Origin of the sequence: Brumimicrobium sp. (assembly GCA_023957385.1) — a bacterium.
Classification (GTDB): domain Bacteria; phylum Bacteroidota; class Bacteroidia; order Flavobacteriales_D; family Crocinitomicaceae; genus Brumimicrobium.
Window position 1 is genome coordinate 1845485 of the sequence record JAMLGZ010000001.1, and the last position, 57671, is coordinate 1903155.

49 protein-coding genes (2 of these 49 running past the window's edge) are annotated in these 57671 nt (G+C 32.4%); 17 read left to right on the top strand and 32 right to left on the bottom strand.

What is annotated here, in order from left to right:
- The 5 genes in view from M9897_08110 to M9897_08130 are tightly spaced (at most 52 nt apart) and all read right to left on the bottom strand, a layout consistent with a single transcriptional unit that may run on beyond the window.
- A protein-coding gene (locus M9897_08110) for a class I SAM-dependent methyltransferase (protein MCO5268843.1) crosses the window boundary here: on the bottom strand, positions 1-115 show its start. The gene continues 599 nt to the left of window position 1, outside the view; 115 of the gene's 714 nt are visible here — the first part of the coding sequence; its start codon is at positions 113-115; its stop codon lies beyond the left edge, outside the window.
- Between the two features lie 2 nt (positions 116-117).
- On the bottom strand, positions 118-699 hold the full coding sequence (locus M9897_08115) for a plasmid pRiA4b ORF-3 family protein (GenBank protein MCO5268844.1): 582 nt from the start codon (positions 697-699) through the stop codon (positions 118-120).
- Positions 700-714: 15 nt separating this feature from the next.
- A complete protein-coding gene (locus tag M9897_08120; GenBank protein MCO5268845.1) occupies positions 715-2142 on the bottom strand; it encodes a CCA tRNA nucleotidyltransferase in 1428 nt (475 codons plus the stop codon).
- Between the two features lie 36 nt (positions 2143-2178).
- The gene (locus M9897_08125; protein ID MCO5268846.1) at positions 2179-3033 is read right to left on the bottom strand and encodes a hypothetical protein; all 855 of its coding nucleotides are present in this window, start codon (positions 3031-3033) and stop codon (positions 2179-2181) included.
- A 52-nt stretch (positions 3034-3085) separates the two neighbouring features.
- Positions 3086-5641 carry an ATP-dependent Clp protease ATP-binding subunit gene (locus M9897_08130; protein MCO5268847.1) on the bottom strand — a complete coding sequence of 852 codons (2556 nt, stop codon included), beginning with the start codon at positions 5639-5641 and terminating at the stop codon, positions 3086-3088.
- Between the two features lie 216 nt (positions 5642-5857).
- Between M9897_08130 and gyrA the strand changes: the two genes are divergently transcribed.
- Together gyrA and M9897_08140 are read left to right on the top strand one after the other, a co-directional pair.
- Positions 5858-8446, top strand: coding sequence for a DNA gyrase subunit A (gene gyrA, locus M9897_08135; protein MCO5268848.1), 2589 nt, complete (start codon positions 5858-5860; stop codon positions 8444-8446).
- A gap of 26 nt (positions 8447-8472) precedes the next feature.
- Complete coding sequence (locus M9897_08140) at positions 8473-9693, top strand: tetratricopeptide repeat protein (GenBank protein MCO5268849.1); 1221 nt, start codon at positions 8473-8475, stop codon at positions 9691-9693.
- 53 nt (positions 9694-9746) lie between these two features.
- Here the strand turns inward: M9897_08140 and M9897_08145 are convergent, their stop codons facing one another.
- The 9 genes from M9897_08145 to M9897_08185 form a co-directional block, all read right to left on the bottom strand.
- Complete coding sequence (locus tag M9897_08145) at positions 9747-10592, bottom strand: IS3 family transposase (GenBank protein ID MCO5268850.1); 846 nt, start codon at positions 10590-10592, stop codon at positions 9747-9749.
- A 14-nt stretch (positions 10593-10606) separates the two neighbouring features.
- On the bottom strand, positions 10607-11038 hold the full coding sequence (locus tag M9897_08150; protein MCO5268851.1) for a transposase: 432 nt from the start codon (positions 11036-11038) through the stop codon (positions 10607-10609).
- A gap of 13 nt (positions 11039-11051) precedes the next feature.
- Positions 11052-11903 (bottom strand): S1-like domain-containing RNA-binding protein, encoded by an 852-nt coding sequence (locus M9897_08155; GenBank protein MCO5268852.1) that lies wholly within the window; start codon positions 11901-11903, stop codon positions 11052-11054.
- Between the two features lie 101 nt (positions 11904-12004).
- Positions 12005-12814 (bottom strand): universal stress protein, encoded by an 810-nt coding sequence (locus M9897_08160; GenBank protein MCO5268853.1) that lies wholly within the window; start codon positions 12812-12814, stop codon positions 12005-12007.
- A gap of 266 nt (positions 12815-13080) precedes the next feature.
- Positions 13081-13641, bottom strand: a complete 561-nt coding sequence (locus M9897_08165) for a methyltransferase (protein ID MCO5268854.1) — start codon at positions 13639-13641, stop codon at positions 13081-13083.
- Between the two features lie 5 nt (positions 13642-13646).
- Positions 13647-14909, bottom strand: coding sequence for a dihydroorotase (locus tag M9897_08170; protein ID MCO5268855.1), 1263 nt, complete (start codon positions 14907-14909; stop codon positions 13647-13649).
- A 1-nt stretch (position 14910) separates the two neighbouring features.
- Positions 14911-16950 (bottom strand): BatA and WFA domain-containing protein, encoded by a 2040-nt coding sequence (locus M9897_08175; protein MCO5268856.1) that lies wholly within the window; start codon positions 16948-16950, stop codon positions 14911-14913.
- Positions 16951-17180: 230 nt separating this feature from the next.
- Complete coding sequence (locus M9897_08180; GenBank protein ID MCO5268857.1) at positions 17181-17417, bottom strand: T9SS type A sorting domain-containing protein; 237 nt, start codon at positions 17415-17417, stop codon at positions 17181-17183.
- 364 nt (positions 17418-17781) lie between these two features.
- Positions 17782-19020 carry an IS4 family transposase gene (locus M9897_08185; GenBank protein MCO5268858.1) on the bottom strand — a complete coding sequence of 413 codons (1239 nt, stop codon included), beginning with the start codon at positions 19018-19020 and terminating at the stop codon, positions 17782-17784.
- Between the two features lie 174 nt (positions 19021-19194).
- Between M9897_08185 and M9897_08190 the strand changes: the two genes are divergently transcribed.
- Complete coding sequence (locus M9897_08190) at positions 19195-22167, top strand: M43 family zinc metalloprotease (protein MCO5268859.1); 2973 nt, start codon at positions 19195-19197, stop codon at positions 22165-22167.
- 64 nt (positions 22168-22231) lie between these two features.
- Here M9897_08190 and M9897_08195 read toward each other — a convergent pair whose 3' ends face one another.
- A complete protein-coding gene (locus tag M9897_08195; protein MCO5268860.1) occupies positions 22232-22993 on the bottom strand; it encodes a TIGR02757 family protein in 762 nt (253 codons plus the stop codon).
- Complete coding sequence (locus M9897_08200) at positions 22994-23644, bottom strand: ABC transporter ATP-binding protein (GenBank protein MCO5268861.1); 651 nt, start codon at positions 23642-23644, stop codon at positions 22994-22996. It abuts the gene before it with no gap.
- Positions 23645-23702: 58 nt separating this feature from the next.
- Here M9897_08200 and M9897_08205 point away from each other — a divergent pair, with 58 nt between their 5' ends.
- Genes M9897_08205 through M9897_08220 form a run of 4 tightly spaced genes read left to right on the top strand, consistent with a single transcriptional unit; the run spans position 23703 to position 26219 of the window.
- Entirely contained in the window at positions 23703-24659 is a 957-nt protein-coding gene (locus tag M9897_08205; GenBank protein ID MCO5268862.1) for a hypothetical protein, read from the top strand.
- Entirely contained in the window at positions 24640-25179 is a 540-nt protein-coding gene (locus M9897_08210; GenBank protein ID MCO5268863.1) for a Smr/MutS family protein, read from the top strand. Before M9897_08205 ends, M9897_08210 begins: the two co-directional genes overlap by 20 nt.
- Before the next feature lie 4 nt (positions 25180-25183).
- Positions 25184-25720 carry a glutathione peroxidase gene (locus M9897_08215; protein ID MCO5268864.1) on the top strand — a complete coding sequence of 179 codons (537 nt, stop codon included), beginning with the start codon at positions 25184-25186 and terminating at the stop codon, positions 25718-25720.
- Between the two features lie 7 nt (positions 25721-25727).
- The gene (locus M9897_08220; protein MCO5268865.1) at positions 25728-26219 is read left to right on the top strand and encodes a DUF456 domain-containing protein; all 492 of its coding nucleotides are present in this window, start codon (positions 25728-25730) and stop codon (positions 26217-26219) included.
- A gap of 17 nt (positions 26220-26236) precedes the next feature.
- On the opposite strand, the gene M9897_08225 is transcribed toward M9897_08220, so the two are convergent.
- The 4 genes from M9897_08225 to M9897_08240 form a co-directional block, all read right to left on the bottom strand.
- Positions 26237-26962, bottom strand: a complete 726-nt coding sequence (locus M9897_08225; GenBank protein ID MCO5268866.1) for a hypothetical protein — start codon at positions 26960-26962, stop codon at positions 26237-26239.
- Between the two features lie 264 nt (positions 26963-27226).
- Positions 27227-27628, bottom strand: coding sequence for a cupin domain-containing protein (locus M9897_08230; protein ID MCO5268867.1), 402 nt, complete (start codon positions 27626-27628; stop codon positions 27227-27229).
- Between the two features lie 16 nt (positions 27629-27644).
- The gene (locus tag M9897_08235; protein MCO5268868.1) at positions 27645-30560 is read right to left on the bottom strand and encodes a DNA gyrase/topoisomerase IV subunit A; all 2916 of its coding nucleotides are present in this window, start codon (positions 30558-30560) and stop codon (positions 27645-27647) included.
- Between the two features lie 3 nt (positions 30561-30563).
- Positions 30564-32444 (bottom strand): type IIA DNA topoisomerase subunit B, encoded by a 1881-nt coding sequence (locus tag M9897_08240; GenBank protein MCO5268869.1) that lies wholly within the window; start codon positions 32442-32444, stop codon positions 30564-30566.
- 163 nt (positions 32445-32607) lie between these two features.
- On the opposite strand from M9897_08240, the gene M9897_08245 reads away from it, so the two are divergent.
- Positions 32608-33579 (top strand): nitronate monooxygenase, encoded by a 972-nt coding sequence (locus tag M9897_08245; protein ID MCO5268870.1) that lies wholly within the window; start codon positions 32608-32610, stop codon positions 33577-33579.
- Positions 33569-34045 carry a DUF4442 domain-containing protein gene (locus M9897_08250; protein ID MCO5268871.1) on the top strand — a complete coding sequence of 159 codons (477 nt, stop codon included), beginning with the start codon at positions 33569-33571 and terminating at the stop codon, positions 34043-34045. Before M9897_08245 ends, M9897_08250 begins: the two co-directional genes overlap by 11 nt.
- Before the next feature lie 54 nt (positions 34046-34099).
- On the opposite strand, the gene M9897_08255 is transcribed toward M9897_08250, so the two are convergent.
- The 4 genes from M9897_08255 to M9897_08270 form a co-directional block, all read right to left on the bottom strand.
- Positions 34100-35950: an LTA synthase family protein gene (locus M9897_08255; GenBank protein MCO5268872.1), complete on the bottom strand. Its 1851-nt coding sequence runs from the start codon at positions 35948-35950 to the stop codon at positions 34100-34102.
- A gap of 2 nt (positions 35951-35952) precedes the next feature.
- Complete coding sequence (locus M9897_08260) at positions 35953-38037, bottom strand: VWA domain-containing protein (protein ID MCO5268873.1); 2085 nt, start codon at positions 38035-38037, stop codon at positions 35953-35955.
- Between the two features lie 17 nt (positions 38038-38054).
- Positions 38055-39278, bottom strand: coding sequence for an NAD(P)-dependent oxidoreductase (locus M9897_08265; protein ID MCO5268874.1), 1224 nt, complete (start codon positions 39276-39278; stop codon positions 38055-38057).
- Between the two features lie 94 nt (positions 39279-39372).
- The gene (locus M9897_08270; GenBank protein MCO5268875.1) at positions 39373-41805 is read right to left on the bottom strand and encodes a TonB-dependent receptor; all 2433 of its coding nucleotides are present in this window, start codon (positions 41803-41805) and stop codon (positions 39373-39375) included.
- Positions 41806-41953: 148 nt separating this feature from the next.
- Between M9897_08270 and M9897_08275 the strand changes: the two genes are divergently transcribed.
- The 3 genes from M9897_08275 to M9897_08285 all read left to right on the top strand — a co-directional run bounded on the left by M9897_08275 (position 41954) and on the right by M9897_08285 (position 44291).
- Positions 41954-43018, top strand: coding sequence for a histidine kinase (locus tag M9897_08275; GenBank protein MCO5268876.1), 1065 nt, complete (start codon positions 41954-41956; stop codon positions 43016-43018).
- A 10-nt stretch (positions 43019-43028) separates the two neighbouring features.
- Positions 43029-43763 carry a LytTR family DNA-binding domain-containing protein gene (locus tag M9897_08280; GenBank protein ID MCO5268877.1) on the top strand — a complete coding sequence of 245 codons (735 nt, stop codon included), beginning with the start codon at positions 43029-43031 and terminating at the stop codon, positions 43761-43763.
- 69 nt (positions 43764-43832) lie between these two features.
- The gene (locus M9897_08285) at positions 43833-44291 is read left to right on the top strand and encodes an RNA-binding protein (protein MCO5268878.1); all 459 of its coding nucleotides are present in this window, start codon (positions 43833-43835) and stop codon (positions 44289-44291) included.
- Between the two features lie 25 nt (positions 44292-44316).
- Here M9897_08285 and M9897_08290 read toward each other — a convergent pair whose 3' ends face one another.
- Positions 44317-45039, bottom strand: a complete 723-nt coding sequence (locus M9897_08290) for a hypothetical protein (GenBank protein MCO5268879.1) — start codon at positions 45037-45039, stop codon at positions 44317-44319.
- 256 nt (positions 45040-45295) lie between these two features.
- On the opposite strand from M9897_08290, the gene mnmA reads away from it, so the two are divergent.
- Positions 45296-46477 carry a tRNA 2-thiouridine(34) synthase MnmA gene (gene mnmA / locus M9897_08295; GenBank protein ID MCO5268880.1) on the top strand — a complete coding sequence of 394 codons (1182 nt, stop codon included), beginning with the start codon at positions 45296-45298 and terminating at the stop codon, positions 46475-46477.
- On the opposite strand, the gene M9897_08300 is transcribed toward mnmA, so the two are convergent.
- The 3 genes from M9897_08300 to M9897_08310 form a co-directional block, all read right to left on the bottom strand.
- Positions 46464-46835, bottom strand: a complete 372-nt coding sequence (locus tag M9897_08300) for a helix-turn-helix domain-containing protein (GenBank protein MCO5268881.1) — start codon at positions 46833-46835, stop codon at positions 46464-46466. The genes mnmA and M9897_08300 overlap by 14 nt on opposite strands.
- 330 nt (positions 46836-47165) lie before the next feature.
- Positions 47166-47366: a hypothetical protein gene (locus M9897_08305; protein ID MCO5268882.1), complete on the bottom strand. Its 201-nt coding sequence runs from the start codon at positions 47364-47366 to the stop codon at positions 47166-47168.
- Between the two features lie 62 nt (positions 47367-47428).
- Entirely contained in the window at positions 47429-47845 is a 417-nt protein-coding gene (locus M9897_08310) for a hypothetical protein (GenBank protein ID MCO5268883.1), read from the bottom strand.
- A 147-nt stretch (positions 47846-47992) separates the two neighbouring features.
- On the opposite strand from M9897_08310, the gene M9897_08315 reads away from it, so the two are divergent.
- Positions 47993-49102, top strand: coding sequence for a hypothetical protein (locus M9897_08315; protein ID MCO5268884.1), 1110 nt, complete (start codon positions 47993-47995; stop codon positions 49100-49102).
- Between the two features lie 6 nt (positions 49103-49108).
- Here M9897_08315 and M9897_08320 read toward each other — a convergent pair whose 3' ends face one another.
- From M9897_08320 to M9897_08330, 3 genes are all read right to left on the bottom strand, one after another.
- Positions 49109-50662, bottom strand: coding sequence for a DUF1501 domain-containing protein (locus tag M9897_08320; protein MCO5268885.1), 1554 nt, complete (start codon positions 50660-50662; stop codon positions 49109-49111).
- Between the two features lie 9 nt (positions 50663-50671).
- Entirely contained in the window at positions 50672-52288 is a 1617-nt protein-coding gene (locus M9897_08325; GenBank protein ID MCO5268886.1) for a DUF1800 domain-containing protein, read from the bottom strand.
- A 109-nt stretch (positions 52289-52397) separates the two neighbouring features.
- Positions 52398-53675 carry a cellulase family glycosylhydrolase gene (locus tag M9897_08330; protein MCO5268887.1) on the bottom strand — a complete coding sequence of 426 codons (1278 nt, stop codon included), beginning with the start codon at positions 53673-53675 and terminating at the stop codon, positions 52398-52400.
- Between the two features lie 271 nt (positions 53676-53946).
- Here M9897_08330 and M9897_08335 point away from each other — a divergent pair, with 271 nt between their 5' ends.
- The 3 genes from M9897_08335 (at position 53947) to M9897_08345 (ending at position 57607) form a co-directional block, all read left to right on the top strand.
- Positions 53947-54663 (top strand): phosphoribosylaminoimidazolesuccinocarboxamide synthase, encoded by a 717-nt coding sequence (locus M9897_08335; protein ID MCO5268888.1) that lies wholly within the window; start codon positions 53947-53949, stop codon positions 54661-54663.
- Between the two features lie 9 nt (positions 54664-54672).
- Positions 54673-56142, top strand: a complete 1470-nt coding sequence (gene purF, locus M9897_08340) for an amidophosphoribosyltransferase (protein MCO5268889.1) — start codon at positions 54673-54675, stop codon at positions 56140-56142.
- 229 nt (positions 56143-56371) lie between these two features.
- Complete coding sequence (locus M9897_08345; protein MCO5268890.1) at positions 56372-57607, top strand: IS4 family transposase; 1236 nt, start codon at positions 56372-56374, stop codon at positions 57605-57607.
- A gap of 52 nt (positions 57608-57659) precedes the next feature.
- Here M9897_08345 and M9897_08350 read toward each other — a convergent pair whose 3' ends face one another.
- A protein-coding gene (locus tag M9897_08350) for a VTT domain-containing protein (GenBank protein ID MCO5268891.1) crosses the window boundary here: on the bottom strand, positions 57660-57671 show its final stretch. 540 nt of this gene lie beyond the right edge of the window; the window shows 12 of its 552 coding nt (coding positions 541-552); its start codon lies beyond the right edge, outside the window — the gene reads right to left on this strand; the stop codon is at positions 57660-57662.

Consider the following 57671-nt stretch of genomic DNA (forward strand, 5'->3'; position numbering starts at 1 on the left):
AATCAATAGGAATGACATCATCTTCCATGAGATTTGATGAAACAATGATATCCGTATTGTGTTGTTTAGCATGGTAGTCTAGAATAGCATTACCAATTGGATCAGTTGAATTCATACTTAAAAATCGTATTCGTCATAACCTCCTAAATCCATATCATCGTATCCATCTTCAAAGTCGTTATCGAAATCATCGTCAAAATCATCTCCAAATTCTAAATCATCTTGCGGATTATAATCTGTATCAAAATTCATTTCATTCATAGTTTGAGGTCCATGCTTTTTGTTTTTATCCGGGATTTCTCCAACTTTCATTAAAACCTTAGGTGATACTACATTATCTTTTGTGACTCCACTTAATTCAATCAAAAATATCCACATCTTAAGGAAATCATACACTAAAATAAAGCGTTGGTTCAAAGATTCAATTTTATCTTTAATTTGAATATCTCTCATTTCTTGGGGAGATTCTTCATTTTCCTTTGTATCAAAGGACATATCCATTAGGGTAATTTCCTCGCCCTTATCCCAATCATCATTACTGACATAAAAGGAAGCCATTTGATCATTAGGTAAATCAAATGCTTGCAATAAGGAAGTATAAAACTCCTCAAATGTGTGATCTTCATTTACCAAAATCTCTCTAAATATCTCTGTTGTGGATATACTGTCTAATAATATTCTAAATTTTAACCCTGCCATAATATATATAATTAACTAAGGTAATAAATCAAATCTTTTTAATCCTAATTTCTCTCCTAATTTCAACATCATTTGAAATGCCTCATCGTAATCATTTTGAATGATCCCCTCTAAGACTGCCTCTTTAATCTCCTTTTTAATAATTCCTATCTCACTTCCAGAGCTAATATTAAAAGTTTTCATAATAATATCGCCATTGATTGGCGGTTGGAAATTTCGAACTCTATCGTTTTCTTCAACGGTTTTTAATTTTTCCTCTACTATTTCAAAGTTCTTTTTATACTTCCTTACTTTAAATTCATTTTTGGAGGTTATATCCGCATTGCACAAGGTCATTAAATCGTTGATATCATCTCCTGCTTCATTTAATAGTCTTCTGATGGCAGAGTCTGTTACATCTCCATGCACCAATGCAATAGGACGTAAATGAAGGCGTACGAGATTCTGTACATACTTCATTTTATGATCCATAGGGAGTTTTAGCCGTCTAAATATTTTAGGAACCATTTTAGCACCTAAATCCTCATGTCCATGGAAAGTCCAACCAATAGATTCATTGTACCGTTTTGTTGGAGGTTTTGCAATGTCATGAAGAATCGCAGCCCATCTCAACCAAAGATTATCTGTGTGTTCAGATATATTATCTAAAACTTCCAGTGTGTGATAAAAATTATCTTTATGTGAATGATTATTAATAGTTTCAATACCAGCCAAATCTACCATTTCTGGAAAAAATTGATGCAGTAATTGAGTAGAATATAACAATTTGAATCCACGAGAAGGTTCTTTGCTAAGAATAATCTTATTCAACTCATCTACAATTCGTTCCATAGAAATTATTTGTAGGCGAGATGCATTTTCTTTAATAGCTTTTAAACTATTTGCCTCAATCTTAAAGCCCAATTGTGAAGCAAATCGAATGGCACGCATCATTCGCAAAGGATCGTCGCTATAAGTGATGTGTGGATCTAGTGGTGTTCTGATAATTTCCTTGTCTAAATCAGCTAAGCCATCAAAAGGGTCTAATAGCTCTCCAAAGGTATCTTTATGTAAACTCAACGCTAACGCATTAATAGTAAAGTCCCTTCTTTTTTGGTCATCATCTAATGTGCCATTCTCAACAATTGGTTTTCTAGAATCGTTTCGGTATGACTCTTTTCTAGCTCCTACGAATTCTATGTCTAGGTCTTTATACACAAAGTGTGCAGTCCCAAAATTTTTAAATTGTGTCAAGTTTTTTACTCTTAGTTTCTCAGAAACTAATTTGGCTAATTCTAATCCATCCCCAACAACAACAATATCAATATCTTTGGAAGGTCTATCTAGCAATAAATCTCGTACAAATCCACCAATAACATAGGATTGTAATTTTTTTTCTGTAACGATCTCACTTGTTACCTTGAAAACTGGGTGTGTTAATTTGTCGCTGTAATTTTTTGCCATTTCGGGTGCAAATATAATGGACTTATAGAAATAAATCTAACTTTTTATCCATCCATACACCCCTTTATACTTGAAATTGGTGTAATTGATTACTAAGCTTTGCTCTTCGGCTATGCCGCTAAATAGAAGTACAAACTGCCATCCATCGTGGTTATATAAAGTTTTATATACAGCACCTTCATTATAATGAATTATAAAGTTTGAAGAACTCCAATTTAGGTATGCATCTTTTTCTACAACAGCAGGTGACCATCTGACTTCTGTTTTTTGAGTTAAAATATGATATTCAGGAGTGAATTTAACTTTTTCAGGAAAGAAGGGGCCAACCATATCTCCAGAATCTCTTCCTATGAAAAAGCGATTACTTGTGTGAATATCCCCATTAATTCTTCGAATTGTATGAATATTATGGCTAGCACTTCTGCAGCATGGATATTCATGTACAAATAAGATTATTTCTTGTGTGAAAGGCTGTACCTTATAAGCGACTAACTTTCCTACACTATTGAATATTTGTCGATTGAATTTCTCTTTCTTCAAATCATATATTTCAACGTATTCTCTTTCATCTGAACTTTCTCTCAGTCCCATAAAGAGTAGGAGAGTATCCCCACCCTTATCAAACTGAATATAATACCATTGATTTTGAAACCTATTCCAATAATTTGTGAATTCATTGGTGGAAGTTGTAAAGTCATGAGCCAATTCAGTATAATTATATAAATCATGCACTTTATTGATAATAGAAGGGGCTTTGAATAATATACTATCAAAGTTGGTTTTCCCTTTATTTACAAACACTTCTTGAGGGATATTTACTAATGAAGGATTTTCTTGTGTTAACCCCAAACAAGAGAAACTTAAGAATATATAAACTATATATTTTTTCATAACTACAATTAAAAAAGGAGCTTGAACACTCCTTTTTTATTTTCTTAGTTTATTATTTTTTATCAGGAGAAGATCCTTCTTTAGTCTTTGAATTATTTGGTCTGATAATCTCAGAATCTAATCCATCTTTTTCTTTGTTTAAACACATTAGAATTTTATCACCTTCTTTGATAGAAGCATTAATAATTTTATCTGCTAAGATATCCTCTACATATTTTTGAATAGCTCTTTTTAGAGGTCTAGCTCCAAACTTTTCATCATATCCTTTCTCAACAATGAAATCTTTAGCGTCTTTACTTAATTCAATATCATATCCAAGTTCGTAGATTCTTTTGTAAAGACTAGATAATTCGATATCAATGATTTTGTAAATATCTTCTTTATTCAATGCTTTGAACATGATCATATCATCGACACGATTCAAAAATTCTGGAGAAAAAGCTTTTCTTAATGCATTTTGAATTACAACTTTTTGGTCTTCTTCGGTAGTAGCCATTTTTGCAGATGTACCAAAACCAACTCCAGTTCCAAAGTCTTGTAATTGTCGTGCTCCAATATTAGAAGTCATAATGATAATAGTATTTTTAAAATCAATTTTTCTTCCTAACCCGTCAGTCATGTGTCCATCATCCAATGCTTGTAATAAGATATTAAACACGTCAGGGTGCGCTTTTTCTATCTCATCTAAAAGTATAATCGAATAAGGCTTTCTTCTTACTTTTTCAGTTAACTGACCACCTTCTTCATACCCAACGTATCCTGGAGGTGCTCCTACTAATCGAGAAATAGAGAATTTTTCCATATATTCAGACATATCTATTCTGATAAGAGCATCTTCAGAGTCAAACATTTCTCTTGCCAATATTTTTGCTAACTGGGTTTTACCAACTCCAGTAGGTCCCAAGAAGAAGAAAGACCCTATGGGTTTATTTGGATCTTTAATCCCTGCTCTGTTTCGTTGAATAGCTTTTACAACCTTTTCTACAGCCTCATCTTGACCAATAATTTTGCTTTTAATTACTGCAGCCATATTGGTGAGTTTCCCACTTTCTGTAGTAGCTACTCGTTGAAGAGGAATACCAGTCATCATAGAAACTACATCAGCGACATTCTCTTCAAATACCGTAATTTTATGATTTTTAGTGTCCTCTTCCCATTTTAATTTTGCAGCCTCTAATTCTTCCTGTAATTTTTTCTCTGTATCTCTTAACTCGGCTGCCTTTTCGTATTGTTGAGATTTAATTACATTATTCTTTTTTTCTTTAATTTCTTCTATCTTCTTTTCAGTATCAATAATTTCTTTTGGAACATTGATATTGGTAATATGAATTCTTGATCCAACTTCATCTAAAGCATCAATTGCTTTGTCTGGAAGATGTCTATCGGAAATATATCTATCTGTTAATTTAACACAAGCTTCAATAGCTTCAGGAGTGTAAATAACATTATGATGTTCTTCGTATCTTTCCTTAATATTATTTAAGATCTGAATAGTTTCCTCTACACTTGTAGGTTCTACCAAAACCTTTTGGAAACGACGTTCTAAAGCACCATCTTTTTCAATATATTGTCTATACTCATCTAAGGTAGTGGCTCCGATAGCTTGTAATTCACCACGAGCTAGTGCAGGCTTAAACATATTCGAAGCATCTAAAGAACCACTTGCACCGCCTGCTCCTACAATCGTGTGAATTTCATCAATAAAAAGAATAACATCTCTATTCTTCTCTAATTCGGCCATAACAGCCTTCATTCGTTCTTCGAATTGTCCTCTATATTTAGTTCCAGCGACTAAAGATGCTAAATCAAGAGAAATAATTCTTTTATTAAATAGAACACGAGATACTTTGCGTTGAATAATGCGAAGAGCCAAACCTTCAGCTATGGCGCTTTTACCAACCCCTGGTTCTCCTATTAAAATTGGGTTATTCTTTTTTCTTCTAGATAAAATTTGACTAACTCTTTCAATTTCTTTCTCTCTACCTACAATAGGATCTAATTGATTATTTTCAGCCAATCTTGTTAAATCTCTCCCGAAGTTGTCTAGTACAGGTGTTTTAGATTTAGAATCTCCTGACTTTTTTGCCCCACCAGAAGAACCTGCTCCACCTGGGAAATTCGTTTCTTCTTCGTCATCAGAGCCTGGGAACTCAAATTTAGGATTATTTTCTTCCATAATTGCTTCAATTTCATCTTTTACATTATCGTAAATCACACCATATTTATTAAGTGTACGACAAGCTACATTGTTTTCGTCTTTTAAAATAGATAATAATAAATGCTCTGTTCCAATAATGTCGTTTTTAAAAAGCTTTGCTTCTAAATAAGTTATCTTGAGCACTTTCTCCGCTTGCTTAACTAAAGGGATATTTGTTAGTTTTCTAGCTTCTGGATTAGAAGATTTACTCAAATAAGATTCTAATTGAAATCGTATCTGATTCAAATCTAAATTAAAATCTTTAAGAACTTTTATGGCCATTCCTTCCCCTTCTCTAATTAGGCCTAGTAACAGATGTTCTACGCCAATAAAATCATTTCCTAATCTAAGCGCTTCCTCTCTACTATAATTGATTACATCTTTAACTCTTGGTGAAAATTTTGCTTCCATATATCTTCTCTCTATGATTTGGTTATTTCTCTTCTAAATTTTACTTTTTCAAAGATATAACGTTTTATTATTAATTCAGTTTAAGTTATCCACAATTATTCACAGATTTTTGTTTATAAATATAGACTTTTTTCCAGTAAATCTGAAATAAAATAGTTACTTTCGGACATTCTAAAATCGCACAAAAAAATGTGCGCAAATTAATTTAATGACAAGATGGCAGACGGAGAAAGAATTATTAAAGTAAACATTGAAGACGAAATGAAATCAGCTTACATCGATTATTCGATGTCGGTTATTGTTTCTAGAGCTTTACCAGATGTAAGAGATGGGTTTAAACCTGTTCATAGACGTGTATTATTTGGAATGCAGGAGTTGGGAGTGTTCTCAAATAGACCTCATAAGAAATCAGCAAGAATTGTTGGGGAAGTATTAGGTAAATATCACCCGCATGGAGATAGTTCTGTATATGATACAATGGTGCGTATGGCTCAGGAATGGTCTCTTAGATATCCACTAGTTGATGGGCAAGGTAACTTTGGATCTATTGATGGTGATAGTCCTGCTGCTATGCGATATACGGAGGCTCGTTTGAGGAAAGTTTCTGAAGAAATGCTAGACGACTTAGATAAGGAAACCGTAGATTTTACGCCTAACTTTGACGATAGCTTAACTGAGCCTTCAGTTCTTCCTACAAAAATACCTAATTTGTTGATTAATGGTGCTAGTGGTATTGCTGTCGGTATGGCTACCAATATGGCTCCTCACAATTTAACTGAAGTTGTTAATGGAACTATTGCATATATCAATAATAGAGATATTACCATAGAGGAATTAATGAAATATATAATTGCTCCTGACTTCCCTACAGGAGGTATTATCTATGGTTATGAAGGCGTTAAAGATGCATTTCTTACAGGAAGAGGAAGGATTGTGATGCGCGCAAAAGTTAATATTGAAACAAATAGCGAAGGAAGAGAAACTATAATTGTAACAGAAGTACCTTATCAAACCAATAAAGCGGAAATGATTAAGAGAATCGCTGAAATGGTTAATGATGATAAATTGACTGGTATCAGTGATATTCGTGACGAATCAGATAGAACAGGAATGCGTGTGGTTTTTGAATTGAAACGTGATGCTATTCCTAATGTTGTTTTAAATAAATTGTTTAAATATACACCTTTACAGTCTTCATTTTCAGTAAATAACATTTGTTTAGTTGATGGCAGACCTATGTTGCTTAATCTAAAACAAATTATTGAAAATTTTGTTGATTTCCGCCATGAGGTTATTGTTAAGAGAACTCAATACGAACTTAAGAAGGCTGAGGAGAAGGCGCATATTTTAGCTGGTTACATGAAAGTAATTGGTACGAAAGATGATTTAGATAGAGCCATTAAGATTATTAGAGAGAGTGATACTCCAGAAGCGGCCAAAGAAGGCTTAATGCTGAATTTTGGATTGGATGAAATTCAAGCAAAGGCTATCTTGGAACTTCGTCTTCGTACCTTAACAGGTCTTGAGATTGATAAAATCAGAGCTGAATATGAGGAATTGATGAGATTAATTGAAGATTTGAAAGATATACTAGCAAATGAATCTCGTCGCATGGCGATTATTGTAGAAGAGTTGAATTATGTTAAAGAGAAATATGGTGATGAACGCCGCTCTGTAGTTGAGTATTCTGCTTCTGAAATGAAAATTGAAGATTTAATTCCAGATGAGGAAGTTGTAGTAACTATTTCTCATGCAGGTTATGTTAAAAGAACTCGATTGGATGAGTATAAGGTTCAAAATAGAGGAGGTATGGGTTCCAAAGGATCGACTACTCGAGATAAAGACTTTTTGGAATCTATTTTTGTGGCTACTACACATAATTATCTGTTAATATTTACCGAAAAAGGAAAATGTTTCTGGATGCGTGTATTTGAAATCCCAGAAGGAAATAAAATATCGAAAGGTAGAGCTATTCAAAACCTTATCAATATTGAACAAGATGATAAGATTAAGGCTTATATTAATGTAAAAGACCTTACAGATAAGGAATATGTAGATAATAACTTCATTGTAATGTGTACAAAGAATGGTGTTATTAAGAAGACCTTGTTGGAGGCTTATTCTAGACCAAGAGCTAACGGTATCAATGCTATTAATATTGTTGATGGGGATGAGTTAATTGAAGCTAAATTAACTTCTGGAAGTCAGGAAATTATTTTAGCTAAGAAATCAGGTTATGCCATTCGTTTTAATGAAACGACCGTACGAACTGTAGGACGAAATTCAATTGGTGTAAAAGGAGTTCGCTTGAATGATAAGAAAGACGAGGTTATAGGTATGGTTTGTGTTGATCCAGATAGTGAAAATACTATTCTAGTGATATCTGAAAATGGATTTGGTAAACGTTCAAACTTAAATGATCCAGAAACAGGAGAACCTATTTATAGAGTAACTAATAGAGGTGGTAAAGGAGTTAAAACTATTTCTGTTACAGAAAAAACAGGAAGTTTAATATCTATCAAAGATGTTACAGATGAAGATGATTTGATGATTATCACTAAAGAAGGAATCACTATCCGTACTCATGTAAATCAGATTCGTGTGATGGGTAGAGCTGCGCAAGGTGTGAAGGTAATTAATTTATCTAAAGGAGGGGAAATCGCTGCGGTTGCAAAAGTTCCAATGGAAGATGAAGAAGAAGGTATCGATGTTAATACAGAAGACATAGATATGCCAAATAACCAGGATATAGATGACCAATCAAATGGTGACACTGAAAATGGCATAGAAAATGATAATGAGTAACCAATAATTTTATAAACGTAAAAAAAATGAAACTTTTTATAAGAAATATGAGAAAGATAGGGTTGTTAACAATCTCCCTTATTTCATTCAATACTGTAATGGCTCAAAAAACAAATGTTGTTTCTGCTGCAGTTGAATATAAAAAATACGAGCCATCACTGATGATGCAAAAATTTGATGATGCTAAAAATAGTTTGCTCAGTGCTAAAAAGTATATTGATTTAGCGATGCAAGATGCAACAACCAAAAATGATGAAAAGGCTCATTATTATAATGCTATAATCAATTATTGCTTAGCTGAATTATCAGGTATGGGTAAATATGATGACTTAAAAGTATATCAAAATGATTCTATTGAAGGTGTAATCAAAAACTCTGTTGCCATTGCTTCCAAAAAAAGTCAATGGAAAATAGAAGTAACTGATTTCTTTAACGGTAGAGTTTCTCAAGCAGTCATGATTGGTGAAATGATGTATAAACAAAAGAAATATGATATGGCATTTGCAGGATTTGCAATGGCATACAAGATTAAAGATATTTCTGGTATAGATACAGACAAAGAAAATATGAAAGTTAACTCTATAATTTCTGCTAGACATCAAGTTGATACACTTAAACAGATGGATTCATTGGATAGAGCTATCGAATTTATAAGTAAAGCAATGGAAATTTTCCCTAAAAGTGAAGAGCTAGCTATTGATGGTGTGAATTTAGCATTATCAATGGATAACCTTGTTAAAGCTGAAGAGTTTTTCAATAGAGCTGCTGAGGCTGCGCCTACTAATAAAGTATTATTCTCCAATATGGGGTCTATTTTCTTAAATCAAGCAGATAAGGCATATGAATCATTTTCTACTATGACTGTAACTTCTCCAGGATATCAAGAAAAATCTAACGAGGTAGAAGAATTATACGGAAAGGCAGAAAAAAACCTTCTAAAAGCATTGGAAATTGACCCTAATTATGCTGAAGCTGCTTATAACTTAGGTGTTCTTTATTTAGGAAGAGGAGAAAAGCTAAAAATTCAAGCAGGCCAAATGGATTTTAATGACCCCGATTACGAAGCTGTAAGTCAAAGAGCTAAAGAAATGTATGAAAAAGCAATTGCTCCATTAGAAATATATATTCAACAAGATCCAAATAACGTAGGTGTTTTACAAGTTCTTTTCCAAGTACATAGAAATGCAGGTAATACTGAGAAAGCTATGGAATATAAGAGAAGAGCTGATGAAGCTGGTGGAGAATAATATTTCAATATGTATCGTCCTAAATAAGCGTTACATATTTTAAACAAAAATAATTAAAACTTCTGTGAAGCTAGCTTCACAGAAGTTTTTTTATAAGTTTTTCTTTTTATAGTTCTTTGCATATGCATTTTACTTGGTGTTAACAATTCACATGACAGATGTGGTCTTTGGTTATTATAGATTTCAATAGATTCTTTTACAATTTTTTTCATTGTTTGAATATCAGCTTTATAATTTTCCAATAAAAACTCATCCTTTAATATTCCATTTACTCTTTCAGCTACCGCGTTTGCATACGGATCATAGCTTTCAGTCATACTAGGTCGAATATTTTTCCTTTTAAGACATTCTTGATATTTATTACTACAATATTGTATTCCTCTATCAGAATGATGAATCAAAGGATGATTCTTATATATACGATTTTTACAGGCCATTTTAAGAGCTCTTAAAGCACCTTCTGTTGCAAGGCTATTTGATAAATCATACCCCATTATCCTCTTTGAATAAGCATCCGTTACTAGAGCTAAATAACCATTACCTCTTCCTTCAATATAAGTTATATCTGATACCCATACTTGTTCTGGTTTTGTTATTTCTAAATTCTCTACAATATTTTTATATTTATGAAATCGATGATGAGAATTAGTTGTGATATGATAGTTTTTCCTTGGAATTACTAACATATGATTTGCTCTAAGAATATCAAAAAGTTTATCTCTACCCACATGAAGACCTTTTAATTCTTCTTTTAAAAGAAAATAAAGCTTCTTAGTACCTATTCTAGGCATTTTTATACGTACATTATTAACCATTTCAATAACTTGGCTAGCGACTTCTCGTTTTTCATTTATAAGCCAGAAACTACGATAATAGTATTGTCTATTTATCCCGACCAATCCACAAAGATAGCCTATTGACCTTTGCCTTTCTTTGTTTGTTTCTTTGATTGATCGGGGAAGGAGTTTTTTCTTACAGGAAGCATATATTCTTTTTCTGCTATGTCTATAAGCTTATCCAAAATATAAGCTTTATCCTCGGCTTTCATTAATTGTTCCTCTAAGAAATCATTCTTTGATTCCAATAACCGTAATTTCTGCTCTAACTCTTGGATTCTTTGTTGTGGTGTTTTCATAAATATAGAATTAGAACTGTTTTTTAAATCAAAGATACCAAATTTCCTTCTCCAATTTAAAATTGTACTATGAGATTGTATACCGTACTTTCGCATTACTGCTTCGGTACTAATTTCTCCGCTTTCAACTTCTTTAACTACAGCTAATTTAAAAGACATGCTGTAATCTTTTTGTGTACGTTTAATGTACTGATTTTTAGATTTATCCATAACATTACTTTTTTTAGTGTAACGCTATGTTAGGACAAGACAGTTCTATGGAATTTGCTTTAATAATTATCTTCCTAGCTTTGTATAAGTTTCCAACTGCTTTTTTAAAAAGTTTTTTGCTCATTCCTATTTCATCCTGAATTAATTGTGAATCAGATTTGTCAGTAATATAAATGACACCATTATTTTTCTGAATATATTTCAATACTTCTTCAGTGGATTGTTCAAACTTCTCAATCCCAATGGGAGTGAGGGAGACATCTATCTTACCATCTGTTCTGATAAATTCGATATATCCATCTATTTGGTCTCCTTCTTTGATGTTTTTGATAATTCGATTATGATAGAGAAGTCCAGAAAATTCTCCATTAATGATTACTTTCCTTCCCAAATCTGTTTTTTCGCAAATAAAAAGATTTACTTTTTCGCCAATAGATAAAGCAGAAGTATCTTTGTTAAGGTAGCGATTGACTTTTGCTGAACCAATGAGTCTATTGGTCTCTTTATCCAATAATAGTTTAATTAAATAAACTCCTCCTTCATTCATTTTGGCGAGTTGCTCTTTAAAGGGAACTAACAAATCTTTCTCTAAACCCCAATCTAAGAATGCTCCGATATTATTAACGGACTTAACTCTTAGAAATGCAAATTCATTGAGATCTATTTTTGGTGTTTCTGTGGTTGCCACTGGTCTATCTTCAGAGTCATTATAGACAAATACTTTTATCGTTTGATTAACTTCCATTTCATCTGTTAGATATTTATTTGGAAGTAAGACTTCAAAGTCATTATTATCTGTTAAGAAAGCGCCTACACTCGTAAATCGATTGATTTCAAGCTCTATATATTCACCAATATATTTCATAAATGATTTTCTTCCTGCAAAGGTAATAGAAGATTGTTAGAAAAAAAGTTTTACTTTCTTTCAGATAAGATTTTGAGTAATCTCAAAGTATTTGTATTCTTTTAGAAGTAAAAGAATGAATTTGCCTTTGCGTTAATAACCAAACAAGGTATTTTTTTATCATTGGTTATAACGTTTTGTGTGAATTTCTCAAATTGAGGCAATATACTTGAGGTAAAATAGGAGAGGGCTATCATATCACCATTATTTGCCATAACATATTTTATTATATTTTGGTTAAAAGACCCTCTTTCTTTGATAATATGCACGGTTGCGTCTATTCCTTTTTCTTTATAGTGTTTTTCTACTAATGATACACGTACTTTTAATTGCTGGTTTAGTCGTTCATCGGTTTCATACTCAGCAATAACGTGTATTTTGCTATCAAACGTAAGTGCTACTTCTCCGGCAACATTTAGAATCTGTAAGCTTTCCTTCGATATTTCTATTGGAATAACAATATTTTCTAATTTTTCAAGAACTCCTCCTTCTTGAACGATAACAAAAGGGATATCGGAATTACTTAGAACCTTAATAGCGAAGGAACCAAACACTTTTTGCATACCAACTGCTCCATGTGTTCCCATTATTATGATTCTAGCATCGTGCTCTTTTGCTACTTTTGGGATATCTTCAAAAATATTTCCAATAACTACATTTGGAGTTACTTCTACACTTCCTATGGATAAATCTAGATTTTTTATTACTTCATTTAAACGATTAAGTGTCTCCTGGGCTTTTGACTTTTCGCTGACTATATTCAATAACTGAATAGCCGTTTTACGTGGTTTTGCTAAGAATAAAGCTGTTTTTAGCGCAGCATCTCCGACACTTGTAAAATCGTAAGGGACAATATATAAATTAGCACTCATGCAGTTGAAATAGTTTGTTCATTTTGTTCAAATATATGAAATTAATTCTGATAAAAGAAAACATATTATAAATCTTATTCGCTTCAATTAGTCTAAAAGGTTAATTAAAAATATTATTTTTATATGCTGTCTCTGAGTGAATTACTGATTTCTGCTAATAAATGTTAAAAAATTAAGCAACCTATTTCAAGAAAGATACGTCTTTTATTCAAATCACATTTCTACTAATGAGATCTATATGAAATAGCCTGGTTTAACTGGGCTATTTATTTTGTACAAGAATACACAAATGCTGGAGGTAGATTATTGAGTGTAAATTCAGTAGTTACTTCTTTGAAAATTCTTTTTAATCTCTTCCTGTAATTTAATGAATATTGATATTGAAGGAATTTTCCTTCAGGCTTAATTATCTGTTTAGAGATTAATAATATTTGATTTGCTATATGATTATCAATATTGGATAAAGGAAGAGAAGATATAATCACATCCACACTATCTTCGGTCTCTGTTATATACTTTCCTATATTCAAGGCACTATCATTTATTAAATGTACATTACTGAACTCTGAAAACTCTTCTTGTAATAGGTCAAAGAAAGGTTTGTGTAATTCAAATACAAAAAATGCTGTGTCTGATTTTAAATTCTCAATTACTTTTCGGGTGAACACACCAGTTCCGGGACCAAATTCAACAATTATTTTTGCGGAATTAAAGTTTATATGGTTTAACATTGTTTTAGTAAGAGCAGGTGAACTTGGTCTTACAGAACCAACCGTCTTGCTATCTTTTAGAAATTCCTTAAGAAAATTATTTTTTGATTTTTTCAAAATACTTACTTATTTAAATGAACTGTATTTCTTTTAATTATTCCAATAGCTTTCCCTTTTAATTTCTTATTATAGAATGGAGAATTAATACTTTTTGAAAGGTTTGTGGTTTCATTTAACTCCCAAGTAATTGTTGGATCAAATAAAGTGCAATCTGCAGAATTACCAAGATTAATACTTGTATTTTCTTTAAAATCAAGAATTTCTCTAGGCTTGGAAGATATTTTTTCAATAAAATCTGCATGTTGTTTTAAATTCTGGTCAACTAATGAGGCATAAAAACTTTGCAAACTCATTACACCAAAATCAGCATTATCAAATTCTATATCTTTATAATCTGCTATTTTAGGTTGGTGATTAGATGCAATACAATCTATTGTTCCATCTGAGATTGCTTTCCATAACTCTTTACGATCTTCTTCTGTTCGGTATGGAGGAAATACTTTATGATTTGTATCAAATCCAAGTGTAGCAGTCTCATTAAATAGTAAGTGATTTACATATACATCACATGTGACTTGTAAGCCCTTCTTTTTTGCTTTGCGGATTAGATTTAGTGATTCGGCGCAAGAAATTCCAGAGAAGTGTAATTTACCTTCAGTATATTCTAAAATGCTTAGATCACGTTGCACCTGAATAAGCTCTCCAACAGATGGCATAGCTCTTAACCCTGTTTTTAATGAAGCAATACCTTCATTAATCTGACCATGGTAACTCAATGATTTATCCTGAGGAAAAGATACAATTTGTCCTCCAAAATTTTGAACATATAAAAGTGCTCTATATAAGATGCCTGATGATAAGAAAGAAGTATTATCTGTAAAAACAGAAGCGCCTGTTTGAAACATATCATACATTTCTGATAGACTCTCACCTTTACCTTCCTTAGTAATCGTTCCCATAGGATGTAGTTCAACAATATGTCGCCCATTTTTAGTTAAAATATAATTAACTTGAGCTTTATTATCAACAATAGGAGAGGTGGTAGGAACGAGATATATATGCCCAAATCCTGAATTCGCTGCAAGATTTAATCCGGAGTTTAGATCCTCATTATATTCATGTCCAGGGTCATTAAAATCAGCTTTAAGGTCAACCCAACTTTGCGAAATAAATAAGGAATTACTTGTGATCTGTTTAGCTTCTTTATCTTGAATGTTATCTGCGATTTTACTGTATTTCCCATCAGAAATAAGAATATCTTTCTGTTGGTTATAATACGTTGACTTTTTGTCTAAGATTGTAACTTTCTTTAGTAATACTTTCATTTTATATCTTCCAAAATTTAATTAAACTCATTTCAGCAAGGAAAAATGCTAATGCCAAAATTAAAAGAATTCTCCAATATTCGTTTGGTTTTTTTAAGGGCATTTGTTGAATATCATTTAAATCCTTTATTGCCTTGGTCTCGTAGTTTAGAATATGTATAGATGACAAGTAATTTTGTAAATCTGACTCATCTACATATTTCATATCTGATTCTACTCTATTGAAATTCATAGCTAATTTACCTAATTCTTTTTCGTTATTTCGTACGGTATAAATACCATCTTCTATTTGCCCATTATTTTCCATGTTCCTAACCGAAATTGACATGATTCCTTCAGAATTCATGCTCATTTCTGGAATAAACTCAAAATCTCCCTTCTTTAGAATAACTGCTTTCTCGGCTTGCAACTTAGTGTTCAAAATAAAATTATCTTCAGAACCAATGACTAAAGAGAGTTGTGAAGTAGATTGACTTACTTCACCAATTCGCAGTAGAACAGATGAAAATAGGGCAGACTTTCCAAAATCATTAAAATTTGGATCAATAGGAGTGTATAGGGCAAAGACTTTCTTATTAGTTGCGTTTTGTACAAGCATAGGTAGATTATTTTCATAATCAATTAAAGACATATAATTAGCGTTCGTATAGTTTGTAGAGGAAATATAATTTTTAAGAGGAGGCATACGTAACTTATTTATCTTCTCATCAAACATTCCATCAAAAAAATGATTTTGGATATTGATTTTTCCTACTCTTATTTCTTGAGAAGCTATATTTTTAAATAAAGGTAATTTGAAAGTAGTCATCAATTCATTGTAGGAAGATATATCAGGTTGAGAAGAGGGGATTATTAATACGGATATTCCTTTGTTAACTAATTGATTTAATTGAGGAATAAGTCCAGAACTAATTTTATCTATACTGTTTAATACTATTAGATTAGCTCTGTTTAGCTCTTCTATTTTGATTTGTTGCACAGAGATTTGTTGTATATTATAATAATCATCGCCTTTATAAACCAAGGAAGGGTAGGGGTGAGAGTTATCTCCATTAATAATGATAATATTATTTTCAGTTTTTACTTCATAGCTGAAATAATAGCGATTATCAAAATATATATTTGGATCAATCACTTCAACATATCCTTCTTTAATTCCAGGTGTTTTATCAGTATAATTCATAGAAATTATTGTACTTCCCATTGCTTCAATATCTGCTAAAGTTTGCCTATTATTTCCATTGATATTAAGTGATAATTCAATATTCTCTAACTTTGAATCACCTGTATTTTGCACTCTTATATACAAGATGTTGTTTGTGTTCGCTTTTCTAAATGGCTGATCAAACCAAACTGAGTCAATGTATAAGTTTTTTGTCGATTGTGGCCTAATTTGTATAAAAGAGAAAAATGCTGTAGTATCTATATTCCCCTTGTTAATTAAATTTCTTTCCTGTAAATCTGAAATAACAAAATAATGATGATTCCCTTCAATAGAATTAGATGTAAAATATTCGTGAATACTTTCAAGAGGGCTTAGAAGTGGCTTGGAAAGAGGAGAAAGAGATATATTTTCAAGTTTATCTTCTAATTCTGCGCGAGAAATTATCTTGTATTCATCGCCTGACATAGCATTGGTCACTAGCATATAACGCTGTTCTATCGGAAATTCCTCTACCAATCTATGAATAGTGCTTTTTGCTTGATTTAATAAATCTCCATTATTTCCTTTTGCTGACATTGAGAAGGAATTATCTAAGTAAATAGGAATGATATTTCCAAAATCAGAATTTTGTTGAGAAGTTGGTTTATAAGGTTGGGCAAAGGCAATGATTAAAAAAGCAAAAGCTAAAAGCCGAGATGCTAAAATAAGATAATGACGTAATTTCTTTGTAGTACTAGTCTCCTTGTCTATTTTCTTTATAAACTGTAAACTAGAAAAATAGATTTTCTTATAAGGTCTGAAATTAAAAAGATGAATGATAATCGGAATGATTAACAATAAGAGAAAATAAAGAATATTTGGATGTACAAATTTCATTAGGTCAAATTTATAATAAATAGACGCAATCGATGTTTTTTATGCAAAAACTTTTCCTCAAATAATAAACATTTGGTGGATTTTTCTAATAGTAAGAGTTACAACAAGGTAATAAAAAATGTATTATTTTTAAATAGATGGACATAAGTCCACTCACCAAAATTTATGGTAAAACAATGTTTGTGAATGGCTCTATTGTTATTATTCTGCTCAATCTAAATTTGTGAAATCTAAAATTTCACAAATTTAATAGGTCTATATTGATTGTTAAATCCCTTCATATTAAGCGTATAAATCCCTTTAGTTAATTTTGTCAAATCTATTTTAACAGAATTATTTCCCAAATCTAAGTGAATCAACTTTGATTCTACCAATTTACCTGATACATCAAAAACTTGTAGTTCCTCATTCATTTCTTGAGTTGTTAGTATTGTAATTGTAGCATCATCAACCACAGGTATTGGCATGATTGACCATGAGACATTATCATATTCACAATTAGCTGAAATAGGACCATATTCACTAACAAATCCATTAAAATCAACAGAAAGTAGCTTATAATAAGAAAGTCCAGTATTGATATTACTTACTGAATTAGTGCTTTCTTTTTATAAGATGGTTATTTAAAAATAAAAAATCATGTATGTATCTGTATTAATATCAATTATATATATAAATTTTAGGTGAATATTTAGGTAACATCACATTTGAGATTTATACCTATAAAATTACACATTCATCCGAAAGTTTTTTAAAATTTGATACAAAACATCCTGTATCGTCCTATTTGTAATAGTCAATAATCATAATGTGAGAAAAAAAGTCAAACAGTTAAAACATTTGGAGTTGTACCGTTGTCCACAAATCATCTTCTGGAGGAGGTTTCTCTGCTTTTTGGACAATCGGTCGGATAGTATTTATAACATAATCTAAGGAAAGATAGAATGGCAGACAAATTCTTATTTTTTCTACAAAGTTTGAAAAAGCCGTTTTCCCTGACACCCCAACTCTTCGTAAAAGTTCAAGTAGTAAATAGGTAATTAATGCAATAAATATTTGTGATTTTACTGCATTTTCAGAAGTTCCTATAAAAGTTTTGACATTGAGATTTTGTTTTAAAAGCTTGAAGAAAGTTTCTATATCCCAACGCCTTCTGTATAGTTCTGCAATTGTTGAAGCTTTCCAAGAAAGATTATTAGTTATAATTTCTATCGTTGTATTTTTCTCTTCATGGTAGGCTACAACCTTTCTGAATTTCATTTGATTTATCCCAACTTCTTTTGCTTTTTGTCCTGTCAAATAAATAATCTCGTCTATTAAAATATGTTGATCCTCATTTTCTGGAAGATCTAATTCTTCAGCTACTTCATAAACAGTGTTTTCTTTTATTCTTGTAACAAAAACATTTTGGGACAACACCCTAGCTTTAATGATGTTAAAATCCCAATATCCTTTATCTTCAACAATAATCGTATCCTTTGGGAAAACAATTTCTTCAAATCCTTTTCTGTCATGAATAGATGCATTAGTGATATTCACAAGGTTAGGCATCATCATCGCCTCATCCCATTGCGTATGGATTTTAATTCCTCCTTTTGCTGTCCGAAACTTTGCCCAATCAAAAAGCCCTAGACACACGCTAACTGTACTGCTATCACGAAGAAGAATAGTTTGATTTTTAACTTCTTCTACTACTTTTCGATGAGTATGTCTTTTCAATAAATTACCGTAGTAGCTTAACAAACTCATATACAGACTCTCAAAGACTTTGTGGCTACGTTTTTTATTCCCATCACTCATCGTTGATTTTGCAGGACTTTGTTTTAAGTCTAAGTCCCGAATAAAGGTTTTCGACACACCAATACCAACAGAAATATCCTCTAAAGTACTACATCGAGACAGCTGTCCGAACAAATTTGCAACAAGTTGGTCATAAGTCTTGTATTTATGGCATCCCTTGTCAGAATTATGCTGTTGAATAACTCTTGCTAATAAATGTTGAGGAATTAAGTCAATAATTTGACGAATTACAGGCTTATTGTTATTTTTGTTCCTACGAAACAGTCCCATTTCATTTGAATTTTGTCGTGATTTTCAAATTTAAGAAGACTGTTTCGGTTTTTTAATTTTTAATATGATTTTCTGAAAAAGTTTCGGATAGTTATGATAAAATTAATAAGTAGGTTTTGAAATTTTAAAAATTTGTTGTATAATTGTTTTTAAAACCAAATAACTAGAACTCTCATGAAACTAAAACAGAACTATTTACTTAGTATAGCGCTAGGTTTATTGATGTTAACTGCAACATCTATTAGCTTTTCACAACAAGCAATTTCTTCTCAAAGACAGCAAGTAAAAGTGAATCAATCTGTCCAGTCGCTTCAGACGAAACAGTATAGCGATCCCAACACTCACATACATCATGATGGCACCCCATGTGCTACAGATGGAATTATGGATAAATACTTAACTGCTAATGGACTCAAGGAGCAATTCCAAGCTGCTTATCAACAAGGAGTTCAAGAAGCTATGGCAAATCAGGGAGTAGAAGATAAGGTACAATATACGATACCAGTGATTTTTCATGTGGTTTATAAAACAGCAGCACAAAATGTAACTAATGCACAAATCATGGCTGTATTTAATAAACTAAATCAAGATTATCAATTACAAAATGCAGATGCATCTAATGCTCGTGGTAGCTATGGATTTGTGCCGGCTAATGTTGATGTTAATTTTTGTTTAGCACAACGCGATCCATTGGGTAATCCATTATCAGAACCTGGAGTTCATAGAGTTTCAACGACTGTAAATTATTTCAACCCGAACACGAATGAAAATGACATGAAATATACAGCTACTGGTGGTACTCCTTCTTGGGATAGAACAAAATATTTGAACGTCTGGATTGCTAATATTTCTAATGGAGCAGGATATGGAATCGCAGGTTATGCCTATTTAGCTACTACAAGTTCCTTACCACCAGCTGCTATTGATGGAATTGTGATAGATTATGATATGGGGATGTATGTTCCCGGTCGTGTATTAACCCATGAGGTTGGTCACTATTTAGGGCTACCTCACACATGGGGAAATTATGATGGGCAAGGTTGTAGTAATGGTAATGATGGATTAGCCGATACACCAAAAACAGCTGGACCATCTTTCAATTACTCCGGTTCATGCTCAGGAAATCAACAAACTTGTTCAGGAACACAAACTCAATATGAAAACTTCATGGATTATAGCAACTGTACAGTTATGTTTACAGCAAATCAAGCTACCTTGATGAGAAGTGTTCTAGCTAGTTCAAGATTATCTTTAGCAAGTAGTAATGCATGTACTCCAGTGAATCCAGTGCCACCAGTGGCAGATTTTACTGCAAATATAACAACAGTAGTAAGTGGAGGTACTGTTAATTTCACTGATTTAAGTACAAACTATCCTACATCATGGTCATGGAGTATTTCACCTGCTACAGGATGGAGTTATACGGGTGGTACATCATCAACATCTCAAAACCCTAAAGTACAGTTTAATAATGTTGGACAATACACAATTGCATTAACCGCTACTAACGGTTCAGGAAATAACACAAAGACAAAAAACAATTATATTAATGTTATTGCTTCAGGAGGTGGTTCTACTGCTTGTGACACTTTGAGAAATTATACGGCAGCTGAATTTAATAATTCTTCTTATTACAGCATAACTAATGAGATTGGCTATTATCCTGGTAATGCAACTTTAAATAATGGTGCTATTAAAATTTCAAGAGTTGCTGAAAAGTATACAGCTACCACATCTTCTCAATTAAGGGCGGTAAGATTGGCTGTAATGAAAGCAGCTGATATGGGTGCAGCTAATGATATTTCATTTAAAGTGTATCAAGATAATGCTGGATATCCAGGTACCGCAATAGCTACTGTAACTAAGCCAATTTCTTCTCTGGATCCTCTATATTGGAATATCATTGAATTTCCAACTACACCTACAGTAAGTGGAGATTTCTGGATTGGCATGGAGTGGAGTACAGCAGCTCCTTTTGACACATTAGCATTCTTAACAACTGATTTTAGTGCAAGACCTTCAGGGAATGCTACTACAGCATGTTATTTAGGCTCTTCTTATGGGTGGAAAAGAACAGATGAAATTTTCAATGGTGGTTCCAATGTTTCTATGATCATGGATGCTTTACTATCAAACGGGCCAGCACCAGTGGCTAGTATGACTATCACGCCGACACAAACTTGTCTGAATACTCTAGTAAATGCAAATGGTTTCGCCTCAACTAATACAACAGATTATGAGTGGCGTTTTATTTCAGGAAGTAATACTTATTATGGGGATGGAGGAGATTTGTATTTTGATAATTTACCTGTAGGAACATGGACTGTAGAGTTACACGCTCATGGTTCTTGTTTGGAAGATGTTAAAACTGGTACATTAATAATTAAACCTAAAATTACGCGTACAGTAAATAAAACGGATGCACATTGTGATCAAACTGATGGTTCTATAACAGTAACAAATATTGCTGGTAGTAATGGAGGTCCTTATAGTGTAAGTATTAATAATGGAGCTACTTTTGTTAATACAGCTCCTTATAACTTCACCAATTTATCAGCAGGAACCTATATTACTATTGTAAAGGATAATTATTGTGCTGATACTTCTAATGTGGTTATTGCTAATTTAAATAGCTTTAATCCAACAGTTTCTCCTGGAACGGCTGTTACAATAACTTCTGGTGATAATGTAACCTTAACAGCAAATGGTGGTACAACTTGGGAATGGTATGAACAAGGACAAACAAACCCATTCTCTACAAGTTCATCTGTAAACGTTTCACCTACTGTGACAACTACCTATATTGTTTATATTGTGGATGCAAATGGTTGCGAGAAAACTCTAACTATAGTAGTTACGGTTAACCCTACTTCAAGTATTGCTATAGAGAGTGATGGACAAAACATTACCATCTATCCAAATCCTTCAACAGGTATTTTTAAATTAAATGGTAAGTTTGCTAATGATCAAAATCTAACCGTTCAAGTTTATAACCTAATAGGAGAGATTATTATTTCTGAGAAGTATAATCAAACTAAGAAATTAGAAACACAACTAGATTTGTCAAGAAAAGATAGTGGAGCATATATAGTTCGCGTTTCAGGTGAGTTTGGAACATATACACAACGAATTGTAGTAGTGAAATAAATTTCTTGAATACACATTAAAGCCCTGTTTTTCAGGGCTTTTTTTTTGAATACTAATATTGATTCTATACTTCTTTATTTATACCTAAGCCAAATAAAGCAAAATCATATTTACTTGGATCTTTGGGATCTAATTTTTGTAGATGTGTCATGATTTCTTCTAAAGCTTTCCAATCATTTTGTTTACGATGGAGTAAGCCTAATTTACGAGCTGTATTTCCTGTATGTACATCTAATGGAATATAGAGTTCAGACATTTGTATAGAATCCCATAATCCAAAGTCAACTCCATTAGTATCTTTTCTTACCATCCATCTAAGAAACATATTAATACGTTTTGCAGCAGAGCCTTTCTCGGGATTAGCTATATGTTTTTCGCTGCGAGAACTATGTTCTATAACTAAAAATTCATTTCTAAAATTAATGATTCTTTGTTTGATTCCCTTCTGATTCTTGGTGAGATAGAACCATGCTTCCAGACTATTATGTAAAGAATAACATCTCTGCAGAGAACGGCAGATAAAATCTAAATCATCACTATTTAGCGTTCTGTGCTTAAAGGCTTTAGTGCCTTTAAATTGCCCTTGGTAGTTTAATATAAAGTTATAGGGTTGATAATCCATTAATTGAATTAATTTTTCAGCATTAGAGATGATCATAGCTCTTTTCCCCCAAGCAATAATAGCAGTAATAAAACCTATAACCTCAATATCTTGTTGAATAGAGAATTGGTGCGGAATAGAAATAGGATCGTTTTGAATAAAATCAGGGGTATTATATTGCTTGAATTTTACTTCAAACAACTCTTCTAATTCTCTGTAAATCATTTATATAAATTTACCATCAGCCATTTCGAGTTTTCTATCTGAAATATCAGCTAAATGAGAGTTGTGGGTTACTATAATAAAAGTTTGACCAAAAGATTCACGTAATTTAAAGAATAGTTGATGCAATTCTTCTGCATTTTTTGTATCTAAATTTCCAGATGGTTCATCTGCTAAAATAATTTTAGGATTATTGATAAGCGCTCTTGCTACCGCCACACGTTGTTGTTCACCACCCGATAGGGCAGAAGGCTTATGTTCATCGCGATTAGACAGATTGAGGAAGCTAAATAACTCCTTAGCTTTTATTTCTGCTTTCGCTTTATCTTCACCTTTTATTAGGGCAGGTAATATTGCATTTTCGAGTGCAGTAAATTCTGGAAGTAACTGATGGAATTGAAACACAAACCCAATAGATTCGTTTCTAAATTTAGCAAGTTGTTTTTGACTTAATAAGAAAGGATTTACACCATCAATTAAATACTCACCTGAATCTGGCTTGTCAAGAGTACCCAGAATATGAAGAAGAGTTGATTTTCCAGCACCGGAAGCTCCTACAATAGAAATTAATTCACTTTTTTTAACATTCAAATCAATTCCCTGTAAAACCTTAACCTTTTCATAAGTTTTAACAATATTTTTGACCTCAATCATATCAAGCGAAATTAATATATAATTTGGGTTTATTATCTCTTTGTTGTAAATTTGTTTTATGAATATAGAAAATATAGATTCCCATTATCCAAGGAAGCCAATTTTAATTCGAAAAAAGAATACGGGACACATTGCAGTCACTATATTTTCTATTGTACTATTTGCTCTCACATTTTCTTTTATTTTAAACGATTATTATCTCATCTCGCTTTTACTTGGTGTATTAATTTTTCATGAAGGAGGACATTATATTATGATGAAAATCTTTAAATATGAGGAACTTAATATGCTTTTTATACCGTTCATGGGAGCTATGGTTTCAGGAAAGAAAAAAATATATTCACAAGTCCAAAGCTCTATTATGGTTTTGGCAGGACCTATTCCAGGTATTTTAGTAGGTGTTTTTTTATTAATAAATCCGTGGTTTGAATTGCATCCAATCACCATTCAACTGGGGGTAATACTCATTTTGCTTAATGTCTTAAATTTAGTACCCATAGAACCTTTAGATGGTGGACAGTTAATGCGTAATCTCTTTTTTAGTAATTACGAGTTTTCTCAACTCATATTTTCAATACTATCCTCTCTGTCTTTTATGGTTATTGGGTTATTGCTCAACTCTTGGGTAGTTACTGTTTTTGGAGTATTGCTAGGATTAAGGATTAAAAGTCAACATAAACTATATTTAATCCGAAAGAGTTTACGCGAAGAAGAAGTTGATTATGAATCAAATTATGAAGATTTACCTGATTCCACATACTCTAAAATGAAAGCTATCATTAAAGAATATAATCCTGTTTTGACTCAGATTGAAGAATATGACGATGGAGAAGAATACGACCAACTTGTAGCAAAACAGGTTGACAGTGTTTTATTTCCTCCAATGAAGCGTGATGCTTCAATGTTATTTAAATCCTTTGTGGTTTTTTTATGGTTAGGTAGTATTCTTGCATCTTTCTACGCTATTTATTCTATTGATTTTAATACAATCATTCATGCGTTTCAGCATAGGTGAAAAAGTCTCTTATTTGCATGATAGTGGCTATGGGATAGTGAAATCCTGTAGAGGTAATTTTGTAATGGTAGAAGATATTTCTTCTAAATTTGTTATGGAATATGCAGAAAATGAGTTGGTTAAAATTCAAGGAGATATGAAATCTATATCCCAATTTAGCGCTATAGATGCATATAATATTACAAAAGAGACTACGTTTCAAACAAATGAGAATCATATTCGAAAAGGGAAGGAGTATTGGGAAATAGATTTACACACACATTCTTTTATGGAATCAGAAAGGGGAATGGATAGTGGTGAATTACTTCAAAGGCAATTAATCGAATTTAAAACCTTCTTTCAAGCGGCTCGTCAAAAACTAATTCGTAAGTTGATTGTTATTCATGGAGTAGGGAAGGGGACACTTAAAAATGAAATCAGAGAATTCCTAAAGGGTCAAGAGAATTTGGAATTTTATGATGCTGATTTTAGAGAATATGGGAAAGGAGCAACGGAAATTAGAATGTATTATAAAATATAAAACAATGAAGCAAGCACTTTTTTTAATGGTATTTATCTTAACTAATTTGGTTATGGCACAGGAAAAAACAATTTATGATTTTACGGTAGAAACAATAGACGGTCAAAAGATAAGTCTTTCAGAGTTTAAAGGAAAAAAAATAATGATTGTAAACACGGCATCTAAATGTGGATTTACGCCTCAGTTCGAACAATTAGAGGCTATTTATCAGCAATATAAAGATAAAAATTTCATTATTTTAGGGTTTCCGACTAATGATTTTTTGAGTCAAGATCCAGGATCTAATGAAGAGATTTATGCTTTTTGTACAAAAAATTATGGAGTGAGTTTCCCTATGATGGCAAAGATTACAGTTAAAGGTAAAGGCATGGAACCTCTGTACAAATATTTAACTACTGGAGCGCTTAATGGGTATAAGGATAGTAAAGTATCTTGGAATTTCCAAAAATTTTTAATTGGAACAACTGGAAAACTAGAACGTATCTATGAACCAAAGGTGGTTCCAAATGATCCTCAAATCATTGAGTGGATAGAGAATTAAAAATCAAATGACTATTTTCATATTAATTACCTTAGGTTTTGTACTTTGTATTATTGGAATTCTAGGTAGTATTATTCCGGTTTTACCAGGTTTACCAGCAAGTTGGTTGGGTTTATTATTACTTTATTTAATACCTGGAGTTCCTTTTGATTATCTATTTCTAGGAATAACGTTTGTCATCACATTAATAATGTTTGTGCTTAGTTTCACCATTCCAGCTAAAGGAGCAAAGAAATATGGAGGTAGTAAATATGGAGCTTATGGATCAACTATTGGGGTGGTTTTTGGGATTTTCTTTTCACCCATAGGAATTTTTATAGGACCATTTATAGGAGCATTCCTTGGTGAATATATTTTTAATGGCTCAACAACACGACATTCTTTACGTGCTGCATTTGGTTCTTTCTTAGGTTTTCTGAAAAGTACTTTTATGAATATTCTTATAAGCCTTGTTTTCTTTGGTATATTTATCTATAAAGCAATAGTAATTTTATATTAAAGCTATAACAATTGTAATTATTTTGCTTTCAATTCTTCTTTGATTTTTTGTTTTGTTTCTGTATCTGTCAATGACCATATAGCTGCATTATGATTATTGACGTAGATCAAAACAACTGATTTGTTTACAGATGATATTCTTTTCTGCACGATTTTGATTAAATTCTTTGAATATTTGTGATATACATCATTCCATATAATAACACCATAATAATCTGCTGAAGGGAGCATTTCTCTAGTTAGAGGTTTTGAATCATTCAATGGGTTTGTACATGCTAAAAGAAATTCAAGATTATAATTATGAATATTCAAATTCGGTTCATTGATATAAGGAGGAAAGCTATCAAAGCAACCGTTAACATTCCAATCCGCTGTAATTGGTTTATCTACATAGCAATTAACTATTTTAAAGACCTCATTTCCTTTAGTATCAAAGAGTCGAAATTGTACTGGTTGAGAGTCATCTTTAAAAATACCTTTTTGTTTTTTGTATTCGGAAGAATCTACATTTGAATTTCGTAGTTGCTGAAAAATCTCTGCGTAAAGTTCACGTAATTTTGCTTTATATCGAATAGTATCTAATGTAACACTGTATTCTGATTGAATTTGATGTTTCTTAGATTGTTCAATTATTTGATTATCCGAATACCATTTAGGTTTTTTGTCAACACCTAAGAGAATTGAGCAACTTTGTAAAGAAAGGATTACAGTAAGCAACATTGCTCCAATAAAAGATCGTTTCATTTAATTTATTACTCAAATGTAAGTTTTTAACTTATAATATACTAATAAGGTATTCTGCTAGGGTTTATTATTTTGTCTTATAATTAATATTATGTTAAATAGAAGTTATTAAGTAAAAGAAGGAAAAACAATATGAATCCAGCAAACTAAATTAGAGAAAGCATACTAAGGATTACCTTCCTTTTATTTGAACGGCTAACTATTAATTATAAAAGGTATTTTATATAGTTAATTGGAAACTAAGAAATAATGAAAAGTATTCTCTTATTTTTTATTCTCAAAAACTCTATCTTCAGCGTTAAATTTAGGTGTTTGAATAGAAATAACTTTAATAGGATCAGAAGAAGTGACTTTCAAAGAATGGAATGTATTTTTAGGTATAACAAAAAAATCTCCTTTTTGAATATGGAAATTTTTTCCATCAATAGTCATCACTCCTTCCCCGTCAATAACAGAAATACTTTCAGTATGATTCACATGTTTATGGGAAGCTACAGATTGTTTAATCCAGATATAATAGTATGAAGCATATTCATTCTCAAAGAGAGTTTGAGAGTGTATATTCTCATATTCTATATCTTGACCAATAGTATTTAGGCTAATTTTATCCTGAGAGAATGCTACAGTTGAAACGATTAAAAACAGATAAAAAGAAAAGGTTTTCATAACTTATTTAATCAAATTATACTTCCTCATTTTCCGATTTTTCTTCATCTTTATCTTCATTGGCGCTAAATAAATCCCACTCTATTGTTTGAGAAGGTTTATCTTTTTCAGGGTTGAATTTTGTTCTTGACAGACTTTTTGGTTTAACAACTGGCTCCTCCACTTTTTCCCCTTGAATAGAAGTTTTAGATTTATCTTTAATATCGTTCGTTTGTTGACTTGCTATGTTAACCGGTTTTTCATTAACTTGTTCTGCTTCCTCTTTCTTTTCAGAGGATTCAAAATCATCAAGCGCATCTAATACTTCCTCAGTTTCATCTACTAAATCAGCTTTTCTTTCATCACTTGGCCATGGTTCATTTCCACCTATAGAATGATTTAGAATAATTTCTTTAGTTTTCAATTTCTCCAATTGATTTCCCATAGCTGCCATGCCTTTCACATCAATAAACTCATCTAATCTGACTAATTTATCAGGCAAGTTCTTAGTAGTTTTAAGTAATTTATTATAGATTATTTTTACTTCAGGTTGATAAGCAGTAGAGACAGTATTAAGTTCTGCATTTTCTTCGGGAATAAATAATACTCTACGATCAGTGGTTACTTCACATAGGAAACGCTTGGCGTAATGAATTTCTTTGTCAGTATCATAATACACGGCAGATATCGGATGTTCAGGCTCCCATTTTTCAATATGTATCATATCATCATCAAAGTGAGTGGTTAAATCAAAACCTGATAAACGATATTCCCCATTTTTATATAAGGTTAGAATTTTATCATTTCCCTTGAAAGAACCTAAGAAAATTCCACGATTATCATCATTTAATCTACCTACTACATCGTCATACCATATTTTTCGGGCAGCTAAGGTTGAGCCACCCACCTCTTTCTGAATAACTTTAGAGATAATCTCTTTCGTAACTAAGTTTCCAATAGAATCTCTTCCTTTGATAAGTTGATCTCCTAAATCTATGTCAAAACGAAGTCGTTTTAAGTGATTTCGTGGACGTAAATTTATGGTTACTACTTCTCGTTCTCCATTTGGATGTTCTGAGAAATATAGCATTTTTGAATTCTTTTGTTTAGAAATCAAATTATATTCTTTGTCTCGGGTGATAGAATCTACATAGAAACGTTTCATGTAGGATTTATTGGATTTTCCATCTGTATAAACCAAGTGATAAATGGTTCGTTTATCTCCTTTTTTCCATACAGCAGCATGTACGATGCCTTTACCAACAAATTTTTTGTCACTCACTTGAGTTACCATCATCTTACCTGTTTCAAAGAATACAATGACATCATCAATCTCTGAACAGTCTTGGATATACTCCCCTCCTCTTAATTTGTAGCCGATAAATCCTTCGTTGTAATCTACATAGAGTTTTTCATTTCGAATGATTACTTTTTTTGCATTGATATTATCAAATACACGTATCTCTGTTTTTCGTTCCTTCCCTTCTCCGAACCGTTTCTTTACATCCTTAAAGTATTCAACAGCATATTCAATAATATTCTCAATATTTCTATTTACCTCAACAAGTTCATCCTCTATTTTTTGAATTAATTCATCAGCCTTAAAAGCATCAAATTTAGAAATACGTTTAATTTTAATTTCGGTTAAACGGATAATATCGTCTCGGGTAACTTCTCTTTTTAAATGCTTAGTGAAAGGTTTCAATCCTTTATCAATAGCGGAAATAACTCCTTCCCATGTTTCCTCGTCCTCAATTAAGCTATAGACCTTGTTCTCAATAAAGATTTTTTCCAAAGAGCTAAAATGCCATTGTTCTTCAAGTTCATCTCTACGAATTTCGAGTTCTCTTTTAAGTAAATGTACAGTGTTGTCTGTATTAATCTTTAAAATTTCACTCACTCCTAAAAACCGTGGAGTTTCTTTGTCAATTACAGTAGAATTGGGAGATATAGACATTTCACAATCTGTAAAAGCATAAAGAGCATCAATGGTTTTGTCAGGAGAAACACCTGGAGCTAAGTGAATTAGAATTTCTACTTCAGCAGCCGTATTATCATCTACACGTTTTATTTTTATTTTGCCCTTATCATTTGCTTTTAAGATAGATTCTATCAACGAAGTTGTGGTAGTACCAAAAGGTATTTCCGTAATACTCAATGTCTTTTTATCTACCATATTGATTTTAGCACGGACACGTATTTTCCCTCCTCTTAATCCATCATTGTATCCGGTAAAATCAGCCATCCCCCCCGTTTGGAAATCAGGATAGAATTCCACTTTCTTACCACGTAAATGGTTGATTGAGTTATCAATAAGTTCATTAAAATTATGTGGTAATATTTTGCATGCCAAACCAACAGCAATACCTTCTGCTCCTTGTGCCAATAAGAGAGGGAACTTAACAGGAAGATTTTCAGGTTCTTTATTTCTTCCATCATAACTTGCTAGCCACTCAGTTGTTTTATTATTAAAAGCAATATGTAAAGCAAATTTTGATAACCTAGCTTCAATATAACGAGGAGCTGCAGCGCCATCCCCAGTAAGGATATTCCCCCAGTTCCCTTGCATATCTATCATTAGCTCCTTTTGCCCAATTTGTACCAAAGCATCACCAATAGAAGCATCTCCATGTGGGTGATATTTCATAGTGTTACCAATGATATTTGCTACCTTATTATAGCGACCATCTTCCATTTCTTTCATGGAATGAAGAATACGACGTTGAACAGGTTTTAATCCATCATATAGTGCAGGAACAGCACGCTCTAATATTACATAAGACGCATATTCCAAGAACCAGTTTTCATACAATCCAGATAGAGAGATAATATTATCATCTCCATCACTCAAAGGTTTTCCATTCTCAGGATTTTCTTGTTTTTGGTCTTCTTCTCCTCCTTGATCTTCCTGATCTTGCCCTTCTAATTCTTCTTCGTTTATATCCTCTGACATATGTTATGATGCTTTTTCTACGTTTTCTGCCTTTACCAATTCCTTCTCTAAATCTTCTTCTACTCTTAGATTGTCAATAATAAAGTCTTGTCTTTCCTGTGTATTTTTTCCCATGTAAAAAGATAAGATTGTGTCTATAGATGAATTCTTACTTAATAATACAGGTTCTAAGCGCATATCCTCCCCGATGAAATTTTTAAATTCATCCGGAGAAATCTCTCCTAAACCTTTAAAACGTGTGATTTCAGGATTCTTACCTAATTCATTAATAGCTGCAATTCGCTCTTCTTCTGAATAACAATATATTGTTTTTTGTTTATTTCTTACCCTAAATAAAGGAGTTTGAAGGATATATACATGATTTCTTTTTACTAAATCAGGGAAAAAGCTTAAGAAGAAAGTTAATAATAACATACGAATATGCATACCATCTACATCGGCATCGGTTGCTATTACAATCTTGTTATATCGTAAGTTATCCATCTCATCCTCAATATCTAAGGCAGCTTGAACTAAATTGAATTCTTCATTTTCATAGACCACTTTTTTTGTGAGTCCATAAGAATTTAGAGGTTTTCCTCGTAAACTAAACACCGCTTGAGTATTAACATTCCGAGATTTTGTGATAGAGCCAGATGCAGAATCCCCCTCTGTAATGAATAAGGTTGTTTCTTTTCTTAATTCATTATTTGTATCAGTAAGATGTACCCTACAATCTCTTAATTTTTTATTGTGAACACTTGCCTTTTTAGCTCTTTCTCTTGCTAATTTTCGAATACCCGATAAATCTTTACGTTCTTTTTCAGATTGTTTGATTTTACGTTCTAATATTTCAGCAACATCAGGATGTTTATGTAAATAATTATCCAAGCTTACTTTTAAGAAGTCGTTTACAAAGGTACGCATGGACTTTCCTCCAGGCTCTATTTCTAAAGAGCCTAATTTAGTTTTTGTTTGCGATTCGAATACGGGTTCAATAACTTTAACGGCAATAGCAGCAACAATAGACTGACGAATATCGGAAGGTTCGTAATTTTTATTATAAAAATCCTTAATGACTTTTGCAACAGATTCTCTAAAAGCACTATGATGTGTTCCTCCTTGTGTAGTATGTTGTCCATTTACAAAAGAGTAATAATCTTCTCCATATCCTTTACCATGTGTAAAGGCTACTTCAATATCCTCCCCTTCCAGATGAATGATAGGATATAATGGATCTCCATCCATATCATTCTCTAGTAAATCTTTTAAGCCATTTTCCGATTTAAATTTTTCGCCATTTAAATAGATAGAAAGCCCTCTATTCAAATAACAATAATTCCACATCATTTTTTCGATATATGGAATTTTAAAAGAGAATTTTTTAAATACTTGTTCATCTGGATAGAATTCTACATAAGTACCATCCTTTTCATCCGTCTTTTCTAGTTTTGCGTCTAGTGTTAATTCTCCTCGTTCAAACGTTGCTCTTTTCAATTCTCCATCACGCACAGAATACACCATAAAATGACTACTTAGTGCATTCACCGCTTTTGTTCCTACCCCATTCAATCCCACAGATTTTTTAAAGGCTTTGGAATCGTATTTACCTCCTGTATTGATCTTGGAAACAACATCCACCACTTTTCCTAAAGGTATTCCCCTTCCATAGTCACGAACAGAAACCATCCCATCTTTCACTTTAATGTCGATTCGCTTCCCATTTCCCATCACAAATTCATCGATACAGTTGTCGATAACTTCTTTCATCAGGATATAAATACCATCATCGGCAGCAGAACCATCCCCTAACTTCCCAATATACATCCCTGGACGCATACGAATATGCTCTTTCCAATCTAAGGAACGTATATTGTCTTCCGTATAACTGTTTTCTTGTGCCATTTTTTAAAATTCTGTTTGAAAATGCTTAGCTAACAAATATATAATCATTTTTTCGAATATTTCCAACATGTTAAATAAGGTTATCCACGATACATAGTTAATATTTGTTATGAATTTCAATCAATTACTATGCATACATATTAATTTTAATTATCTTCGCAACATGGAGAATACACAAATTAAAGCTCAACTAAGTGAATTACTAGGAATTCGCTACCCCATCATTATGGCCCCGATGTTTTTAGTTTCCAACACTAAAATGATTATTGCCGCTATTAATGCAGGAATTACAGGAGCAATTCCCGCTTTGAATTACAGAACTATTGAGGAGTTTAGAAAAGCCATTCGAGAAATTAAAGAGCAAGTAAACGGCCCTTTCGGAATCAACCTAATTGTCAACAAAAGTAATTTTTATTATAAAGATCAATTAGCTGCAGCTTGTGAGGAAAAAGTAGATTTTATCATTACTAGCTTAGGTTCTCCAGAAGAAACTATTAAAATGGCTCATCAACATGGAATCAAGGTCTTTTGTGATGTGACTGATTTGCGATTTGCTAAAAAAGTGGAAGCTTTAGGTGCTGATGCTATTATTGCAGTTAACAAAGAAGCGGGCGGACATGCTGGACCAACTCCCATGCATGATTTAGTGCCGGAATTGGTAGCAAATTGCTCTATACCTGTTATCTCTGCGGGTGGTGTTGGAAATGGTAAAGAAATGAAAGCTGCATTAAGTTTAGGTGCTGCAGGATGTTCCATTGGCTCTATTTTCATCGCAACCACCGAATCGGACGTGAATAATGATTATAAGCAGGCCTGTATTGACTATGGGAAAGATGATATTGTAATGACAACCAAACTTTCAGGAACTCCTTGTGCGGTAATTAATACTCCATACGTTCAAAAAATAGGAACAGAACAAAGTTGGTTAGAACGTATATTGAATAAAAATAAAAAACTAAAAAAATGGTTTAAAGCATTCACTTTTGCTAAAGGAATGAAGTCCTTACAAAAGGCTGCTTTTAGCGCTACCTATAAAACTGTTTGGTGTGCTGGTCCAACCATTGAAAATGTTAAGTCTATTCGCCCAATTCATGAGATAGTTGAACAATTAGTTAAGGAATATCATGAAGTCTAAAGATATCTCTTTGCATAAAATGCGTAAACTCTTGTGGTTAATGGGAGTTGTAAAAATTCCTCTAATTGCATTTGTTAGACCCAAATTGGTACATATAGATGAAAAAAAAGTCGTCGTTCGAATCAGGTTACGTAGAAGGACTAAGAATCATTTACAATCCATGTATTTTGGTGCTCTTGCTGTGGGAGCTGATGTTGCTGCAGGACTCCATGCTTTTTATTTTGCGGAACAATTAGGAGAGAAAATATCTTTTGCTTTTAAAGGTGTAAATGCAGAGTTTTTAAAACGTGCTACGAGTCATGTTACGTTTACTTCGGAAGAAGGTCTAGCTGTAAAAACCGTTTTTGAAGAGGCGCTTACCACTAGGGAACGTCAAGAGAAATGGGTTAAGGTTGAAGCTAAAAATGAAGAAAACGAAGTGGTTGCCATTTTTCAAATGCAGATATCGATAAAGGTGAAAGGTTAATTTTACAACTATACTCCGCACCTATCACTCATTGTCAAAAGAATAAACAACTCGCTACTTCACATACGTATCATAAATCCTTGTCAATTCCTTATTATCTTTGATTAGTTCATTTACGTACTCTAAGAATACAGTATTGGATGTTTTACCAATAAGATTATCAAACTGCTTTCTATCTTTGTTTAAGTTGTATAACTGCTCTTTAAAAACATTGTCGATGATATAACTCATTGAATCTTGATAGATACCTAACCCTTCATTGGACCAAATTCTAAATTCATTTGTACTTAAACAAACAATGGTTCTGTGATTATCAATTGGTTTGAAAAGAGACGTCCCATGCATCTCACTAGCTAATAGCTCATTGGATTGTGTTGAACCTAATAGATCCAAGAAGGTTGGCATTAAATCAAGATTTGTTACTCTTTTGTCTGTATTCGCTTTAATTGCTTTGAATTCTTCGGGATGGTCTGCTATCCATTTTTTAGGAAATTTTATAAACATCGGAATTTGCAAAGCTTCCAAATAAAAAGAGCCTAGTCTAGATAGACGCTCGGATGTATATTGACCATGATCTGCAGTGAAAATGTAAATAGTATTCTCTTCTTGCCCCAATTCTTTGAGAACATCATACATATTATTCATAGCCTTATCTACGATATAAAGCGATCTTCCATAATGATCAGTTATTTGAGAAGGAATCTTGACGTAATCAGAATTTCCTTGATATGGATAATGTAGAGCATTCGATCCCCACACCATAAAGAATCGTTTTCCGGTTAGTTTGTCTTTCATAACCTTGCGGGCATTGATGGATTGTGCAACATCATCTATCCCAAGATCATTTGCATATTCCAGTTCAGTATCTTCAGCTGAATAAACAAAGTCTAAATTTTTATTTTTATAAAATTCATAGAAGGAGAACCAGCCAAATTGTTGTGGTGTTATAAATCCGGTAGTATATCCATTTTCTTTTGCATAATCCCACATAAATGGCATGCGCATAAACTTATAATAATCTGCTTCAGGCTCTGTTCCGGTTAGCATAGTTGGCATACTCATATCCGTACATCCAGATATAGCCATTGCATCGTGGAATAAAACAAAATTTTCCTTTTCTTTATTGTACCAATTTTGTAAAAACGGCATAAAATTATTCTTATATCCAAAAATAGATATGGGCTCTAAACTCATAGACTCATGTACGATAAGTACAATGTTATACTCGTTATTTTCACCTGCATTTGCTCCTAGTCTATAGTATGATAAGCCGAGTATTTTACGATCTTCTAGAATTTGCCCTCGTTCATTTTTATATTTTTTATACGAAAACACATAACGAGAATCCATTGTAGTGAAATTTTCAATTCCTTTTTTTCCAAATTGATTTTGTGCCACTCCCCATGTGGTCATGAAAATAATAACAGCTATAAAATTATTTTTTCTGTATTTTTCTTTAAAAACTAATAGAAAAAAGAATATGGAAGAAACCAATAAATGCAGTGATAAATTCACTTTATTATTAAAATGAATTTTTATAACAGTAGTAAAATAATGAGGGTCAAAATCAGAAAACACCAATAAATTGCTATCAAGGAATGTTTTAAATTCAAAAAATGATTTTGTTCCTACCGTAAATAAGGCTGGTAAAAGAAATGCTATACATGCAACTAATATCCAAGCGATAAACTTTGGTAAAATCCCTATTATTCCACCAATTGCATTCCAGAAAGCTATGGATAATAGAACGCTTAATACAAATATTTTATATGAAAAATGGAGAATACCAGGCTGTATCCAATTTAACACAACGCTATACAGAGCAAATAAAAGTGCTAAGATTGTCCATCTATTCAATAAACCCTTTAGAAATACAGCAATATGATGAAAAACTTTCTCCTTCATGATTAATAACTTCCAAAATATCTTCGTAATACCCATTCTATAGTGAATACAGATACGATTAAGAGCAATAACCAGATATAATCAACTAATTTACTATAAGTGCTAGATTCAAAAGCAATAGGTACAATATCTTTACGTGTTTCGATATTGGAATATGTTTCACTATAGTTTTTTAACATAGAAAATTCTCCTCCTCCATTCTCTGCTATTTGTTTTAATAGCTGATGATTTGCTTTAGTATCTTGTTTTTCTATAGAAATATCGCTAATGGCAAAATTTCCTTCTTTTGAAAAAGGAATATTATTAAATTCAGTAGATGCTTTCCAAGAATATCTTCCTACAGGTAATTTACCTAAATTAAGCGTATATGTTTTTTCAAGAGGTATAAACTCGTATGAAAGGCTTTCCCCTTGCTCATTTTTTAATTCAAATTTGATTTTGGGATCCGTAATAGGTTCATAACTATCATTATAGAAAGAGGCTCCTACCACGAAATCTATATTTGTATTTGAAATAGATGGAATTTGAATACGTAATCTACTTGTATTTTCTTTTACAATTAGGTATTGGATAGTTTTTCGTATAATAGAATTGAAATTATCTTGTGATTGATTTTCTGAATAATCTAACATACCCCAATTCCATAACCCAACTCCGTAAGTCAACGCAAATTTAGTATTCTGATTTTTTCCAAAGAAAAACAAAGGATCTGGTTTAACTATAGTTCCCAATTTCTGATAAGCCAAAATAGAGGAATTTAACCCGTATTTAATCGAGCCAAAATTAGTTTTAAGTGGAGGTGTTTTATCTAAAAATTTTCGTTCTTCATTACTCAATTCAAAAAGATTAAATTGTTGATTAAAAGCTGCGCGCACATTGTCAGACCTATTACTAGTCTGAATGGTGGCTTGGATATGTAATTTTGTCAAATCATTGCTAGAGACCTGAGGAGGAATAATATACCATTTTGGTTTATTAAGGTTATTCAACTCTTCAAATTTCGTAATATCTTTACCTATACCTGGTCCATACCAAATAATTAGATCAAATTCCTTTAATGATTTAGGAAAGTCATCTAAGGTGCAAGCTGTTACAGAAAGATTCTTTTCAGAATCCAATGCGCGCCTAATGGCACCAGCATCAGGATTTAAGCCTTCTGATACGATTAATATTTTACTCTGGTCGTCTAACACTTCTACATAAAAAGATTGTGTATTATTTCTTGTATTATATTCATTTGGGAGATTACTTATTTTCACAGTGTATTCATGTATCCCAATGCTTTTGGCATCTAAGTAAAACATTGTTTTTAGCATGCTGTACTCATCATTCTGGTGTACAAGATGCTTTGTTTCTAGTAATTTACCATTTTGAAACAACTGAATATCAAAGCTTTTTTGAGGAGTTTTATTTCCTTCAATAGTGACTTCTACAGGAAAGCTATTCCCTAAAAAAGCTATTTCATTTACTAAGATAGATTTAATAAGATGGTCAACTTTCTGAATAGTATCTCCTACAGACAGAGTGTATATAGGGGTATTTCTGAATTTTTCTGTACTTATGACAGGTGAAATACCTTGGTTAAAGTTTCCATCTGAAACTAATACAATGGCTCCAATATTTCTTCCATAATAGTTTTCATAAATTTTTTCTAGCATGGAACTTAAATCTGTATTTTTACTCTTAAAAGCAAGAGAATCAGTGTTTTTTAATAAATCATTTAAAGTAAAAATTAAATGTGTGTATTTAGACTCATCATCTGTTTGTAGGCTTTGAAGAAGTGATTTAGACAAGTCTTTCACTTCATTGCTATCCGAATAATTTAGCATAGATTCTGAATCATCTATAATAGTAATGATATATGGATGAGCTACTTCACTGGTTCTCCCTTTTAAAAGTATTCCAAACAAGAGTAAACCAATTAAAAATAACCCAATACCTCTCAAAAAAATCAGACTATATCTTTGAAATTTTGATAAGTCTTTTACCCATCCTTTTTTTTGATAAAAGTATATTGATATAGCGATTGTTAAAATAATCCATAAAAATAGAAACCACAAAGGAATATCGCTATAAAAACTTTTCATGGAGGGTGTTTCTAATGCTAAATAAATTCTTTCTCTACACCATTTAGATAATCTTCCAAATATTTAAAGTGAGGTGTTAATTCCCCTTCTTTCGTCGTTTCAGTGCCTCTAAAAATGATTTGATCTGGATCGTCACCAAAAAGAGCAGGGAATACGAATTGAATCAGGTTACTACCAAAGTCTTCAGACGCATCTCTTGATAATTCACATGGTAAATTATCAACTGCCATTACAGCAATAGCGTTGCTATCCATGAAATCAACTTCAGTTCCCGTACTTGGATCATATCCATAAATAGGATTTTCTATAGTGCTCGCGCGGATAGTTGTCGCAATAGGTCCATTTACGTCACATGAAATATCGGCAACTACGCTTAAGCGATTATTTTTTTGGTTTAAATCCTCTTTTGTAAAGAAATAAGGAGATCCTGATTTCCAAAAATGTCCCGCGATAAACATATCTGATTTACTCAAATAACGGGGAAAGGTTGATATATGTCCTGACCCATCGCTATAGAAAGCATCTAGATCCAATTCCTGTCCATCATTTTTTGCAACATAATCACTAATATTCAGATGTGTATATACTGGTTCATCGAATTCTTCTGTCAAATATTCTTCGGGAGTAACCTCCGTAATAGGTAGAATATTTAAAATCTCTTGAATGCCATGACCTACTCTACCAAAGCCAGTAACTACAATTTTTGTATTCTTTGGTAGTAAAACTTTTGATAGTTCTTGCTCTAATTCTTCTTTATTGAAGCATAAATTTGCTGGCTTCAGTTTATAAAGATTATGTTTTAAACCGTATGTTAAAAACGCATTGTAGCATCCAACAATTCCAGCAAATCTCCCAAATCCAATAATTCTATGATCATGTTTGTTCTTAAGTACTTCATAGTCTGTTAGTTGTATTTTGTTCTTTACAACAGCTTGAAGTAATTTTCTATTATAAGGTTGTTTCTTTAAGGTGTGTGAGAAGAAAAAGAAGTGTTTATTTGGGATTAAATCTTCAATATTTACCTCCTTCACTCCCATTATAATATCGCAATCTTGGAGGTTATCCACAACGGGAATTCCTAATTGCGTATATTCTTCATCTTTGAAAATTCGAATAGGGCTCTTTTGCACAAACACTTGCACGTGTGGATATTGTTCCATAAGTAAAGTGCATTGATTTGGACTTAGTGGAACGCGTTTATCTGGTGGTGTTTTTCCTTCTCTGATAATACCTAATTTCATATTAAAATCTTAGTTTTCTACAAAAATAACAGAAATATCTAAATTGCTGACAGCATTTTGTGAAAGAACCTTAAAATGAAATATGGAAGTGATTTTATTCAAAAGAAGGTTCCCCACCTGATTCTCCTGTACTCGGGATTTGTTTCTTCTCTTTCATTGTAATATTTCTAAACTTATAAGAAACTGTTAAATACAATCTTCTAGACGTCCATTCGAAAGTGGTTGTTTGAGTAATATTACCTGCATACATTTCACTATAAAAATGTTGCATATTGAAAATGTCAGTTACCTTCACTCCTATTTCCAAATGTTTATCAAGTAAACTCTTAGTTATACCTGCATCTATTCCAGGTTGCCATACGGCCTTACCTTGAATTCCGTATTTAGGTGCCACATATTGCGCATTAATTTGAATTTTAGTAGTGTTATTAAATAATGAGAACGTTGTATTTAGTTTCACACCCCAACTGATACCTTTATTACTCAATACAACACCATCCACGTTAGCTGACAGTCTCGATTCATAGGCATTAAAAGAAAACATATTTTTCCACCATGTAAAAGGAGAATACGAACCAACTAATTCTAGCCCATAATCATAACTTTGGTTGATATTAGAGAAAGTCATAGCGCTTACACCATTGTCGTAAAACTTACGAATTCGTTGAATTTTATTTTCTGTTTGCCTAAAGTAAAAAGTAGTCATCACGCTAAAATTCGTAAAATTTTTCTCATACCCTACTTCAAAAGAATTAATATATTCAGGCATCAGTCCCGGATTCCCTATCCGTAAGTTAAGCGGGTCATCGTAGGTGGGAAATGGACTAATAGACCACCCATCTGGGCGATTTATCCTTCTTGCATAACTCAATGTGAATTTTCCAATTTTATCAGTTCCGAATAATAAGTGGATAGAGGGAAAATAGCTAAAATAATTACGATTAAATTTCTGATTAGTTTTTATCAATTTTGGCTGAGAAAAAGCTTGTTCTAAGCGTAATCCAGCTTTATAAGAGAAATAGTTGGTAACTGTGTGACTAAAAGAGCCATATGCAGAGAAAATATTTTCATCATACAACAACTTGTTATCGGCATTTAAATCAGGCATTTCTTGTTGGGTAACTGTATCAAAATAGATATATGAATTACTATCATTCATTCTATAAATGATAGCTTGGATACCGGTTTCATAAGATATCTTATCGTTAACCTGGCGTTCTAAATCCGTCTTAAAGGTAAAACGATTACTATTTCCTTTTTTACCTTGTCTTTGGTATCCGCTTAAATATGGGTTGATGAATTCATTTGAATGAAAGAAATATTCTTCATAGTCTCCTGTTGATTTGGAATCACCTAAAGATTCCATAGCTGAAATATATAGGTTTCCTTTTTTATCTTTAAAATCCAGCTTATAATCTGCATTAATATCAATGGATATACGGTTTCTTGGTTCATAAGTGTCTCGTTTCCAAAATTGAGTCAGTGTATCATTAAGATATAAGTAATTGTTTTGTAAACCACCTCTATTTCTATCTGTATAATTACCACTTGCCGAGATTCCAAGTACTTGATTAGAGTCCAAATAGAAATCTATACCAATTTTCCCTACATGTCCACGTTCTAAATCACTCCCGATTCTTCGTTGTTTAAGATATTCAGTAGTATCGTTGTATAGAGAAGTTCGATCTGTAAAATTATTCCTGTGTCCTTCTCTATAGCGCATAGAATAGCTGGTGTAAAAATTAAGTTTCTCATTTCTATAATTAAAGTTTATACTTCCATTATAGAGATTCTCACTAGCAATGTTAGCTTGCACATCAAAATTGAAACCACGTAGTTTCTTCTTTTTTAGAATGATATTGATGATACCTGCTGTTCCATCTGGGTTGTATTTTGAAGAAGGGTTTGTTACCACTTCAATACGCTCAATAGCACTTGCGGGAATACCATTTAAAGCGCCATCTCCACTAGAAAGAACACTCTCTCTGCCATCTATTAAAATCGTAACACTTCCATTTCCTCGCAAGGAAATATTTCCATCACTGTCAACTTCAATGGAAGGAATATTATTCAATACATCCGTCACACTACCACCGGCGGAAGTCATGTCTTCTTCTACATTATATGTTCTTTTATCAATACTATTTTCAATGGCTGCCGAAGATTTTCCTTGAATTTCTACTTCTTCTAGTTCTTGACTTTTCATGTTATCCAAGGTGATTTTCCCTAGAGCTAAGATAGGTTGGGCTGCTTTTACTGTAATATTTGGTAAGAGTTGATTTACAAAACCATAAGCAGTAATAATTCCATAATACTTACCCGGCACAATATTTTCTATAAAGATATTTCCTTTATCATCGGAATATCCGCCAGAAACAACGGAAGAATCTTGAGTAGAAAACAATCTAAAATTAGCATACTCTACAGGAAGATTTTTAGAATCTCTTACCATCATGGATATCTTTGTCTGTGAATAAGACAGGCCAAGATTCAAAACCATAATTAAAACAAGGGTAAGGAATTTCATTTTTCTAATATTAGCCTGCAAAAATAACAATTCCATTGAGATCTACTTGTGTTTTTTTTATGTAATCGTGAGTGTGAAATATTAATTTTCATTGTGTGAAGCTAAAAAATCTTTTTTTATTTAAATTTACAGCAATAAATCAACATATTTGAAGAAAAGGAAAATTCTATATTGGATAATTCAGCTCACGTCTTGGGGGGTGTTTTGTTTTATTTTGGCTATCGCAAATATTGTAAATGAAAAAGAAAATGTGGAAGCCATAAGCAAAATCATTAACAAGATTTTCTTTTTATACATCTTTTTGATCACGATTTCTCATACTATGCGCATGGTCTTGATTAAACGTGGCTGGTTAGATTTAAAAATTATTCAATTAGTTCCAAGAGCTATCGGATTAGTCATCATCGCCTCTTTATTTTTATTAGCCCTCAATGAATTCGTTAATTTTTTCATATTTAATGAAGTCATTTCCTATCTGGAGTTTTTTGTCAATATTTGGATGTACTCTCTTTTATTGCTTGTATGGCTTGCTATATATTTAACGAACCATTTGTTAGATAGATCACGTATTCAGGAGATGAATAATTTGATTCTTCAAACTAGTCAAACTAAAACAGAATTAAAAGTGTTGAGAGACCAATTAAATCCTCATTTTCTATTCAATTCATTAAATAGCATCAGAGCGCTGATAGAGACTGACCCCTATCATGCTAAGTCAGCGATTACTAACTTATCTAACTTACTCAGGAGTTCATTAGCTTTAGGGAAAAAGACTTTAGTAAATTTGGATGAAGAAATATATTTGATAACAGAATATTTAAAATTGGAGAAAATAAGATATGAGGAGCGACTTCATTATGAGATTAATAATAATGTACATGAACCCGTCATAATCCCTCCTTTTTTACTTCAAGGAATGATAGAAAATGCTATTAAACATGGAATTTCTAGGTTAGTAAATGGTGGAAATATTGAAATAAATATTAATTTTAAAGACGATAAATTATTTCTTGAAGTAATTAACAGTGGAAAATTCTCTCAAGAAAAAGAAATAGATAAACCTGAGAGTAGAGTTGGTGTAGAGAATACAAGACGTAGATTAGATTTATTATATGGGGAAAATGCTCAATTTAATATTCAAAATATCGAAGGTGACTTGGTTAAAACCACTATTTGGATAAAAAAGAGTCAATTAAATCGAGAGAAAGATTAAAATAGTATATATGAAAGCTATTATTATAGATGATGAAAGATTAGCAAGACAAGAGTTGAGATTGCTATTAAAGGATTTCAGTTCATCCATTGAGGTGATTGGGGAAGCAAGTAATGGTGAAGAAGGGATTGCCATGATTCAAAAACACCAACCTGATTTGATATTCTTGGATATTCAGATGCCAGATATGAATGGTTTTAATATGCTAAGCAAATTAGAGGAAATTCCAAAAGTTATCTTTGTTTCAGCATACGATGAATACGCATTAGATGCTTTTAGAGTAAATGCACTCGATTATTTATTAAAACCAGTAGATCCTTCTCAATTAAAGAATGCTATCGATAAGATTAGTAACGATACAGAGTCTGACTTCTATTCACCTGTCAAAAATGAAAGAGAAAATAGGTTATTGACAAATGAAGATAGAATCTTTATTAAGGATGGAGAGAAGTACTTTTTCCCCTATTTGAATGAAATAAAATATTTTGAAAGTCAAGGGAATTATGTAAAAGTGTACTTTAAGGAAAATAAGCCTATGGTACTTAGAAGTCTCAATGCTATTGAAGATAAATTATCCAGTGAGAACTTTTTCCGAGCAAATAGAAAATATTTGGTAAATATAAGTGCCATTAAGAATGTAGAGAATTGGTTTAATGGAGGATTAAAAGCTATATTAGAGGATGATACAGAGGTTGAAATATCAAGAAGACAAGCTAGACGATTTAAAGATATTATGTCTTTATAATTTTTTTATTATTTAAATAAATTATAAATTTGTCTTTTTATTTTATTGTTTGTATTAAAAGTATATTTAATGACTAATATTTTTGTAGCCAACCTAGATTTCGGAATTACTTCAGAAGATTTAAAAGCAACCTTTTCTCAATTTGGAATTGTAGAATATGCTCATGTTGTTTATGATAATAAGACTAAGAAATCAAAAGGCTATGGATATGTGGAAATGCCTGAAGAAAGTGATGCAAATAATGCAGTAGCAGCATTACATGGTATAGAAGTAAATGGAAGAATATTAGATATTAAAATTGCTACTCCAAAAGATCAGCGTGTAAAATCTCCAAAGCCTTCTAAATCTGACAAACCAAAATTCAATAAATTCAACAAAGAAGATGGTTTTAAGTCCAAAAGACCTTTCAACAGTGAATCTTCTTACAATAAAGATTATTCCTCATTCAATAAAGAAAAGAAAGAAGACACTGTTAAAGTAAAAGAGAATCGAGTGATGCGCCCTAGAAGAAAAAGAATGGGGGAATAATTAATAAACAATCTTATTGCATTTCTTACCTGGGAAATAACTCGGGATGTAGCGTTTTATAATGCTCTAACTTTCCTTGGATATACATGATTAAATCATAGTCCGTAGCTGTTTTTAGGAAATGCTCATCCATATTTAAGAAGTAAATAAAATTATCAAAGTTTTCTTCATCCAAATATACGACATCATAAGATACGTAGGCTCTTAGAAGTTCCTTAACAATAGCATTCATATTGTCCTGATGTTCCATAGAGGCAACAGCTTGTTTTGACCGAGCTGTTTTGCTAAATCGTTCATACAAGGCTGTGATTGGACTTTGTAAAACATTAATTCCTGTTACGGTTCTTGTTTCTTGCATACTAAGCGCCTGTCTTTCTTCTTTAATTTCAGATAGTGATTTAATGGGGTGTATATCTACAGCTTCAAAAACTTGAATATTTGGTCCCAAATATATGATAGTATCTAGTTTACAATGATTCTCAGGTGCTACTGCTATGATATATTTCTTGTTGTATCCTTTTACTGAGAATGCTATTTTATCTCCAGGGCGAACGTAAACAGCAAATGTGCCGTCAGGATGACCAAAAACACCTTGCTTGGTTGTCATATTGATTACCATTAAATTATAGAAACTCTGAACAGCATTTGTATCAATAACTTTCCCTTTTAGGTATATTTCTTCACATTGGGAATAGAGCGCCTTAGGAATTAAGAAGATGAATAAAATATATGGTAATACTTTCAACATATAAACAAAGATATTATTTTAAGCATAAATTAAGCCATAAATAGATATACTGTTAACATAATTTATCTATTAGCAGGTGATAGATTACAGCCAAAGAATTTTCACAAAGGGCGGGAAGCTAATTGTCATATTATATTAGATATCTATTTAATATACATTTGTAACCAAATACGAATTACTCAATATACAATTGTAAACAATATTCTTTTTGGAAGAACAAATTAAAACCCGTAATTTTGTAACGAATTTGAGAAATATGAAAAAGGTTGTAGTTGGTTTATCAGGTGGAGTTGATTCCAGTGTGGCCGCGTATCTACTGAAAGAACAGGGATATGAGGTTGTTGGTTTATTCATGAAAAACTGGCATGATGAATCGGTAACTCTTTCTGATGAATGTCCATGGATAGATGACTCAAATGACGCCCTACTCGTAGCTAATAAACTCGGTATACCATTCCAAGTGATAGATTTAAGCAAGGAATACAAAGAACGTATCGTAGATTATATGTTTCAAGAATACGCTTCTGGTAGAACTCCTAATCCTGATGTACTTTGCAACCGTGAGATTAAATTCGATATTTTCCTCAAACGTGCACTTGAATTAGGGGCGGATTACGTGGCTACTGGCCACTATTGCAGGAGAAGAGAGAATCCAGATGGAAGTTACAGCTTATTAGCCGGACTCGACAAGAGTAAAGATCAATCTTATTTCTTATGCCAAATCAACCAGCAGCAATTAAGCAAAGCCTTATTCCCAATTGGAGATTTACAAAAGAGCGAAGTTCGTAGAATTGCCCACGAACAAGCATTAGTTACAGCTGATAAAAAGGATTCCCAAGGCTTATGTTTTGTCGGAAAAATCAGTTTACCTGTATTTCTACAACAACAATTGAAGAGCAAAAAAGGAAAAGTAATTGAAATACCAGAGGACTTTCAATCTTTAAAAGATTATCACGCTATTCCAGCTGATTTTGAACATATCGAAGAACTTGTTAAGCCTTTTGAATTCCATGAAAATGATGGAATACCCGTAGCTGAACACCAAGGAGCACATTTTTACACAATAGGTCAAAGAAAAGGATTACAAATAGGTGGTCGTCCCCAACCTTCTTTTGTTCTTCAAATAGACGTGGATAACAACTTGGTTTACAGTGGACAAACTGATTCTCATTTTGGTTTAAATAGAATGGCATTAAAGATTGATAATAAGACACTTATATATGTAAATAATTTAAACATGTTTAAACCTGACGTAGTTAGCAATGTATTAGTGCGAATTCGTTACCGTCAATCTTTACAAAGTGCCCGCGTCCTTGTAAAAGAAGAGTTTACATACGTTTTATTTGATCAATTACAACGTGGGATTACTCCAGGTCAGTTCTGTGCTTTCTATAGCGATACTGACGAGTTATTAGGCTCTGGAGTTATTGAGCAGTAGAAGTATCCGTACTTACTGGCTGAGTTTCAACGTATGAGTTATCATCATAATAAACTACAATACGAGTGATTCTTTTAGGCCTTACAGGGCTTATAATTGTTTTTTGAGGCATTACCTCTCTCGTTTGTTTAACCTCTGTTTCCACCCTTTCTATTTGCTTTTCGCCTGTGATCAGCCAAACAGGGTCAACTTCAGGAAATTTTCGAAGAATCTTTTCAATGAAATCAATGCTAGGCTTGTTTCTTCCTGTTAATACATGAGAAACGCTAGAGCGTTGAATCTCTATATAATCTGCAAATGAACTATTGGTGTGCCCAGCTTTACGCATTATCATTTTTAATCTATCTGCTATTGCCATACTTTTGATTTATATACAAATGTAATATAATATTATTACAAAAGTAAATTATTATGTTTTAAAATAGTTACAAAAGTAAACTAATTAATATACATTTGTATTCAATGGAAAATTGAAAGTTATTATTATCAATCATCTTATTATGAGCTATTAGCAGTTACATTCCTACTAATAGCTATCGGTATTCAACTCTCCGCTCTCCACTTTCAATTCTCAACTATCCTAGGCTGACTCCTACTCTATTATGCTTCCCCTTAAAATTTGGGGCAAAAAAATCGGGATTGAGTTTTTCAATCCCGATTTAGAACAACTAAAACTATGGTTTAAAAATTAATTCATGATGAAACCACATGAATGCAACCTTTCTTGATTGATTTTGTATTTTGGATATTTACGAACAACATCCATAATTTCTGCTACTTCATCGATAGTGATTTTCTTCTCTCCTTTCTTTATATCACTTAAATCATCAACGATTTCCTTTCTATTTAAAGCTATTACAAAGCGATTTTTCAAACTTCTATTAATCATTATTAAATATTTGGTGAGGTTTTGTACGCAACTTTTTTAGTTAGGTTACAAATGTAGATTAATTATGATCTTATTTTCTCTTGAAATGTGTTGTATTTCTTTTTACGAGTACGCTTTTGTGTCTTACCAGATATGAAATAGATCATAGATGCTATAGCTATTATCATTCTACCAATCACTTTCTTTATTCTTCGTTTTATTTTTGGCTTATATGCCTTGATTCTTTCACGTACGCTTTGTTTGTCTTCGTTATTTGGAAGATTAAAGAAACGTAAGGCTCTAGCAAAAAGAACCTCTTTCAGCCCTACCCTTTTAATATTGGAATAAGATAAATCTTGGAAGCTGTGAATAAATTCTTTAAGTAAAGCACTTAATAATACATACAACTTATAACTTAATTTAATTAAGTGAGTTTGTATCTCTTTTACATCATCTACTATATCCTGGTAGCCGATTTCCTTTTCTATCATTGCATTCATAATTTGTTGTTTTATGCAATATTACGTTGTATTTAAGTAACCATTTTTAAAATTAAGCAGTATAACATTGTTAAGTAGAATAATTTAACTTAATTAAGTAGGTTAAGTTAAAATTAAGTATATTTGAAAATATTAAGCTGAAATTAAGTGCGATTTGCAGGTACATATCACCCTATTGTTTATCTTACTGAGAGATTAAAAACTTATTTACAAGGTGTTACTCAGGTAGATGCTCTTTGGGTTGATTACAATAACAACCTCTATACATTAAATGATAAAGCTCCCCTCAATGAGGAATTAAAAGTAAGCGCACAGAGAATCCGAAATTCTGCAGATGTTTCTTGCTGGTCAGATACGATGGATATCTTTCAAAAAGATTTGCCATCTAAAAAACAACTTACTTTAGATAGTGAAGATGAATTAAGAGTACTCAAATTCTACTTCACCTCTCCGATTGATGGTAAAAAAGATATTTTATTGTTCTCCTTCCCTGATAATCTTTTCTTGCGTAATATAAATACGACATTTAAAGGGATAACTACAGACGAAAAGATGATTTTAGAAAAGATTCTTTATGCTGTACTGCATGCAGATTATCAAAAGGCTATTGAGGAACGACAATTTCTAGCACAATATCAAACCATTCAGGAGAAGTCACAGAATAAGCTAAAGAAACTATCAGAAGAAATTCAAGAAACTCAACGTTTATACAGCAATGCAATACAAAGCATTATACATGATTTCAAAAGACAGTTGGAAGATGAATTGAGTTGTGAGATAGAGTTCCCAGATGAAACCATTTATAAATTGGCTCGAGAACGACTCGCTATTGAAGAGATTCAGGATACTGTTAGAAACGCTGTATTTTTAGCATATAATTTTAATACTTCTTCTATAACTTTAAAAATCACTGAAGACCTTATAGTTATTCAAGCCAAAAATACCACAACTTCACATAAGCAGAAAGATACAAATGCTCACGAAGGAAATAAAGTAATACAATTATTAGACAGATATGAAGAAGCAGCAAATAGAGTGCTTACTGGAGGAAATGCTGTAAACGCTAGACTTTTAGCAGCTAAATTAGACCCTCCTATCACTCCACCTGCTATTACTGATGCTATTAAAAAGAATAGACATAAAATCTCCTATTTATTCAAACAGTATCCAGAGCGATGGAATATTATTCGAAAATCCATTCGTCCACTTACACATATTGATACAGAAAACGATTTAGGAAAGCAATTTGCCTCCTAATCTATTCTATTTCGTTACAATCAGTTTAATACTCTTAGCTGTTCCTCCATCGTGTAGCATTACAGAATAAAACCCTGAAGAGAGTCCATGGATTTCAATGGGTACATTTTGCTCGCCTTGTAAAGCATGATCAGCAAACACTTCTTTCACCAATGTTCCACTTACATCATAGATACGCAACGTATATCTTCCTCCTTTTGCATTGAATTTAAGATTTGTATATTCACTTGCAGGATTTGGGTATAATGCTAGACCATCTTTGTTTTTAGTCATCTTATCAACACTCAAATTACAGCTATTCAATAAATCTAAGAACTGAATCTGGTGCTCAAACAAAGGAGTAATATCTTCTTCGGGAACCATAAACCAATCCTTTAAGATAGAAGCGTACACATCTCTGAAATCAATTTGCATAGGAACACCTGCCTGGTTGACAATTTGATCTGAAATTTGAGGATTAGAACCAATAACAGAAGCACTAATACATTCACCAAATAAGAACATTGGCGCAGCATCTCCATGATCACAACCATGAGAAGCGTTAGAAGCTATCTGTCTTCCAAACTCAGAGAAGGTAAATCCAGCTACACGGTGTTGAAGTCCCAATAAATTAATATCATCTTGGAAAGCAGCTAAAGCTGAAGATATTGTACCGATTAAATTGGCATGCAATCCAGTAGTAACATCACCTTCCTCAACTTGACCACTATGCGTATCAAAACCATCTAGATTAATGATATATACCTTGGTTTGTAATCCACCCGAAATCATTTGTGCTACATATTGCAATTGTTTTGCAACCATATTATTTGGATCGTACAAAGAGGACAAAGTGCTACCAGCATTTGCTGCATTCTTAATACGAAGTCCATACGCATTGGTCTGCTCTATCAAGTTGTATAAATACGTCATATGAGAGCCAAAATATGTTCCATCATCTACAATAGTATCATTCGGAAGTGTCGTAGCATCAAAAGGATCTGCAATCGCTTGAGAGAAATTTGCCATCAATCCTTGACATGTTTCTGAAACATTATATCCCATACTTATGGCAAAAGGATCTGGATATTGTGCATTGGGGTAATCATCAGGATAATTTGGATAGTAATCATCAAAATGACGTCCTAACCATCCACGAGATTGGTATGGATCTTTAGCTCCTCTTGTCCAAATATCCATCGAGCGAAAATGCGAACGATTTTGTTCAGGATATCCTACATTCTGAATAATCCCTAATTGACCATCTTCAAACATATTTCGCATACCAGACATACTAGGATGTAGTGATAAATTAGATTGACTCAAGCTTAACACTTGATTTTGCGGAATTAGAATATTTTGTCTTTGGATGACCAAGTTATCATATTGATCCAAAGGGATGACCGTATTCAAACCGTCATTTCCACCATTCATTCGGATAATAATCAGCACCCTATCCTCAGCGCTCTTGTCAAAATTGAAAAGCTTCTTTTGAATAGCTTGGTATTTAAACTTATCTAATACTATTGGCATACTGGCAGTAGCCAAAGTTATGTTTTTTACAAATTTTCTTCTTTTCATAAGTTTAAATTAAAAAGTTTGAAATTCAGGGTAAGTCGCAATACGAAGGATAAATTGTTCCATTTTTTGCTTGATCGGTTGTGATAAACTTGGATCGCTTGGAGAGGCATTATATGCATTGTATTGGTATGCCCAAACAGAATCTGCTTGACCACCTGTTAAAATATATTTTAATGTGAATTTCTGTGTTAAATTTAGAGGTTTTGGAACCAAAAGAGAGATAATATCATCTACCACGGTATTTACATCTGAAGGATTGGATAAGGAATCTAGTAAGCCTAAAGCGTTCACCTTAAATGAATTACCATTCACTTCAATTCCATTCATCATAGTAAAGAAATAAGAAATTTGCATTCTTGTTTTGATGTGTGTGGAATTCACCCATAATTTAGTAAAGCTCGGTGCTTGATAGTATGCTGTCCAACCGGAAACAGATGGGGGTTGACCATAAGATTGACCTAAATTATCTCCCACGCCATATAAGTATAAATACATTTCATACGTTGTTTCCAAATCAAAATTGATTACCGAATTTGTGCTATTAATCATGGAAAATATCATTTCCATAGGACTCTTAATACAAGATCCTATTAAATTAACATCATAGAAATGCTGAGATTTCAATAAAGCTTCCATAACAGGCAAAATTTCATAATTATTATTAATCATAATTGTAGCCATAGCTGGAATAATATTTTGCTCAACTTGATCTGTTAATTCATAATTTACAAAATAGCGGTATAATTTACGAGATATAAAACGAGCCACTTCATCTTGTTGGAAAACTATATCTATATAATCAGAATATTCATTGGCTCCATTAGGTGAAACTGTTTCATTGTTCAAACGATAGGATAATTGTTTTACAGTTCCATCGTGTAAGATTGGCATAAAATAAGACGTTACGCTAGATTCTGTGGAACTTTGTATGCCTTTAATAGTATAACCAGTAAAAATTTTTGCCCCAGCTGCCACGTCTTGTTCTGTATAATTCGAATAGTCACCAGGTCCTGTTTGTAAGCCCTTCCCTATTGAAAATAACTCCAAAAACTCACGAGCATAATTCTCATTAGGTGAATATACATTGTTCGTTGCTCCATTCTGAAACTCCAACATACTAGGATTAATGGTTATCTCCTTTATGAAGTCTTTAAAATTACCTAGTGCATATTGATGCACCAATAAATGATAATCTAAGGTAGAACGTTGATCTGCAGCTATTGGGCAGGCAAAGTGATTATGCCAGAACAAGCTCATTTTTTCAGTGATACTTGTATCTTGATTGTTTAAGCTTTTCATTGCCCAGGCAGCTAATGATTTTAAACGAGCTGTGTTAGTTGCTTGAATACCTGCCACATCACCAGGATATACTGAATTATTCCACGGTTGACCAAAAGGAGCAATTCCTTCATCTGCATCATAAGTCAGGGGTAAATCCATAACTTTAGGTGTTAATAAAGTAGTTACTGTGGCATCCAATCCGTTTGTAACAGCATCCTGCAACTGTTGAAAAGTAGGACCAAATAAAGTTCTCCTCAATAAATGTGCTGCTTGTTGCTTTGTCCAAGTTCCTGTATAAGGATCCAGACTATGATTGGTTGGGGGATTAATAACTGATGCTGGCATAGTTTATAGTTTTAGATTTGAAAAATAAATTATTTTTCTTAGAATTTACCATAAAATTGCAATTATTTTGCTTTTTCTGATGATAATTATGAATTCAACAAGCACTACGTTATTTCTTATATAAGAACATCATCTTATTAACCTCGATTAGATAAACTCCATTTTTCAAGTCTTTGGAAGAAAACGATTGCTGTTCTTCTAAGTTTATTTCTTTTAATAATCTACCCGAAATATCATAGATAACAATTCTACTACCTATGATATCACAATTAGAAAATACAATGACTTCATCGGAAGATGGATAAGATTTGAATTCTACAATTAATTCTTCTTCTATTAATTCAACATCCTCTACTGATATACATTGTTTTTTATGCAATAGAAAAGGCGATCTGAATGTACCTGATTTTAATCCATATACGGGATTATTTACGATATCATTTCCATACTCAGATAAAGATTCAAATGTTCCATCTGTACTCATTCTTCGGAGTTCACAATTATCATTATCCCAACTCCAAGCCAACCAAGGAATATCATATTGTTCGCATAATTGAAGTAAAAAGGAATAATCTAATTTGTATTGACAGTTTTTTGAATCATCTTGATAATTAGCAAATTCACCTATAACAATCGGATAATCTATATATAAGGTATTTGTAATCAATTTCTCCATGCGTGTAAGATTGTTGCCTGCGTAATAATACCAATATGCATGTGCACTAAAAATTAGATTTTTTCTTGTATCTGCTTCCATCAATGAAGAAGCTGCTTTATCAAAAATGGTAATATCCTGACCGCAATCTGGCGCATCGATCATAAGTGGAAACTCAAAATTATTCGCTCGTAAATCTCGAATAATCTGGCTATATACATTAATATATCGTTGAACTGCCTTCCCCGGAAATCCTGTCCATTTCCTTTTGAGTGCTTCATTTGCAATGTTCACAATTATATATTCTTTATGCTTTTGAAGTACTTCTGCTACATCGTTTCGTGTAAGATAACGAGCTAATTCCATCAATGCTTTTTCATCATCTGAGCAGGTCTGATCATGCAATTCCAGTATGGGAATCATTTTATTCCGAGCACAACGAGCTATGATTGTATCTAAATTAGCAACTGTATATTCCGGTTTATTACTGTTGACATACCACACTAAACGTACACAGTTGGCACCCGTTTTCTCAATTTCTTTTAAATTATCGTTGTTTACATTAGCTCCCCAATCGAATGGTGCATAGTTAACTCCTCTTAGGAGTATAGGTGTTCCACAAATATCATAAAGGATTTTACCTGAGACATACATGGTGGAATGTTGGGCTACTATAAGAAATGAAAAACTAAGAATAGTTATAAATAAGATGTATCTAGGGTATTCTCGCATGTTATGTATTGTAAGGGCAAAACTATCCAAAAAATATTAGTAAAAAAATATCCTAAATAATATACATATTTTGTGAAATTATTATTTTTGTATATGCGATTTTTTGTTCACATAAATTTGATTGTCTGATGATATATTCCTTCCTCAGAATATTAGACAAACAACGCATAAATATCCATATCCATTTTACACACCCCAAAAAATCACAATACCTCTTTCAGGTATTACTATTACTTTATTTCTCAAATAATAATCAATTAAATATAAAACAATGACAAAAGGTAAAATGCTCTATGAAGGGAAAGCAAAACAGGTTTTTGAAACTGAAAAACCGAATGAAGTAATTGTTCGCTTCAAAGACGACGCAACTGCATTTAATGCACAGAAACGCGGAACAGTTCAACTCAAAGGAGAGATGAATAATGCTATTACTTCTCATATTTTTGATTATTTGGGTAAAAAAGGAATTGAAACACATTTTATACAGAAGTTAAATGAAAGAGAACAATTAGTTAAAAAAGTCCACATCTTTCCATTAGAAATGGTTGTTCGAAATTATTCTGCTGGAAGTATGGCGCAACGCTTAGGTGTTGAAGAAGGTATCAAATCCCCAGTAACTATTTTTGATATTTGCTATAAAAAAGATGAACTAGGTGATCCACTTATAAATGATTATCATGCTATCTTTTTAGGAATTGCTACTCGTGAAGAACTGGATGTTATCTATACATTAGCCGCTAAAATTAATACACTACTTATCGAATTGTTTGATAAAATGAATCTTCGTTTAGTTGATTTCAAAATTGAGCTAGGAAGAACAAGCGATGGTAAAATTGTGTTGGCAGACGAAATATCTCCTGATACCTGTCGATTATGGGATAAAGACACCCTGAAAAAATTAGATAAAGATAGATTTAGAAGAGATTTGGGCGAAGTTACTGAAGCTTATGTGGAAATTCATGAACGTCTATTAAAAGCAATTGGCTAAATTCTTTTTATGAAAAAGAAACAATTTACTTCAAAAAATGCATATCTTGATGCATTTACACATTCTCCATATCAAAGGAATTCTTTAAAAAAAGAAGAGCCTTTTGACTCAATTTCAGAAGAGTGTGGAATTTTTGGGATTTATTCAACACATCCAATTGATACGTTCTCCCTCTCTCAATTTGGACTTTTTGCACTGCAACACCGTGGACAAGAAGCGTGTGGAATATCTGTTTTAAAGGATGAAACAATAGTTAATTTCAAGGACGAAGGATTGGTTCTCGATGTATTTAAAATGATCCCTAATCCAGAGGATTATATGGGAAATGCCGCAATAGGACATACCAGATATACAACAGCAGGAGATAAAAAGAAATATAATTTCCAACCTTTTTTTGCGAAAAACGAATACGACCAGATTATTGTTTCTATTGCGCATAATGGTAATCTTACTAATGCAGATGGATTGCGCAAAGAATTGGAAGACGAAGGCGTGGTGTTTAAAGCCACTTCCGATTCAGAAGTCATTTTGCGGTTGATTCAAAAGAATCTAGAACTCGGTTTGGAAGAAGCCATTAAAATAACCATGAGCAAAATCAAAGGAGCTTATTCGGTAGTTGGTATTACCCAAGATACGATGTTTGCTTTTCGAGATGCGTTTGGCATTCGTCCTATGGTGTTAGGTACTATTGACAAAGAAACCTATGTCATTGCTTCTGAATCAGTCGCGTTGGATGCTGTAGGCGCGCAATACGTTCGAGACGTTCTGCCAGGGGAAATAATTTTTACCAATAAAACAACGAATGGCACACATAGCGTCATGATTGATGGAAAGAAATCAAAGCGTATATGTTCGTTTGAATATATCTATTTCGCACGCCCCGACTCGGTTATTGAAAACATCAATGTGTATGAGGTACGGGAAAAGTCAGGAGAAAAAATCTGGACACAAAACCCAGTAGATGCAGATATTGTCATTGGAGTACCTGATTCTGGTGTGCCGGGAGCGATTGGTTTTTCCAAAGCTTCAGGTATTCCTTTTTATCCAATTTTAATTAAGAATAGGTATGTTGGTCGGAGTTTCATTGTACCTTCACAGGAAATGAGAGAGCGGGTGGTTAATCTAAAACTCAACCCCATTGCTTCGGCTATCAAAGGTAAACGAATTGTAGTTATCGATGATTCTATTGTTAGAGGAACAACTTCCAAGCGTTTAGTAAGTATTTTAAAACAAGCTGGAGCCAAAGAAATTCATTTTAGAAGTGTTTCTCCTCCTGTCATTGCTCCGTGTCATCTAGGAATTGATACTCCTACAAAAGATGATTTAATCTCCGCTAATATGAGTATCGAACAGTTGCAAAAATACCTCAATGTAGATTCGCTTGATTTCCTGAGCATTGACAATCTAAAAGCAATCTTAGGTAGTTCCGATTATTGTTTTGGTTGTTTTACGGGAAAATATCCGGTAGATAAGGAGTAATAATGGTTTATTGTGAGCCGATTATTCAACTTTTTTCTTAGATAAAAATTTAAAAATAACTGGTGTAGTTACCAAAAGCATAATACCTATAATGATAAATTCTAAATTATCTTTTACCCAATTGTTATTTCCTAATATATATCCTATTGCACAACTATCCGAAAGTTTGAAATTTAAAAAAATGTCTGAAAAATCCTTTATTTTTGGTTTCGACTAAAAAACAAATTTTATGGGACTTTTCAGACGATGCAAAAATAATAACAAACCTTTAATTCGCCAAATAATAGATTTCGTACCTCGTTGGATGTTGGAGGCTTGCTCCAAACAGTTTCAAGGTGACAAAGGCTGTAGTAAATATAAAACTTACGACCAGTTTGTGGCAATGACTTTCGGACAGCTGAATAAATGTTTAACATTAAGCGATATTTCTACTGGTTTAGGTGTGAATGAGACGTATATTAAGGACTTAGGCTTATTACAAAGTCCTGCACGTTCAACAATGAGCGACGGTAATAAAAAGCGGAATTGGAAAATCTATGAAACGCTATATTTTAGACTCTTAAAACACTATGAACGCATTTTAGCAACTAAACATCAAAGCAAAATCATTGAGGAAATTAAAGACCAAAAAATTAAACTCATTGATAGCACCACAATTAGCCTCTGTTTATCGATGTTTGATTGGGCAAAATTTCGGACAGCTAAAGGAGGAATTAAAATCCACACTTGTTGGGATGATTATTTAATGATTCCTGATATGATAAATATAACTGAAGCCAAAATGCATGATCGCTATGGTTTATCTCAACTTATTTTTCCAAAAAACACCATAATCGTTGAGGACAGAGGCTATTTTGATTTTCAATTAATGTTAAATCGAATACAAGCAGAAAATGTTTTTGTTACAAGAATAAAAAACAACACTGTTTATGAAACCATTCAAGAAATAGAATTACCCGAAGTCGATGATCAAGATATCTTAAAAGATGAAATTATCAAACTTTCTGGTCAGAAATCGAAAGATTGTGGTATCGACCAGCATTATTTGAGATTAGTACATGTTTACAAACCAGATGAAAACAAAGTAATTGAAATTATAACAAATCAATTAGAATGGAAAGCTAGGACAATCGCTGATTTGTATAAGAAACGATGGGATATTGAACTCTTTTTCAAAGCAATTAAACAAAATCTACAATTAAAGACATTTATTGGAACGAGTGAAAATGCTGTAAAATCACAAATTTACATTGCTCTAATTTCATATCTTATACTTGAATTGATTCGTAGAACCACAAAAAAGAAAGTACAGTCATTCTCTAATTTTGTCGAAAAAATCAGAATTTGTTTACCTTTTTATCTCTCCTTGAATTATGTGTGTGACTCAATTTCTGAAGGCGCTAAGAAAATTAAAAGAGATAAACCTCCTAAAATATTTGATCAATATGACTTATTTTCTCAATAAAACCCGATATAATGACGATTTTACTAAGATATAGAAGGAATTATCAAGATTTTTAAAAACTTTC

What these genes read in the sequence shown, in the direction of transcription:
- M9897_08115 (MCO5268844.1), bottom strand. Translation starts at nt 699, where the DNA reads ATGGCAGGGTTAAAATTTAGAATATTATTAGACAGTATATCCACAACA.
- M9897_08285 (MCO5268878.1), top strand. Translation starts at nt 43,833, where the DNA reads ATGACTAATATTTTTGTAGCCAACCTAGATTTCGGAATTACTTCAGAA.
- M9897_08205 (MCO5268862.1), top strand. Translation starts at nt 23,703, where the DNA reads ATGAATATAGAAAATATAGATTCCCATTATCCAAGGAAGCCAATTTTA.
- M9897_08185 (MCO5268858.1), bottom strand. Translation starts at nt 19,020, where the DNA reads ATGGGACTGTTTCGTAGGAACAAAAATAACAATAAGCCTGTAATTCGT.
- M9897_08345 (MCO5268890.1), top strand. Translation starts at nt 56,372, where the DNA reads ATGGGACTTTTCAGACGATGCAAAAATAATAACAAACCTTTAATTCGC.
- M9897_08330 (MCO5268887.1), bottom strand. Translation starts at nt 53,675, where the DNA reads ATGCGAGAATACCCTAGATACATCTTATTTATAACTATTCTTAGTTTT.
- M9897_08130 (MCO5268847.1), bottom strand. Translation starts at nt 5,641, where the DNA reads ATGGAAGCAAAATTTTCACCAAGAGTTAAAGATGTAATCAATTATAGT.
- M9897_08260 (MCO5268873.1), bottom strand. Translation starts at nt 38,037, where the DNA reads ATGAAAAGTTTTTATAGCGATATTCCTTTGTGGTTTCTATTTTTATGG.
- M9897_08140 (MCO5268849.1), top strand. Translation starts at nt 8,473, where the DNA reads ATGAAACTTTTTATAAGAAATATGAGAAAGATAGGGTTGTTAACAATC.
- M9897_08190 (MCO5268859.1), top strand. Translation starts at nt 19,195, where the DNA reads ATGAAACTAAAACAGAACTATTTACTTAGTATAGCGCTAGGTTTATTG.
- M9897_08250 (MCO5268871.1), top strand. Translation starts at nt 33,569, where the DNA reads ATGAAGTCTAAAGATATCTCTTTGCATAAAATGCGTAAACTCTTGTGG.
- M9897_08155 (MCO5268852.1), bottom strand. Translation starts at nt 11,903, where the DNA reads ATGAAATATATTGGTGAATATATAGAGCTTGAAATCAATCGATTTACG.
- M9897_08220 (MCO5268865.1), top strand. Translation starts at nt 25,728, where the DNA reads ATGACTATTTTCATATTAATTACCTTAGGTTTTGTACTTTGTATTATT.
- M9897_08245 (MCO5268870.1), top strand. Translation starts at nt 32,608, where the DNA reads ATGGAGAATACACAAATTAAAGCTCAACTAAGTGAATTACTAGGAATT.
- M9897_08305 (MCO5268882.1), bottom strand. Translation starts at nt 47,366, where the DNA reads ATGATTAATAGAAGTTTGAAAAATCGCTTTGTAATAGCTTTAAATAGA.
- M9897_08235 (MCO5268868.1), bottom strand. Translation starts at nt 30,560, where the DNA reads ATGTCAGAGGATATAAACGAAGAAGAATTAGAAGGGCAAGATCAGGAA.
- M9897_08160 (MCO5268853.1), bottom strand. Translation starts at nt 12,814, where the DNA reads ATGAGTGCTAATTTATATATTGTCCCTTACGATTTTACAAGTGTCGGA.
- M9897_08180 (MCO5268857.1), bottom strand. Translation starts at nt 17,417, where the DNA reads ATGCCAATACCTGTGGTTGATGATGCTACAATTACAATACTAACAACT.
- M9897_08300 (MCO5268881.1), bottom strand. Translation starts at nt 46,835, where the DNA reads ATGGCAATAGCAGATAGATTAAAAATGATAATGCGTAAAGCTGGGCAC.
- M9897_08150 (MCO5268851.1), bottom strand. Translation starts at nt 11,038, where the DNA reads ATGGATAAATCTAAAAATCAGTACATTAAACGTACACAAAAAGATTAC.
- M9897_08195 (MCO5268860.1), bottom strand. Translation starts at nt 22,993, where the DNA reads ATGATTTACAGAGAATTAGAAGAGTTGTTTGAAGTAAAATTCAAGCAA.
- M9897_08255 (MCO5268872.1), bottom strand. Translation starts at nt 35,950, where the DNA reads ATGAAGGAGAAAGTTTTTCATCATATTGCTGTATTTCTAAAGGGTTTA.
- M9897_08120 (MCO5268845.1), bottom strand. Translation starts at nt 2,142, where the DNA reads ATGGCAAAAAATTACAGCGACAAATTAACACACCCAGTTTTCAAGGTA.
- M9897_08240 (MCO5268869.1), bottom strand. Translation starts at nt 32,444, where the DNA reads ATGGCACAAGAAAACAGTTATACGGAAGACAATATACGTTCCTTAGAT.
- M9897_08170 (MCO5268855.1), bottom strand. Translation starts at nt 14,909, where the DNA reads ATGAAAGTATTACTAAAGAAAGTTACAATCTTAGACAAAAAGTCAACG.
- M9897_08200 (MCO5268861.1), bottom strand. Translation starts at nt 23,644, where the DNA reads ATGATTGAGGTCAAAAATATTGTTAAAACTTATGAAAAGGTTAAGGTT.
- M9897_08175 (MCO5268856.1), bottom strand. Translation starts at nt 16,950, where the DNA reads ATGAAATTTGTACATCCAAATATTCTTTATTTTCTCTTATTGTTAATC.
- M9897_08310 (MCO5268883.1), bottom strand. Translation starts at nt 47,845, where the DNA reads ATGAATGCAATGATAGAAAAGGAAATCGGCTACCAGGATATAGTAGAT.
- M9897_08325 (MCO5268886.1), bottom strand. Translation starts at nt 52,288, where the DNA reads ATGCCAGCATCAGTTATTAATCCCCCAACCAATCATAGTCTGGATCCT.
- gyrA (MCO5268848.1), top strand. Translation starts at nt 5,858, where the DNA reads ATGGCAGACGGAGAAAGAATTATTAAAGTAAACATTGAAGACGAAATG.
- M9897_08320 (MCO5268885.1), bottom strand. Translation starts at nt 50,662, where the DNA reads ATGAAAAGAAGAAAATTTGTAAAAAACATAACTTTGGCTACTGCCAGT.
- M9897_08265 (MCO5268874.1), bottom strand. Translation starts at nt 39,278, where the DNA reads ATGAAATTAGGTATTATCAGAGAAGGAAAAACACCACCAGATAAACGC.
- M9897_08225 (MCO5268866.1), bottom strand. Translation starts at nt 26,962, where the DNA reads ATGAAACGATCTTTTATTGGAGCAATGTTGCTTACTGTAATCCTTTCT.
- purF (MCO5268889.1), top strand. Translation starts at nt 54,673, where the DNA reads ATGAAAAAGAAACAATTTACTTCAAAAAATGCATATCTTGATGCATTT.
- M9897_08125 (MCO5268846.1), bottom strand. Translation starts at nt 3,033, where the DNA reads ATGAAAAAATATATAGTTTATATATTCTTAAGTTTCTCTTGTTTGGGG.
- M9897_08230 (MCO5268867.1), bottom strand. Translation starts at nt 27,628, where the DNA reads ATGAAAACCTTTTCTTTTTATCTGTTTTTAATCGTTTCAACTGTAGCA.
- M9897_08290 (MCO5268879.1), bottom strand. Translation starts at nt 45,039, where the DNA reads ATGTTGAAAGTATTACCATATATTTTATTCATCTTCTTAATTCCTAAG.
- M9897_08280 (MCO5268877.1), top strand. Translation starts at nt 43,029, where the DNA reads ATGAAAGCTATTATTATAGATGATGAAAGATTAGCAAGACAAGAGTTG.
- M9897_08215 (MCO5268864.1), top strand. Translation starts at nt 25,184, where the DNA reads ATGAAGCAAGCACTTTTTTTAATGGTATTTATCTTAACTAATTTGGTT.
- M9897_08335 (MCO5268888.1), top strand. Translation starts at nt 53,947, where the DNA reads ATGACAAAAGGTAAAATGCTCTATGAAGGGAAAGCAAAACAGGTTTTT.
- M9897_08270 (MCO5268875.1), bottom strand. Translation starts at nt 41,805, where the DNA reads ATGAAATTCCTTACCCTTGTTTTAATTATGGTTTTGAATCTTGGCCTG.
- mnmA (MCO5268880.1), top strand. Translation starts at nt 45,296, where the DNA reads ATGAAAAAGGTTGTAGTTGGTTTATCAGGTGGAGTTGATTCCAGTGTG.
- M9897_08210 (MCO5268863.1), top strand. Translation starts at nt 24,640, where the DNA reads ATGCGTTTCAGCATAGGTGAAAAAGTCTCTTATTTGCATGATAGTGGC.